The 57,671-nt window shown below is 43.3% G+C and carries 52 protein-coding genes, 4 pseudogenes and 1 riboswitch (2 of these 57 running past the window's edge); of the genes and pseudogenes, 17 read left to right on the top strand and 39 right to left on the bottom strand.

All coding sequences use genetic code 11. From position 1 onward, the window contains the following. Positions 1 to 249: the end of a putative porin gene (locus tag AC4MDD_RS00805; protein ID WP_005401517.1), read on the top strand. 528 nt of this gene lie to the left of the window's left edge; the window shows 249 of its 777 coding nt (coding positions 529-777); its start codon lies beyond the left edge, outside the window; it ends in the stop codon at positions 247 to 249. Positions 250 to 416: 167 nt separating this feature from the next. Next, entirely contained in the window at positions 417 to 1,253 is an 837-nt protein-coding gene (locus AC4MDD_RS00800) for a putative porin (RefSeq protein ID WP_005401516.1), read from the top strand. 44 nt (positions 1,254 to 1,297) lie between these two features. Here the strand turns inward: AC4MDD_RS00800 and recJ are convergent, their stop codons facing one another. The 10 genes from recJ to AC4MDD_RS00750 all read right to left on the bottom strand — a co-directional run bounded on the left by recJ (position 1,298) and on the right by AC4MDD_RS00750 (position 14,834). Beyond that, positions 1,298 to 3,004: a single-stranded-DNA-specific exonuclease RecJ gene (gene recJ, locus AC4MDD_RS00795; protein WP_005401515.1), complete on the bottom strand. Its 1,707-nt coding sequence runs from the start codon at positions 3,002 to 3,004 to the stop codon at positions 1,298 to 1,300. Next, the gene (pdxH, locus tag AC4MDD_RS00790; protein ID WP_005401514.1) at positions 3,005 to 3,661 is read right to left on the bottom strand and encodes a pyridoxamine 5'-phosphate oxidase; all 657 of its coding nucleotides are present in this window, start codon (positions 3,659 to 3,661) and stop codon (positions 3,005 to 3,007) included. Positions 3,662 to 3,674: 13 nt separating this feature from the next. Beyond that, positions 3,675 to 5,006 (bottom strand): phosphoglucosamine mutase, encoded by a 1,332-nt coding sequence (gene glmM / locus AC4MDD_RS00785; protein ID WP_005401513.1) that lies wholly within the window; start codon positions 5,004 to 5,006, stop codon positions 3,675 to 3,677. Positions 5,007 to 5,128: 122 nt separating this feature from the next. Beyond that, positions 5,129 to 6,595, bottom strand: a complete 1,467-nt coding sequence (guaB, locus tag AC4MDD_RS00780; RefSeq protein WP_004691717.1) for an IMP dehydrogenase — start codon at positions 6,593 to 6,595, stop codon at positions 5,129 to 5,131. A 223-nt stretch (positions 6,596 to 6,818) separates the two neighbouring features. Continuing rightward, on the bottom strand, positions 6,819 to 7,184 hold the full coding sequence (locus tag AC4MDD_RS00775; protein WP_005401512.1) for a YkgJ family cysteine cluster protein: 366 nt from the start codon (positions 7,182 to 7,184) through the stop codon (positions 6,819 to 6,821). 94 nt (positions 7,185 to 7,278) lie between these two features. Beyond that, positions 7,279 to 8,076, bottom strand: coding sequence for an oxygen-binding di-iron domain-containing protein (locus tag AC4MDD_RS00770; RefSeq protein WP_491882176.1), 798 nt, complete (start codon positions 8,074 to 8,076; stop codon positions 7,279 to 7,281). Positions 8,077 to 8,258: 182 nt separating this feature from the next. Beyond that, positions 8,259 to 8,834, bottom strand: a complete 576-nt coding sequence (locus tag AC4MDD_RS00765) for a TMEM165/GDT1 family protein (protein ID WP_063454397.1) — start codon at positions 8,832 to 8,834, stop codon at positions 8,259 to 8,261. 74 nt (positions 8,835 to 8,908) lie between these two features. Then, positions 8,909 to 9,058: riboswitch (yybP-ykoY riboswitch) on the bottom strand. A gap of 139 nt (positions 9,059 to 9,197) precedes the next feature. Next, a complete protein-coding gene (locus tag AC4MDD_RS00760) occupies positions 9,198 to 11,168 on the bottom strand; it encodes a 2-oxo acid dehydrogenase subunit E2 (protein ID WP_005401510.1) in 1,971 nt (656 codons plus the stop codon). A gap of 2 nt (positions 11,169 to 11,170) precedes the next feature. Then, the gene (aceE, locus tag AC4MDD_RS00755) at positions 11,171 to 13,873 is read right to left on the bottom strand and encodes a pyruvate dehydrogenase (acetyl-transferring), homodimeric type (RefSeq protein WP_005401509.1); all 2,703 of its coding nucleotides are present in this window, start codon (positions 13,871 to 13,873) and stop codon (positions 11,171 to 11,173) included. Positions 13,874 to 14,150: 277 nt separating this feature from the next. Further along, entirely contained in the window at positions 14,151 to 14,834 is a 684-nt protein-coding gene (locus AC4MDD_RS00750; RefSeq protein WP_005401508.1) for a M23 family metallopeptidase, read from the bottom strand. 108 nt (positions 14,835 to 14,942) lie between these two features. Between AC4MDD_RS00750 and AC4MDD_RS00745 the strand changes: the two genes are divergently transcribed. Beyond that, entirely contained in the window at positions 14,943 to 15,383 is a 441-nt protein-coding gene (locus AC4MDD_RS00745; protein WP_114836385.1) for a DciA family protein, read from the top strand. Positions 15,384 to 15,480: 97 nt separating this feature from the next. Here AC4MDD_RS00745 and lpxC read toward each other — a convergent pair whose 3' ends face one another. The 9 genes from lpxC to AC4MDD_RS00700 all read right to left on the bottom strand — a co-directional run bounded on the left by lpxC (position 15,481) and on the right by AC4MDD_RS00700 (position 25,718). After that, positions 15,481 to 16,383, bottom strand: coding sequence for a UDP-3-O-acyl-N-acetylglucosamine deacetylase (gene lpxC / locus AC4MDD_RS00740; protein ID WP_005401506.1), 903 nt, complete (start codon positions 16,381 to 16,383; stop codon positions 15,481 to 15,483). Positions 16,384 to 16,506: 123 nt separating this feature from the next. Continuing rightward, the gene (gene ftsZ, locus AC4MDD_RS00735; RefSeq protein ID WP_005401505.1) at positions 16,507 to 17,703 is read right to left on the bottom strand and encodes a cell division protein FtsZ; all 1,197 of its coding nucleotides are present in this window, start codon (positions 17,701 to 17,703) and stop codon (positions 16,507 to 16,509) included. Positions 17,704 to 17,866: 163 nt separating this feature from the next. Continuing rightward, positions 17,867 to 19,129, bottom strand: a complete 1,263-nt coding sequence (ftsA, locus tag AC4MDD_RS00730) for a cell division protein FtsA (protein ID WP_004691727.1) — start codon at positions 19,127 to 19,129, stop codon at positions 17,867 to 17,869. 66 nt (positions 19,130 to 19,195) lie between these two features. Further along, on the bottom strand, positions 19,196 to 20,050 hold the full coding sequence (locus AC4MDD_RS00725) for a cell division protein FtsQ/DivIB (RefSeq protein WP_005401504.1): 855 nt from the start codon (positions 20,048 to 20,050) through the stop codon (positions 19,196 to 19,198). Further along, positions 20,051 to 20,980: a D-alanine--D-alanine ligase gene (locus tag AC4MDD_RS00720; protein WP_005401503.1), complete on the bottom strand. Its 930-nt coding sequence runs from the start codon at positions 20,978 to 20,980 to the stop codon at positions 20,051 to 20,053. 56 nt (positions 20,981 to 21,036) lie between these two features. Beyond that, the gene (gene murC, locus AC4MDD_RS00715; protein ID WP_005401502.1) at positions 21,037 to 22,485 is read right to left on the bottom strand and encodes a UDP-N-acetylmuramate--L-alanine ligase; all 1,449 of its coding nucleotides are present in this window, start codon (positions 22,483 to 22,485) and stop codon (positions 21,037 to 21,039) included. A 12-nt stretch (positions 22,486 to 22,497) separates the two neighbouring features. Further along, entirely contained in the window at positions 22,498 to 23,559 is a 1,062-nt protein-coding gene (gene murG / locus AC4MDD_RS00710; protein ID WP_412095944.1) for an undecaprenyldiphospho-muramoylpentapeptide beta-N-acetylglucosaminyltransferase, read from the bottom strand. Positions 23,560 to 24,075: 516 nt separating this feature from the next. Then, on the bottom strand, positions 24,076 to 25,020 hold the full coding sequence (gene gshB, locus AC4MDD_RS00705; RefSeq protein ID WP_004691734.1) for a glutathione synthase: 945 nt from the start codon (positions 25,018 to 25,020) through the stop codon (positions 24,076 to 24,078). A gap of 215 nt (positions 25,021 to 25,235) precedes the next feature. Beyond that, positions 25,236 to 25,718: a glutathione peroxidase gene (locus tag AC4MDD_RS00700; protein ID WP_004691735.1), complete on the bottom strand. Its 483-nt coding sequence runs from the start codon at positions 25,716 to 25,718 to the stop codon at positions 25,236 to 25,238. Positions 25,719 to 25,900: 182 nt separating this feature from the next. Between AC4MDD_RS00700 and AC4MDD_RS00695 the strand changes: the two genes are divergently transcribed. The 5 genes and pseudogenes from AC4MDD_RS00695 to AC4MDD_RS00675 all read left to right on the top strand — a co-directional run bounded on the left by AC4MDD_RS00695 (position 25,901) and on the right by AC4MDD_RS00675 (position 30,247). Beyond that, entirely contained in the window at positions 25,901 to 26,353 is a 453-nt protein-coding gene (locus AC4MDD_RS00695) for a MarR family winged helix-turn-helix transcriptional regulator (protein ID WP_004691736.1), read from the top strand. After that, positions 26,354 to 26,551: a DUF3565 domain-containing protein gene (locus AC4MDD_RS00690; protein WP_005401500.1), complete on the top strand. Its 198-nt coding sequence runs from the start codon at positions 26,354 to 26,356 to the stop codon at positions 26,549 to 26,551. 199 nt (positions 26,552 to 26,750) lie between these two features. After that, positions 26,751 to 27,014, top strand: a pseudogene (locus AC4MDD_RS00685) (TonB-dependent siderophore receptor); the annotation flags it as partial. Positions 27,015 to 27,164: 150 nt separating this feature from the next. Beyond that, positions 27,165 to 29,198: pseudogene (locus AC4MDD_RS00680) on the top strand (TonB-dependent receptor); the annotation flags it as partial. Positions 29,199 to 29,386: 188 nt separating this feature from the next. Beyond that, entirely contained in the window at positions 29,387 to 30,247 is an 861-nt protein-coding gene (locus AC4MDD_RS00675) for a methylated-DNA--[protein]-cysteine S-methyltransferase (RefSeq protein ID WP_005401498.1), read from the top strand. A gap of 37 nt (positions 30,248 to 30,284) precedes the next feature. On the opposite strand, the gene pyrE is transcribed toward AC4MDD_RS00675, so the two are convergent. After that, positions 30,285 to 30,935, bottom strand: coding sequence for an orotate phosphoribosyltransferase (pyrE, locus tag AC4MDD_RS00670; RefSeq protein ID WP_005401497.1), 651 nt, complete (start codon positions 30,933 to 30,935; stop codon positions 30,285 to 30,287). A gap of 39 nt (positions 30,936 to 30,974) precedes the next feature. On the opposite strand from pyrE, the gene AC4MDD_RS00665 reads away from it, so the two are divergent. Both AC4MDD_RS00665 and AC4MDD_RS00660 read left to right on the top strand, forming a co-directional pair. Beyond that, positions 30,975 to 31,793, top strand: coding sequence for an exodeoxyribonuclease III (locus AC4MDD_RS00665; RefSeq protein ID WP_491882588.1), 819 nt, complete (start codon positions 30,975 to 30,977; stop codon positions 31,791 to 31,793). A 453-nt stretch (positions 31,794 to 32,246) separates the two neighbouring features. After that, the gene (locus AC4MDD_RS00660; protein ID WP_005401495.1) at positions 32,247 to 32,597 is read left to right on the top strand and encodes a Spx/MgsR family RNA polymerase-binding regulatory protein; all 351 of its coding nucleotides are present in this window, start codon (positions 32,247 to 32,249) and stop codon (positions 32,595 to 32,597) included. 49 nt (positions 32,598 to 32,646) lie between these two features. Here AC4MDD_RS00660 and AC4MDD_RS00655 read toward each other — a convergent pair whose 3' ends face one another. Further along, complete coding sequence (locus AC4MDD_RS00655) at positions 32,647 to 33,084, bottom strand: DUF2147 domain-containing protein (protein WP_005401494.1); 438 nt, start codon at positions 33,082 to 33,084, stop codon at positions 32,647 to 32,649. Between the two features lie 155 nt (positions 33,085 to 33,239). On the opposite strand from AC4MDD_RS00655, the gene AC4MDD_RS00650 reads away from it, so the two are divergent. Then, on the top strand, positions 33,240 to 34,151 hold the full coding sequence (locus AC4MDD_RS00650) for an alpha/beta hydrolase (protein ID WP_005401493.1): 912 nt from the start codon (positions 33,240 to 33,242) through the stop codon (positions 34,149 to 34,151). Between the two features lie 72 nt (positions 34,152 to 34,223). Here the strand turns inward: AC4MDD_RS00650 and AC4MDD_RS00645 are convergent, their stop codons facing one another. Continuing rightward, entirely contained in the window at positions 34,224 to 34,790 is a 567-nt protein-coding gene (locus AC4MDD_RS00645) for an FMN-dependent NADH-azoreductase (RefSeq protein ID WP_039890677.1), read from the bottom strand. A gap of 226 nt (positions 34,791 to 35,016) precedes the next feature. Here AC4MDD_RS00645 and AC4MDD_RS00640 point away from each other — a divergent pair. After that, positions 35,017 to 36,249: pseudogene (locus tag AC4MDD_RS00640) on the top strand (GGDEF domain-containing protein). Here the strand turns inward: AC4MDD_RS00640 and AC4MDD_RS00635 are convergent. The 5 genes from AC4MDD_RS00635 to AC4MDD_RS00615 form a co-directional block, all read right to left on the bottom strand. Next, positions 36,246 to 36,884, bottom strand: a complete 639-nt coding sequence (locus AC4MDD_RS00635; RefSeq protein WP_005401490.1) for a glutathione S-transferase family protein — start codon at positions 36,882 to 36,884, stop codon at positions 36,246 to 36,248. The pseudogene AC4MDD_RS00640 and the gene AC4MDD_RS00635 sit on opposite strands and share 4 nt — an antisense overlap. An 18-nt stretch (positions 36,885 to 36,902) precedes the next feature. Then, positions 36,903 to 38,729, bottom strand: coding sequence for a protein-disulfide reductase DsbD (gene dsbD / locus AC4MDD_RS00630; RefSeq protein WP_005401489.1), 1,827 nt, complete (start codon positions 38,727 to 38,729; stop codon positions 36,903 to 36,905). Positions 38,730 to 38,749: 20 nt separating this feature from the next. Continuing rightward, positions 38,750 to 39,520 (bottom strand): transporter, encoded by a 771-nt coding sequence (locus AC4MDD_RS00625; RefSeq protein ID WP_491882175.1) that lies wholly within the window; start codon positions 39,518 to 39,520, stop codon positions 38,750 to 38,752. 14 nt (positions 39,521 to 39,534) lie between these two features. Continuing rightward, the gene (locus tag AC4MDD_RS00620) at positions 39,535 to 40,077 is read right to left on the bottom strand and encodes a hypothetical protein (RefSeq protein WP_004978318.1); all 543 of its coding nucleotides are present in this window, start codon (positions 40,075 to 40,077) and stop codon (positions 39,535 to 39,537) included. A 138-nt stretch (positions 40,078 to 40,215) separates the two neighbouring features. Then, on the bottom strand, positions 40,216 to 40,590 hold the full coding sequence (locus AC4MDD_RS00615) for an HPF/RaiA family ribosome-associated protein (protein WP_004691760.1): 375 nt from the start codon (positions 40,588 to 40,590) through the stop codon (positions 40,216 to 40,218). Positions 40,591 to 40,920: 330 nt separating this feature from the next. Between AC4MDD_RS00615 and AC4MDD_RS00610 the strand changes: the two are divergent. The 3 genes and pseudogenes from AC4MDD_RS00610 to AC4MDD_RS00600 all read left to right on the top strand — a co-directional run. Further along, positions 40,921 to 41,127, top strand: a pseudogene (locus AC4MDD_RS00610) (purine permease); the annotation flags it as partial. 153 nt (positions 41,128 to 41,280) lie between these two features. After that, positions 41,281 to 42,015 carry an outer membrane protein OmpK gene (locus AC4MDD_RS00605; RefSeq protein ID WP_491882174.1) on the top strand — a complete coding sequence of 245 codons (735 nt, stop codon included), beginning with the start codon at positions 41,281 to 41,283 and terminating at the stop codon, positions 42,013 to 42,015. Positions 42,016 to 42,112: 97 nt separating this feature from the next. Then, positions 42,113 to 42,619, top strand: coding sequence for a GNAT family N-acetyltransferase (locus tag AC4MDD_RS00600; RefSeq protein ID WP_333654272.1), 507 nt, complete (start codon positions 42,113 to 42,115; stop codon positions 42,617 to 42,619). Here AC4MDD_RS00600 and AC4MDD_RS00595 read toward each other — a convergent pair. Then, on the bottom strand, positions 42,608 to 43,114 hold the full coding sequence (locus tag AC4MDD_RS00595) for a DUF1877 family protein (RefSeq protein WP_125280685.1): 507 nt from the start codon (positions 43,112 to 43,114) through the stop codon (positions 42,608 to 42,610). The two genes, AC4MDD_RS00600 and AC4MDD_RS00595, sit on opposite strands and share 12 nt — an antisense overlap. A 199-nt stretch (positions 43,115 to 43,313) precedes the next feature. On the opposite strand from AC4MDD_RS00595, the gene AC4MDD_RS00590 reads away from it, so the two are divergent. Then, positions 43,314 to 44,036: a hypothetical protein gene (locus AC4MDD_RS00590; protein ID WP_333654275.1), complete on the top strand. Its 723-nt coding sequence runs from the start codon at positions 43,314 to 43,316 to the stop codon at positions 44,034 to 44,036. 75 nt (positions 44,037 to 44,111) lie between these two features. On the opposite strand, the gene urtE is transcribed toward AC4MDD_RS00590, so the two are convergent. From urtE to AC4MDD_RS00545, 9 genes are all read right to left on the bottom strand, one after another. Next, positions 44,112 to 44,810: an urea ABC transporter ATP-binding subunit UrtE gene (gene urtE / locus AC4MDD_RS00585; protein ID WP_078425113.1), complete on the bottom strand. Its 699-nt coding sequence runs from the start codon at positions 44,808 to 44,810 to the stop codon at positions 44,112 to 44,114. Between the two features lie 10 nt (positions 44,811 to 44,820). Next, positions 44,821 to 45,639, bottom strand: coding sequence for an urea ABC transporter ATP-binding protein UrtD (gene urtD, locus AC4MDD_RS00580; protein ID WP_004691767.1), 819 nt, complete (start codon positions 45,637 to 45,639; stop codon positions 44,821 to 44,823). Further along, complete coding sequence (gene urtC, locus AC4MDD_RS00575) at positions 45,636 to 46,709, bottom strand: urea ABC transporter permease subunit UrtC (protein WP_491882173.1); 1,074 nt, start codon at positions 46,707 to 46,709, stop codon at positions 45,636 to 45,638. The genes urtD and urtC overlap by 4 nt, the downstream gene beginning before the upstream one ends. A 4-nt stretch (positions 46,710 to 46,713) precedes the next feature. Continuing rightward, complete coding sequence (urtB, locus tag AC4MDD_RS00570) at positions 46,714 to 48,345, bottom strand: urea ABC transporter permease subunit UrtB (protein ID WP_491882172.1); 1,632 nt, start codon at positions 48,343 to 48,345, stop codon at positions 46,714 to 46,716. A 96-nt stretch (positions 48,346 to 48,441) separates the two neighbouring features. Next, the gene (gene urtA / locus AC4MDD_RS00565; protein ID WP_491882171.1) at positions 48,442 to 49,722 is read right to left on the bottom strand and encodes an urea ABC transporter substrate-binding protein; all 1,281 of its coding nucleotides are present in this window, start codon (positions 49,720 to 49,722) and stop codon (positions 48,442 to 48,444) included. 357 nt (positions 49,723 to 50,079) lie between these two features. Beyond that, a complete protein-coding gene (locus AC4MDD_RS00560) occupies positions 50,080 to 51,414 on the bottom strand; it encodes an IS4 family transposase (protein WP_201953753.1) in 1,335 nt (444 codons plus the stop codon). 139 nt (positions 51,415 to 51,553) lie between these two features. Next, positions 51,554 to 51,955, bottom strand: coding sequence for a hypothetical protein (locus AC4MDD_RS00555; RefSeq protein ID WP_491882170.1), 402 nt, complete (start codon positions 51,953 to 51,955; stop codon positions 51,554 to 51,556). A gap of 76 nt (positions 51,956 to 52,031) precedes the next feature. After that, positions 52,032 to 53,912, bottom strand: a complete 1,881-nt coding sequence (gene parE, locus AC4MDD_RS00550) for a DNA topoisomerase IV subunit B (RefSeq protein WP_130235480.1) — start codon at positions 53,910 to 53,912, stop codon at positions 52,032 to 52,034. Between the two features lie 14 nt (positions 53,913 to 53,926). Continuing rightward, a complete protein-coding gene (locus AC4MDD_RS00545) occupies positions 53,927 to 54,502 on the bottom strand; it encodes a YqiA/YcfP family alpha/beta fold hydrolase (protein ID WP_078388343.1) in 576 nt (191 codons plus the stop codon). Between the two features lie 240 nt (positions 54,503 to 54,742). Between AC4MDD_RS00545 and AC4MDD_RS00540 the strand changes: the two genes are divergently transcribed. Continuing rightward, positions 54,743 to 56,074: a PGAP1-like alpha/beta domain-containing protein gene (locus AC4MDD_RS00540; RefSeq protein WP_491882169.1), complete on the top strand. Its 1,332-nt coding sequence runs from the start codon at positions 54,743 to 54,745 to the stop codon at positions 56,072 to 56,074. Positions 56,075 to 56,128: 54 nt separating this feature from the next. Here the strand turns inward: AC4MDD_RS00540 and AC4MDD_RS00535 are convergent, their stop codons facing one another. Further along, complete coding sequence (locus AC4MDD_RS00535) at positions 56,129 to 56,644, bottom strand: disulfide bond formation protein B (RefSeq protein ID WP_151835587.1); 516 nt, start codon at positions 56,642 to 56,644, stop codon at positions 56,129 to 56,131. Between the two features lie 19 nt (positions 56,645 to 56,663). Next, positions 56,664 to 57,671, bottom strand: the 3' portion of a protein-coding gene (gshA, locus tag AC4MDD_RS00530; protein ID WP_491882168.1) for a glutamate--cysteine ligase. 570 nt of this gene lie beyond the right edge of the window; the window shows 1,008 of its 1,578 coding nt (coding positions 571-1,578); the start codon falls outside the window, past its right edge; the stop codon is at positions 56,664 to 56,666.

Genomic DNA, 57,671 nt, shown 5'->3' with positions numbered 1-57,671 from the left:
AACTTAGAAGCAGGCGCAGCTTTTGGTGATCTTGATGAATACAATCTTAAAGGCGATTACTTCATCGATAAAACTTTAAGCTTAGGTGCTGACTATTACAGCAATGACTTAAGTGATACTAGCGAATTTGGTATCAATGCCCGTAAATTCTTTACCCCACAAGTCAGCCTTGAAGGCCGTGTTGGCTTTGGTGAAGTTGGCAACAACGACTACAACAAATTCGGTGTAGCTGCGAAATACCGTTTCTAAGACCAATTAAAAACCTTGAATACTCAAAGCCCATTTTCGAATGGGCTTTTTGCACTCTCATAAAGCATTGTTATAAATAAAGATTGACTCCCTGCTACTTTTTCGTACACTTCGTTACAACTGTCATAGAACAGTCATATTTTTATAACAAAGAGAGAACCTCTAAAATGCTTAAACAACTTGCACTTACTACCGCACTTATTGCGAGCTTCGGGACTGCACATGCTTACCAAGCAGAAATCAATGCAAACTACGAAAATACAAGCTTTGATGGTGACAGTGAAGATCTTGATACTTTTGGCATCGGTGGCAAGTACTACTTAAATGGAGTCAACACTAAAAATTCGCCACTTGCAGAGGCTGCTTTTTTAAGCAAAGCAAGCAACATTGGTCTTGGTTATGCGAACTCAAGTATTGATGAAGACGGCGCCGATTTAGAAATTGACACAGTCGGTTTAAATGGTGAATTTTTCATCCCAAACTCTCAATTTTATGTTTCTGGTAGCCTCAACCGCTCTGAAGTAACGGTTGAAGGTGAGTTTGGTAAAGCATCAGATGATAATGTCGGTTATGCGTTAGAAGCAGGTTACCTGCCTGTCGATGGGCTACTCATTGCGGCTGGTGTAGCCAAAGAAAATCTTGATCCAATGTATGTTTCAAAAAATGGCTTCATTGATACATTCTCAAATATCTCCGCAGTAGCAGACGATACAGCTGTAACCTTACGCGCTAAATATGTGACTCAAATTGGTAACCATTTTACCAATTTTGAAGGTGCAACATACTTTGGTGATGAAACTGCTTACCGCTTAGGTGCCGATTTATATATCGATCCAACCTTAAGTGTTGGTGTTTCATTTATGGATACAACATTCGATGACTTTGACACTGTTTGGGCTGTTCGCGCGCAAAAATTCTTTACGCCTGCTATTGCTGTTGGCTTGAACTACACAACAACGGAAGATGCTGATTCATACGGTATCAATGGTACATTCCGCTTCTAATTGAAACAAAAATGTATTAAAAAACCGCTCTATAGAGCGGTTTTTTAATGTTGTTCTAAATGCAAAATGCGAAGTTGTACGCTGACATTGCCACGAAATTCATTTTTATCCAGCTCATAGACCAAACGAATTTGATGGTTCATCTCATTGAACTGGTATTTGTCTGCAGCATTAAAAGCAATGGCATCTACAACCTGTCCATTGTCTAAAGCTATACGTAATTTTAAATGCACTTCTTTCAACCAGCGGAAATCTAAAATTTGAAAGTTTCCTTCAAAAATAGGTGCTGGAAACTTTTGCCCCCATGGACTAATCTGCTGTAGAAGATCGACCGTTTCAACCTGAATATTTTCTGCTGCTAACTCACCATCGGTCCATAAAGTCGCCGTAAATAAACCTTCATCCTGAGCTGCCATCAGTACTTCAAAGGCCTGCTTAAACTCTTCAAAATGGACTTTTTGAATGGTTAAACCCGCTGCCGCAGCATGCCCACCAAAGTGGCTGACCAAATGTGGATATTGCTCAGCAACACACTCAATGGCATCGCGGATATGCACTCCTTCAATCGAACGTGCAGAACCTTTGATATGTACCCCATCTTCATCTGCAGCAAAAACAATACTCGGACGATGAAACTGTTCTTTTAAACGCCCCGCAACAATGCCAATCACCCCTTGATGCCAATGCGGCTCGAACATAATTAAAGCCGCAGGTAAAACCGTATCATCCAGTTGAATTTGATCCAAGGCTATTAATGCCTCTTGTTTCATCGTCGCTTCAACCTGACGACGTTCCACATTCAACTGATTCAGTTGTTCTGCCAATGGATAAGCGGAAGCAAAGTCCTGTGCCAACAGACATTCAATACCGATATCCATGGTTTCCATACGACCTGCCGCATTAATACGTGGTCCCAGTACAAACCCCAAATCTTGCGCTTTTAAACTTGCAGCTTCTCGACCTGCAATCTCCAGTAAAGCGCTGATGCCCGGACGACATAAATGTTGTTGAATACGCTTCAGGCCAACATCGACCAAGATACGATTGTTATAGTCAAGACTAGCAACATCGGCATAGGTGCCTAATGCCACCAAATCCAAATACTGACTCATAACTGCCGAAGACTTATTCAGTTTTTTACGATAGGTTGATAAGTTAGCCAAGACATAAAAGGCCACACCTACCCCAGCTAAGGCTTTACTTGGAAAATCACACCCCAACTGGTTCGGATTCACTACCGCTTGGGCACTGGGAGTCGGCTTGGTGGTCAAATGGTGATCGGTAATAATCACCTGCATGCCATGATCTTGCGCTTGTTTCACGCCGTCATGACTGGAAATACCATTATCAACAGTAATCAATAAATCAGGTGTAAAGCTGGTAAATGCTAAATCCGCAATCGCAGGCGTTAAGCCATAACCATATTTAAAGCGATCTGGAACCAGATACTCTACCTGCGCCCCCATTTCTCGCAAAGCCAAGATCATTAAAGCGGTGCTGGTTGCACCATCTGCATCATAATCACCCACAATGACAATTTTGTGTTGCTGATCAATTGCAGCATCCATCAACTGAACCGCTTCATTTAAGCCTTTCAGACTAGGGGCCAGTAAATGCTTGAGCTTTAACTCCAGCTCCTGCGTTGACGCCACCCCACGGCGGGCTAAAATTTCTGCAATAAACGCAGGAATGTCCTGAAATAATTCAGGACAGGTAATAAAGGGTCTTTGCTTAATTTGAATGGCTGACATTTATGGCATCAAACGTTTCAGCATCCAGACATCTTGCTGTTTTTCATAACTTAAACGGTCATGTAAACGGTTCGGACGCCCTTGCCAAAACTCATAGTAGTCGGGCTCGAGACGGTAGCCACCCCAAAAGAGGGGTTTATTGAGTTCTGATTTACCTTCAACTTGGTTCTGCAATTGCTCAAAACGTTGTTGCAAGACTTCACGGCTTTCAATCACGCCACTTTGTGGTGTACTGATATGTGCCGCAATTTGGCTATCTCGTGGGCGCTTATGATAGTAGTCCGTCGATTCTGCTTCAGAAATTTTAACCACTTTACCACCAATGCGAATCTGACGTTCCTGCTCTTGCCAATAAAACAGTAACTCTGCATATGGGTTTTCAGCCAAATCATTGCCTTTTTGACTGTCATAATTGGTATAAAAATCATAACCTGCTTCAGTTGCACCGCGCAGCAATACCGTTCGTACATGCGGACGACCCTGGACACTTGCTGTCGCCAGTGACATAGCATAGGGTTCGTGCAGTTGTGCTTCTAAAGCATGATTAAACCAAAGCAAGAACTGAGCATGTGGATGGGTTTCTACACGATCTTCTCGCAGCTCGCCTTTTTGATAACTTAAACGAAGCTCGCTGAGATCTTTAATTAAATCACTCATTTTTCACTCCTTATTAAGCTGCATTCGCACGTACAGCATCAGCCAATGTATGGGCTAAAGTGTTGACTTCATCGAGGTCATCCCCTTCCACCATGACACGAATCACAGGCTCAGTACCTGATTTACGAATCAACAAACGACCACGACCTTTGAGTTGTTGCTCGGCTTTATCAAATTCAGCCACCAAAGCAGGCACCGCATAAGGGTCAAACATCGCCTCTAAACGTACATTCACCAGCACATTCGGTAGAAGCTTAAAGTCAGCAACCAATTCATGAAGCGCTTTCTTCTGCTCGACCATCACGGTAAGGACTTGTAGGGCGGCAATAATGGCATCACCTGTGGTACTTTTATCCAAGGTTAAAATATGCCCTGATGGCTCACCGCCAATGACCCAACCTTTTTCTTCTAGGCCTTGTAGGACATAACGATCACCTACTTTGGCCCGTAATAACGCTACACCCGCTTTATCCAATGCCAACTCTAAAGCCATGTTTGACATCAAGGTACCCACTATTCCAGCAGGCTTTTTAGCGCTCTGTGTTGCTAAGATATATAGAATATGGTCGCCATCAATCAGCTTGCCATCTTTATCCACCAAAATAACGCGGTCTGCATCCCCATCAAAGGCAATACCCAAATCAGCTTTGTGTTTCACTACGAGTTGCTGCAAATGCTCAGGATGGGTCGAACCACATTGTTCATTGATATTTACACCGTTAGGCTCATTATGAATGGCAATGACTTTGGCACCGAGCTCACGAAAGACCGATGGACCCACGTTATATGCAGCACCATTGGCACAATCCACCACAATCGTTAAATCATTCAAGTCATAATGATAGGGAAATGTGGATTTACAAAATTCAATATAACGACCATTGGCATCTTTTACACGGACACTTTTACCTAAATTGGCAATATCATCAATGATGAGGTCTTTTTCTAATTCTTGGTTAATTTCTTCTTGAATAGCATCTGGTAGTTTCTTGCCTTCACTGGAAAAGAACTTGATCCCATTATCAAAATAAGGATTATGTGATGCTGAAATCACAATGCCCAAACTTGCGTGTAAAGCACGGGTCAAATGTGCAATCGCTGGGGTTGGCAATGGGCCTAGTAAATGTACATACACCCCTGCTGCGTTTAAACCCGCTTGTAATGCTGACTCTAAAATATAACCCGATAAACGTGTGTCTTTACCAAGTACCACCAATGGTTTTGATTTTTTACTGTGGCGTTTTAAAACTTTCCCTGCGGCAAAGCCTAGTTTAAGGGCAAATTCAGGGGTAATAGGGAGGACGCCAAACTTACCGCGAATACCATCGGTACCAAAATAACTCATATTTTACTCACTTCTTAATGGTGATCTAAATCATCACTTTTTTACTGCCACCACTTTACACCAAAACGAAAAAGCCGTCATAAAAATGACGGCTTTTACTTTGAACAATTGGTATAGCTGAATTAGCCAACGCGATAGTTTGGTGCTTCTTTGGTAATCGTCACGTCGTGAACATGTGACTCCGACATACCTGCCGAAGTGATTTTCACAAACTTCGCATTTTGACGAAGATCTTCAATCACAGATGAACCTGTATAACCCATAGAAGAACGTAAACCGCCCATCATTTGGTGCACAATGTTGCCCATTGGTCCCTTGTATGGCACACGACCTTCGATCCCTTCAGGAACAAGTTTCTCAGCACCTGCTTTAGAGTCTTGGAAATAACGATCCGCAGAACCTGTTGCGCCTGCCATCGCGCCCAATGACCCCATACCCCGATACGCTTTATAGTAACGACCTTGGAAGAATTCCACTTCACCTGGCGCTTCTTCAGTCCCAGCAAGGAGTGAACCGACCATAATCGTACTCGCACCCGCGCCAATCGCTTTCGCCATATCGCCAGAGAAACGAATACCACCATCTGCAATCAATGGAATTTGATCTTTCAGTGCATTAGCCACACTGTCAATTGCAGAAATCTGCGGCATACCAATACCCGCCACAATACGAGTGGTACAAATTGAACCTGGGCCGATACCGACTTTGACCGCATCTGCGCCTGCATCGAGGAGTGCCAATGCTGCATCACCAGTTGCAATGTTACCGCCAATCACTTGGACTTGTGGGTAATTCGCTTTCACCCAACGTACGCGCTCGATCACACCTGCAGAGTGACCATGCGCCGTATCCACGACAATCGCATCAACACCCGCTTCAACCAAAGCCTCTACACGGCTTGGTGTTTCTACACCTGTACCGACTGCAGCCCCCACGCGTAAGCGACCAAGATCATCTTTACAGCTGCTTGGATAGCTTTCCGCTTTACGGAAGTCAGTGACTGTAATTAAACCTTTAAGTTCGTTGTGTTCACCAACGACCAAAACTTTTTCAATGCGGTGCTTTTGCAGTAAAGCTTGAATATTTTCTTTCGACTCACCTTCACGAACAGTCACAAGGCGGTCTTGGCCGGTCATGATGTTGCTTACAGGTTGCTCAAGGTTCGTTTCAAAGCGTGTATCGCGACCTGTGACAATACCGACCACTTTGCCATCTTTCACAACAGGCACACCGCTGATGTTGTTGGCTTGAGTAATCGAGATCAATTCGCGCACTGTAGTTTCAGGTGTCACAGTAATTGGATCTTTAACCATTCCTGCTTCAAATTTTTTCACACGACGGACTTCTGCAGCTTGTGCAGCGATATCCATGTTCTTGTGCAAAATACCAATACCACCGTTTTGCGCCATCGCAATCGCCATACGTGATTCAGTCACCGTATCCATTGCTGCTGAAACAAGGGGGATATTTAAATTAATGCCGCGCGTGAATCGTGTCTTTAATGAGACATCTTTTGGGAGAACAGTAGAATAGGCAGGGAGTAATAGGACATCATCAAAAGTTAACGCGTCTTGAACGATGGTCAACATGGCAGTCTCACTGGTAATTTCCGTGCGCTATTATAAACAAATATGAACTTAAATTTCATTTCAATTGAAAATTTATTTTTTTTATCTTAAAAAATAAAGTGATAAAACCCATATTTTATTTGAGACCCTCATTTCCACCTTTATTTTTTATTTCTTGTTTTAAGATGAATTCGATTTATTTTCTAAAACTCAAAAAGCAGAGCCTTGACTCTGCTTTTACCGATTAACACACTTGATCAAAACCTTCATCGTTGGCAGGAATGCTCGCTTCCAATTGCACAAATGGAATCATATTGTGCGCACGTCGCGCTTTGTTGCATTGATCATCCGCGATTTGCACTTCTTTACATGAAGAGCTACGTTGTTCATACATCCCACAACTCACGTGTTCACCAATGGTACCTTGCAGTGCGATACAGCGTGGACTGGCTTGATTGGTTCCAACCATACATGAATACACAGCAGTCACTGGCTCTGTGTAATGTTCAGGCATGGAGATGCCTTCAGCCCAGTAAAATGAGACTCTAAAAAAGGCACAACATGCCCCGCAGCTTAAACAGGCATCTTCCGTTGGAACTTGAGACAACATCCTTTATATTCTCATTTTCAAAAAGTTTTTTTGGAAGAAAATATTAAAAAAATTGTGGTTGCCAAACAAGCAAAATTTACGACTATTTTGTCACTTAAGTTGGACAGGTAAAAACACTCTCATCCATCAAGTCTGTACCGCACTCCAAAGTCTCAATCCAATCTAAAAATTGATGAATCTGCTCTTGCCCAATAAACGGTGTACCATGCTGCTGCACAATCATTTCGACATCCATGGTGCGGACCATATTGACCCATAAACGAATCACTTTGTTATTGCACATATAGCGCTGATGAAACCCTTTCATTTTAGGAATATGCGCAGCAAAGTTTTCCAAAGGTTTTGAGGCATCATCCACCATCGATGCCCCCATATCGCCTGAAAATAGAATCTTGGCAATTGGGTCATAAAACTGAAAATTGCCTACCGAATGTAGAAAATGGGCAGGCACAGCAATAATGGAGGATTGTCCCAACGTAATCACTTGACCGTGATCAGGTAATTCCACCAATCTGTCCAACCAGTTGCCTTTCATCCGCTCACTCATAAAGGCAGAGTTCAAGTGAGGTAAAAAGCGTGCCCAAAGTTTAGAAGCCACCACTTTCGCTTCGGTATAGACCAACCAACGCGGCATTGAGGTAATAATGTCAGGGTCTTGATGTGAGGCCATCACAAAATCAAGATTGGTCAAACGGGTATATTTATTCAACTCCATGGTCAACGGTACATAAGTTAAATCACCACCGGGATCTAAGACCGCTGCACGCTCATGGTCAATAATTAAAAACTGATTTGCCTGTACACCCTCGCCTTTGACCAAGCTGGTAAAGCTAATACACTTATGTGTGCCATCATCATATAAAACCTGTGACGTTGTGCGGTCAAATGCCATACCCATCCCCTCAAAATGCTGTTTTTCTTAAAAGACTTTTTAATACCTACAACATATATGGATTTACACAAACTTACAATGCATTTGCGACCAACATCATTTGATATATCAATAAATTGAAGATCATTTTTAAACAAAAAATCCCGATTTTTTAAGTCGGGATTCTTATTTTCTAAGGTGAATTAGAAAAAATAATGCTGTACAAGTGTCGCAACACCAATGACCAAGAAAATGGCCGCACCAATTTTATGAATTAAGGCAATTGGCAACTTGGTCGCCAACTTATCGCCAATAAAGACCGCTGGCGCATTGGCCAACATCATCCCTAAAGTCGTACCCAACATCACCCAAACTATACTGTCAAAACGTGCCGCTAAAGCCACTGTCGCAATTTGAGTTTTATCGCCAATTTCGGCCAAGAAGAACAACACAAACGTTGCGCCAAATACCCCAAGTTTCTGCCATTTCTTAATGCTGCCTGACTCATCATCCAACTGATCAGGAATCAACATCCAACCTGCCATAGCAATGAAACCAATCGAGAGAATCCAGATCAGCGTATCAGGGCTTAAAACTGTGGTAATCCATTGGCCTAAAACAGCAGAGACGCCATGGTTAATAATGGTCGCCAGCAAAATAGCCAATAGAATTGGGACGGGTTTACGGAAACGTGCAGCAAGTAACAATGCAAGCAATTGGGTCTTATCGCCCATTTCAGCTAAAGCCACGATGGCTGTGGAGAGGAGGAATTCATACATGATGTCTTTCTCTGGCTAGCATAACAAATACCAATGACTCACCGCTCCTGCTAGCCAAAATCTGCAGAGTGGTAAATCAAAGGTCTTGCCAACAAAAGAAAGCTCTTTAGAAGCTCATTTGGTTCTTTGCTATGATGACCATGCTCGTTTTAGAGCAAATATGTTGATCATCACCTGTTCTGAAGAACAGCGGCTACTCCCCAATGAAGTAACACCATGTTAGGCGAAAATATGTTTTTTGGCAATCTATAAATACAAAAGACCCTGCCGAAGCAGAGTCTTTATTGAGGTATTTTTGCAGTGCTTCCAGCCGCTATTTTTCTCTTTTGAGAAGAGAAATCAACAGGGCAAAAACCTAGATCATCAGATCAGTAAAGTACGGATGTCTTTCAGTAACTTCGTCAGCTTATTAGTAAAGCGCGCTGCATCCGCCCCATTGATCACACGGTGATCATAAGACAGAGATAACGGCAACATCAGTTTCGGATCAAAACCTTGACCATTCCATACTGGTTGCATCGTCGCTGGAGAAATTCCCAAAATCGCGACTTGCGGCCAGTTCACCAGTGGTGTAAATGCTGTACCACCAATTGCACCTAAGCTTGAAATCGTGAAGTTTGCACCTTGTAGATCTTTCGGCGAAAGCTTCTTATCACGTGCTTTCTGGCCCAATACACCAAGCTCCACCGCAATGTCTTTAATCGATTTCTGGTCTGGATTACGTAGTACAGGAACAGTTAAACCATCTGGCGTTGCTACAGCAATGCCCATATGGATTTCGTTCCGCAAGAGTACAGACTTGCCATCATCAGCCAAGTGACCAGCAAAATCACGCTCTTCTTTGAGTAAATGCGCAACAGCTTTAATAATGAAAGCCATAATGGTCAAGCTAATACCATCTTTCTTAAAGTTACCTTTAAGATCATTACGCCAAGCTTCAAGTTCAGTAATATCCGCCAAATCAAACTGAGTCACTTGCGGAATATAGTTGTTTAAAGACAACTGCGGAATAGAGACTTGTTGCAGACGTGTCAGCACTTTCTCTTCTACACCACCAAACGCACTAAAGTCAGGCAGTTTCGGTAAGCCAGCGGCAGCAACAACCGACGCAACAGGTGCAGTTTGCGGTGCTGTTAAGCGACCTTTCACATAAGCAAAAATGTCATCTTTCATTAAACGCGCATGCGGCCCAGAAGCTTTGACTTCTGCCAGCACCACGCCCAATTCACGCGCCAGCTTGCGTACCGCAGGACCCGCGTAGACTTTAGCATTGGCTGCATTTTGCTCTTTGGTTAGCTTATCTGCACCTTGAACTGCTGGTGCAGCCTGTACAGTAGATGCTACCACTGGCACAGTTGCAGCTTGAGCAGCTGCAGGTTTCGCTGGTGTCTGAGTAACCGCTTGTGCCACTGGTACAGGGGCTTGGCCCTCAGCTTCAATGGTCACCAAAGCCACACCTTCCGATACATTTTGTCCCAATGCAACATGAATGGCTTTAATCACACCCGCTGTTGTACTAGGCACTTCAACCGTTGCTTTGTCTGACTCAACCACGATGATACTTTGATCTTTTTCAACCGTATCACCTACTGACACCAAAATTTCAGCAACAGCCGCTTTGTCTACACCCAAGTCAGGCACTGCAATTTCAACCGCACCTGCAGGCGCAGCAGCAGCTTGTGGCGCCGCTTCAGCAGGCTGAACTTCAGTGGTTTGAGGTACTGCAACTGGCGTAGGCTCAGCAGTCACTGGTGCAACTGACGCTGCTGTTTTTACAGTCAGGATCACTACGCCTTCTTTAACACTGTCACCAACTTGAACGCTAATTGATTCCACTGTGCCTGAAATCGTACTCGGTACTTCCACAGTCGCTTTGTCTGACTCAACCACGAGGATGCTTTGATCGACGTCAATTTGATCGCCAACCGACACCAAAATTTCACTAACGGTTGCTTTTTCCACACCAATATCTGGCACTTGCACATCAACCACTTGTGATGCTGTAGTCGCAGCGGGTGCAACCGTTTCAGCAACAGCAGTGGGTGCAGTCTTTTCTTCAGCTTGTACAAAGTCAGCCTGTGCTTGTACTGCTGGCGCTTCAGTTTGTCCCTCGGCTTCCAGCTCAATCAGCGCTGCACCTTCAGCAACTGGGTCACCTAAGTTTACTAAAATGCTTTTAACAACGCCTGCTGAAGTGCTAGGCACTTCAACAGATGCTTTGTCTGATTCTAATAGAACGACACTGTCATCAACCGCAATGGTATCGCCAACTTTGACCAAAATTTCAGCAACAACGGCTTTATCTACACCAATATCAGGAGTTGTAATTTGCATACTTATTTCTCCTCTTTGTAGTCAGCTACAGCGTGTACAGATGGCGTTGCTTGAGGAGCCCAAGCTACTGGACGGTCCGTATCTAATTCAAATGTAGAGATGGCATCTTTCACTAAGCGTGCATCCACTTCACCTTCATCAGCCAATTTCTTCAGTGTGGCAACAACAATGTGCGCTGCATCTACACCAAAGTAGCTACGTAATTTAGCGCGTGAATCTGAACGACCATAACCATCTGTACCCAATGCTACGAATGGACGGTTGTCTGGAAGATATGCACGAATTTGTTCGCTATAAGCACGCATATGATCTGTTGCAGAAACCACGATACCTTCTGTACCGCGCAGTTGCTCAGTCACCCAAGCCTCTTTCACATTCTCGCTCATTGGATGCAAGCGGTTATATTCTTCACATGCCATACCATCACGTGCAAGTTCATTGAAACTTGTTACGCTAAATACATTTGAATGGATTTGGTATTCATCACGTAAGATTTGAGCCGCTTTAATGACTTCACGCAGAATCACACCTGAACCCATCAACTGAACAGTGGCTTTTTCATCTTTTTGAAGTAAGTACATACCACGTTTAATGCCTTCTTCAGCACCTTGTGGCATTTCAGGATGCTCGTAGTTTTCGTTCATTACCGTTAAGTAATAGAAAATACGCTCTTGGTTCACATACATGCGTTGTAAACCATCATGCACAATAACTGCTAATTCATAACCAAAACATGGGTCATACGACACACAGTTCGGAATCGTGTTCGCAAGAATATGTGAGTGACCATCTTGGTGTTGTAAGCCTTCGCCATTGAGCGTTGTACGGCCTGCTGTTGCACCCAATAAGAAACCTTGTGCTTGTGCATCACCTGCAGCCCATGCAATGTCGCCAATACGTTGGAAACCAAACATAGAGTAGTACATGTACATTGGAATCATGGGTAAGTTATTGGTTGAATAACTGGTTGCCAATGCTGCCCAAGCGCTCATTGCACCTGCTTCGTTAATGCCTTCTTGAAGCATATGACCATCTTTTGCTTCACGGTAATGCATCAACTGTTCTTGGTCTTCAGGCGTGTAATGCTGACCATTGGCTGCATAAATACCCAATTGACGGAACATACCTTCTAAACCAAAAGTACGTGCTTCATCTGGAACAATAGGAACAACACGGTCTTTAATGGCTTTTTCTTTTAACAATGCAGCGATTAAACGAACCATCACCATGGTGGTTGATTGTTCTTTGCCTTGTGAGCCTTTTAAGACTGCATCAAACACAGAAAGTTCTGGAATAGCCAACTGTTCACTTTCTTTACGACGTGCAGGTAAGTAACCACCTAATGCTTCACGACGTGCCTTCATATATTTCAATTCAGGCGAGTTTTCGCTTGGACGATAGAAAGGCACTTCTTCTAATTGCTCATCGTTAAATGGCAAATTGAAGCGATCACGTACATATTTTAAAGATTCGATTTGCATCTTTTTGATTTGATGCGTTTTGTTTACTGCTTCAATTTCATCAGACAAACCATAACCTTTAACAGTTTTCGCTAAGATTACAGTTGGTTGACCTTTGGCTGTACATGCTTCTGCATAGGCTGCAAAAACTTTGTACGGGTCATGACCACCACGATTTAGATTATCAATATCTTCATCGCTTAAGTCTTTAATCAACTCAGCCGCTTCTGGGTATTTACCAAAGAATTTTTCGCGTGCATATGCACCGCCCTTCACTTGTAAGCGCTGGTATTCGCCATCCAGTGTTTCTTCCATAACCGACTTTAAAGCACCAGTTTTGTCTTTTGCAAGTAGTGGGTCCCAATGACGACCCCAAACCACTTTAATGACACGCCAGCCCGCACCACGGAATAAAGATTCTAATTCTTGAATAATTTTACCGTTACCACGTACTGGGCCATCTAGACGCTGTAAGTTACAGTTTACAACCCAAATGAGATTGTCTAATTTTTCACGACCCGCAAGTGAAATTGCACCTGTGCTTTCTGGCTCATCCATCTCGCCATCGCCAAGGTATGCCCAAACTTTGCGATTTTCTTCTTTAATCAAACCACGATTCATCAAATATTTTTGAATATGTGCTTGGTAAATCGACATGATTGGGCCAAGACCCATCGATACCGTTGGGAACTGCCAATAATCAGGCATTAAGTATGGATGTGGATAAGAAGGTAAGCCAACACCGTCCACTTCGCGACGGAAATTGTTTAGATGCTCTTCAGTCAAACGACCTTCAAGGAATGAACGCGCATAAATACCTGGCGCACAGTGACCTTGATAATAAATCATGTCCCCGCCAAAGTTGTCATTATTGGCACGGAAAAAGTGGTTAAAACCCACATCATATAATGTTGCTGAAGATGCAAAACTTGCCAAGTGACCACCTAAGTCATCACCCGTTTTATTGGCACGGAGTACCATCGCTAAGGCGTTCCAACGAATCAACGCACGGATACGACGCTCCATGTCTTGATCGCCTGGCATTGCAGGTTCTTCAGCCACTGAAATTGTATTTAAATAAGGCGTGTTTAAACGCTGAATAGGGACATGTTTAGCGATTGCTTGTTGATACAGTTTTTCTAGTAGAAAAGCTGCACGCTCAGTCCCCATGTGTTGTAAAACGGAGTCAAACGCATCTTGCCATTCTTGCGTTTCTTGCGCGTCAGTATCACCATAAAACGCCATAATTCACCTATTTCGATATCCTAATCTTATACGCTAATATGTATCATACTTTCGTCCTATAAGAGTATCGCCACAGCTGAATATGGCTGAGCCATACTATTTAGCAACTAAATAGTCATTAACCATTTGTTACCCAAGATAACAAAAAACCGCCAATTTAGGCGGTTTTTTATACATTTAATGCTACTTTTTGATGCTAACTTAGATTTCGTCAGAGCTGTATTCCTTTTTCAAGCATCAGACCAACGGTAAGTTCGGATCATCGATCAAATCGGATTTAAGGCAACATTGCTAGATAAGTCGATGGGTTTTTGCGTTGACCATCTTTAACTACTTCATAGTGTAAATGTGGGCCTGTACAACGACCTGTACAACCGACATTGGCAATATGTTCACCCGCATCTACACGGTCGCCAACACGAGCGATTAAACGTGAAGCATGAGCATAGCGCGTGATGTAACCATTGCCATGGTTAATTTCAACATATTGACCATAACCTGTACCCCAACCTGACTTGGTCACAATCCCTGGACCTGTCGCATAAATCGGTGTACCGCTTGGCGCAGCAAGATCTAGACCTGAGTGACGCTCAGCACGACCATTCATAGTACGGCCGCCGTAACTTGAGCTCACACGTGCGCTTGGAAGTGGGTGTGTCACTAACCACGAATATGCATTATTTGAAAAACTTTTTGCAGAGAATTCTGAACCGTATTTTTTCGACAGTGAAGCGTTGTTAAGTTCAACCGTTTTTTCACGGAGCTGAACGGTCATTTTCGTTTCGGCAGGAACATCAATATCATTAGATTCAGTATAAGCGCCTTCCGATAAAGTGCGTGTCAATTGCTCAATTCGATCCGAAGAAGCATTATTTGTATTGAGTTCTACCAAATCAGCGAAGGCTACTGAAGCAGCCGATGCCGCAAAAGAAAAAGCCAACAAAATACGTCGCATATGCATAAAAAACCTCTTAAAACTGTTCTTACGAATGTTTCTTGCGTGATCTCGTCCTTGATATCTACCGAAAGAAGCGCATAAGATTAAGACATTAACATGAAGGAAATATGTATGTCCGAACCAGTGAATCTCTTTCAACAAACCAGAAAACACATAAAAACAGGAAACTTAACGTTTCTCTCAAAGCAAGTGACTGCATGGCAGAAACTTACAAAAGTGATTCAACCTATCCTACCGCAACCAGAGCAGTGGCAGGTTGTTTGTTATCAATATGGTATTTTGACGATTACCGGCGAAAATCAAGCGATGATTAGTCAACTTGGTTACCTTCAAAAACAATATATTGCACAACTGTCGGAACTTGATGAGTTTAAAGACCTACAAAAACTCCAAGTTCGTTTGAGAATCCCCTCTCAAACACCCGCAAAGATACAATCTATTTCAAGATCGCTAAGCACAGAAACTCAAGACTTAATTCGAGGTGCTGCTGACTTTGTGAGCGACCCTAAGCTTAGCCAAGCAATGCGCCGTTTGGCAAGCAAAAAAAAGTAACCTCGTCTCGACCCGCGTCAGAATTGCGTTTTTAAAATGATAAATTCATCACATTTATGCTTGTTACAATATAACATCACACAATAAAGACAATGACTTAAGTCACACTCACATAAGGAATTGGACACTGATCTTCGTCATTAAATGTTACAATTTCATAGCTGCTTGGATCACTTTGGACATTGCGCAATAATTGATTATTCAAAGCATGCCCAGACTTATATCCATCAAATTTGGCAATAATTTGGTGGCCGAGCAAGTAAAGATCCCCCACCGCATCTAATATTTTGTGACGAACAAATTCATCTGAGAAGCGTAAACCTTCTTCATTCACCACACCGGTTTCATCGACTCCAATGGCATTGTCTAAACTTGCCCCCAAAGCGAGATTATTGGCTTTGAGATAATCCAAATCTTTCATGAAACCAAAAGTACGGGCTTCACTGACTTCATAAACAAAGGTTTCGGTTGAAAAATCAATAGTGGCAGACTGATATTCTTTCTTAAAAGCGGGATGGTCGAAGTCAATGGTAAAGTTGAGTTGAAAACCCTCATGTGGGCGGAAAACAGCGCGTTTGTCTTCGATGAGTGCTTCAACAGGTTTGAGTATTTTTATAAATTTTTTAGGGGCATCCAGTTCTTTAAGGCCGCCTTGCATCAATAAATAAATAAACGGACCTGCACTGCCATCCATAATTGGTACTTCAGAGGCAGACACTTCAATGATCAAGTTATCAATACCCAGACCTGCAATTGCACTCATAACATGTTCAATGGTACCGACTTTGGCATCTTCTTGAACTAGGTTTGAACACATGAAGGCTTCTTGGATCAACATCGCATTTGCACGAATGTCGACGGGTGGATTGAGATCGATACGACGAAACACAATTCCTCCGTCCGCATGATGTGGCACAAAGTTAATTAAGACTTTTTGACCACTATGCAAACCAATGCCGCTTGCTTTAACGACACGTTGTAGAGTTCTTTGTTTCAACATGTTTCATATCATCTCACCACTAAACCGCTATACGTTAGCATATTTAGCCATTGATAAAAAACAAAAAGGTAGTCAGAGACTACCTTTTCTTCACCATATGTGATTTAACCACATAGACAAATACTACTTACGTTGTTGATTTTTCAAGTAATCTTGAATACTCATTGGTGTTGGACGTGCAGCACTCACTGTCGATGCAGAACTCGCTGCTGCAGCCACGTCTTGGTTCTGACGCTGGATTGCAGGCACATCATCATCTTCAACAACTGCTTGCGTTGCATGCCCATGTTGTGCTACCTGCACATGTGCATTTGGACGCTTCACTGGTTCAGCAGAATCTGCTGAATTTCGAGTCAAACCAGTTGCAATCACAGTGACACTGATTTCATCACGCGCATCTGGATCAAATACGGTTCCATAGAAGACTTGGCCTTCGTCTAGATCGACAATTTGGTTCACAACATCAGTAATTTCTTCGATTTCGCCAAACGTAACGTCATCACCACCCGTCACATTAATCAGAATCCCTTTGGCATTCATAATGGTGACGTTATCCAGCAATGGACTACGGATCGCTTGCTCAGCCGCTTGGCGTGCACGGTTTTCACCACGACCTAAACCCGCACCCATCATGGCATAACCACGTGTGCTCATCGCAGTTTTTAAGTCGGCAAAGTCAAGGTTAATATGACCTGGACGTACCACCAAATCAAAGATACTACGGACCGCATTTAATAAGACATCATCCGCTTTTTTGTAGGCATCTTTCATTGAGATGTCACGGAAAACTTTTAACAAACGTTGGTTTGGAATGATGATTAAAGAATCAACATGCGCTTCTAATGCTTCAATGCCTTGCTCCGCAGACTGAAGACGACGTTTACCTTCAAAGTTAAACGGTGTCGTCACCACGCCTACGGTTAAAATGCCCATTTCTTTGGCAATTTCAGCAACCACTGGCGCAGCACCTGTACCTGTACCACCGCCCATACCAGCAGTGACAAACACCATATCAGTGCCTTCAAGGTGTTGACGAATCAAGTCACGACTTTCTTCAGCCGCGGCTTGACCTACATTTGGATTGGCGCCCGCACCCAAGCCACGGGTATTTTGCTCGCCCAACTGGATTTTGAATTGTGCATTCATACGGTCTAGCGCTTGCTTGTCCGTATTGGCACATACAAATTTTACACCTTGAATATCTGACTCAAGCATGTGTTGTACGGCGTTACCACCTGCACCACCAACACCAAACACAGTAAAACGGGCTTGACCGTTGCTATCGGTTTGATCATCTTCTAAAAATTCAAATGAGGCCATGACCTATAGATTTCCTAATTCGTTATTGGCAGTCACTTAAGCCCGTATACTGCCTTGATCTTAATAAACAAAATTGCTTTTAAGCATGCTGTGCAAGCCATAACTTGTCAAGTTTAAGCGATGCGTTGTACAACTTCTTAACAATATTCCAAAAAAATTCAACTTAAAAAACAGATTTCAGCTTTTCATTGAGTCCCGACCAAGCGCGTCCAACGCGTTTAATCAAAGACAGTTTTTCTGTATCTTCTGGTTCCACTATAGTTTCTTGTGTTTCGCTCTGACTAAACATCAACAAACCTGCGGCAGTGGCATACTGAGAGCGACGCAGTGCGGCAATATTTTGCTCATCTGCTGTCACTTGCACAGGTGGATTCCCCAAATGCGCAGACACCCCCAACATACGACGAGTCAACGTCACCATACCTTCGATTTGACTGGCATCACCAGTTAACACCACACCATGATACAAACCATGAATCGCACCATTACGCTCTAGCTCTTGGCGAACTTGGCCTAAGATTTCTTCATAACGCGCAATCACGATTTCAGTCAGCTCAATACGACTAATCGTTTGCGGACCATCAATCCCTTGGATCTGAATCATATGGTCCGGTTTAACCGACTTAATGTCGACACACCCATAGAGTAATTTAATTCGCTCCGCTTCTTCAGTGGTGGTTTGTAACACAGCGGCAATATCACGGGTGACATGTTCGCCACCACGCTGCAAAGTATGTGTCAACGCCAAACGACCATCCAAATACACCGCAATGTTGGTGGTACCTGCACCAATATCGACTAAACAGACGCCATACTCTTTTTCATCTTTGAGTAGGCTCGCTTCTGCCGTTGCCAAACAAGACACCACCAGTTTCTCCACCCCGATATTGGCACCTTTTAAGGCCCGATCAAGGTTTTGCATGGTACTAATTGGTAACATCATCAACTGATAATGACCAATCATGCTATGTGCAGACATCCGTATTGGGTTTTGTACCCACTCAGTGGAGTCATCCAGCTCAAAGCCCAGTGGAACAGCACTGACCAAATAATGATCCGAGGTCATGTGGCTGGCTTTGGCCAACTCTAATGCACGAACCACTTCACTTGTTGTAATTGTATGGTCAGTATTTTCAACTGGCGTTCGTCCAGATGCATAAAAGCTTTTTAACTCGGCACTTGGGATCGACACCCACGCGGAATGGACACGGCATTCAGCCATATCTTCTGCTTCTTGCACGGCATTTTTTATCGCTGTAATGACTTTATCAAGACTTACAATTTTTCCTTTATTCATGCCTCGGTTACGAGCAGTTGCCATTCCTATCACTTGGATATTGTCTGGCGCATGTACCTTACCAATCAAAACTGAAACTTTGTGCGTCCCAATGTCAATCGCAACAACTGAGGGAACCGCTTCATTCATTATTTACTACTACCATCACATGTTTGTTTAATTTATGGCTTTATGCCTCTGTTTTAAAGCCAAGTATTATGGCTTTGCTGCTGCTCCACCTGCAATGCTTGTGTCATCAATCGTTACAACAAAATGACCATTTGCTATCTTTGGTGCGGCAGCATTCTTCCATTGGATGGCCAAGCCATTCCGATAACGCAAATCAATGGCAGATACTTTGGCCCAAACTGGCTTCAAATCACTTTGAGCCAAATAACTCAAACGTTGCAGCTTACTCATGGTTTGATCCTGATCTACGATAACACGTAAACCTGAATCGAACTGCATAAACCAAGTCATACGCTCCGTTAAATATAGTTCTTTTAAACGAAGGTTGACTGGTTGGAATAATTGATTAATTTCATTATAACGGCGCATCATCATTTTAGACTGACTGATTGGGCCGTGTAATAAAGACAAATTCTGATTATTTTTCGGTGTCACTTCGCTAAATACGTCACCACTGTCACTTAAGAGGCGCCCTGTCCCCCAACGTGCAATTGCATGCCGAGGCATGACGCGAACGCGAATCGCATTCGGCCATGCCCGCGAAACCACCACACGATCGACCCAAGCCAGCTCTAAAGTTCGATCACGAATTTCTTCTAAATCTGAGGTGAAATAATTATGGGTAATGGCCGCTGAAACATGTCCCATCACCTGATTCTTTTCCGCCTCAGAACGTACGCCTACTACATCAAGTTCGGCCACGCGTGCATCTGTCATGACTTGATATAAGCCATAAATACCAACCAACAGCACCGCCACGGCAACGACCAACATCACCCAACCACCAAAGTTGGCAAGCTTTTCCTTACGCGTCGGTGGTTTATCGTGTATTGAAGTAATCGCTGCGCGTTTACGGCGCATAGAAGCAGGTAATTGCGCCATTTAGTGAGCCGCACCTGTCAATGTTTGCTCTAAAATTTGGACACAAAGCGCATCAAAGCTATAACCCACTGCATTTGCTGCTTTCGGCACCAAAGAGTGACTGGTCATCCCAGGTACTGTATTCACTTCTAGTAACCAGAAATTGCCTTGCTCATCTTGCATCGCATCAATACGACCCCAACCACTTGCACCCACCGCTTGGAATGCACGGAGGCAAAGCGCTTGCAACTTTTGCTCTTCTTCAGTGCTTAAGCCACACGGAATTCCGTATTCCACATCATTACGCTGATATTTCGCTTCATAATCATAAAAAGCCACATCCGCAGGCGGTTGTAGACGAATCACAGGTAGCGGTTGACCATCTAAAAATGAAATCGTGAATTCACGTCCCGTAATCCATTTTTCAGCCATCACCACAGCATCGTGTTGGGTCGCTTTGGCAATTGCCGCTGCCAAATCTTCTGCTTTTTCAACTTTACTCATGCCGACACTTGAACCTTCGTGTACCGGCTTGATAATCAGTGGAAGACCCAAATTCGCCACTACTTCAGCCAAATCTGACTCTTGGCTAATGATGCGATAGGGCGCTGTCGGTAAGTCTGAACCCTGCCAAACTTGCTTGGTTTTAACTTTATCCATACCAATAGCAGAACCCTGTACGCCTGTTCCAGTATACGGGATGTTGAGCCACTCCAAGACACCTTGGATTTGACCATCTTCCCCACCGCGACCATGCAACACAATAAACGCACGGTCATACCCGACCAATTCCGTCACACTACGCTCTTGCGGGTCAAAAGCTTCTGCATTTACACCCGAACGAACCAATGCTTCAAGTACAGCTGCACCACTATCTAGAGAAACCTCACGCTCAGCAGACTTACCACCAAGCAACACCGCTACTTTGCCGAATTTTGAAGCATTTGACACGTTGATATCCTTAAACTTTATGACTGTTTTATTCATTGAGTAATCACAAAACGTGATTATTTTAAATATAAATGATTGCTTGCAAGCTCAACCGAGATAGCCCCCACATTACCTGCGCCTTGCGTCAATAACAAGTCATCCGCTTGTAACACTTTTTTCAACGCATGCTGCAAATTACCTTCGACTGGATCGATCAAAATCGGCTCTACATCGCCACGTAAACGAATACTACGCGCCAATGAACGACTGTCTGCACCCACAATCGGTTTTTCACCCGCAGGATAGACTTCAAGCAGCAACAGCTGATCGACATGTGACAGTACATCCACAAAGTCATCGAAACAGTCACGGGTACGGCTAAAACGGTGTGGCTGAAACATCATCACTAAACGGCGGTCTGGATGGCTCGCTCGTGCCGCTTTAATGGTCGCTTCGACTTCTTTTGGATGGTGACCATAGTCATCCACCAATTTCACGTTGCCGCCGTCGATGTCAAATTCGCCCTGTACTTGGAAACGACGACCTACACCGCTGAAACTTTCCAACGCACGTGCAATCGCAGCATCAGACACACCTTCATCGGTTGCAATACCAATCGCCGCAAGTGCATTTAAAATATTATGCAAACCCGGCAAGTTGATGGTTAAACGCAAAGGCTCTCGATCTTTCCGCAATACGGTAAAGTGCGACTGCATGCCTTCTTGTTCAATATCCACTGCACGAATGTCATTGTCTTCGTTAAAACCATACGTGATCAATGGACGACCAATGCGCGGCATGATTTCACGAATGTTGGCATCATCGCCACACACCACAGCCAAGCCGTAAAACGGTAGTTTTTGTAAGAACTGTACAAAGGTATCTTTTAAGACATCGAAGCTACCACCATAGGTGTCCATATGGTCTGCATCAATATTGGTCACGATGGTGGCCATCGGTTGCAAATGCAGGAATGACGCATCTGATTCATCTGCTTCTGCAACGATAAAACGACTCGCGCCCAGTGCAGCATTCACACCAGTACGGTTCAGCAAACCACCAATCACATAAGTTGGATCGAGATTTTCTTCTGCCAACATACACGTGACAAGGCTAGTGGTCGTGGTTTTACCATGCGTTCCCGCAACAGCAATCCCATGACGGTAGCGCATCAGCTCACCCAGCATTTCTGCACGGCGCACCACAGGTGTACGCGTTTCAATGGCCGCTTTAATTTCTGGGTTTTCTGCATCAATTGCAGTCGACACCACAATCACGTTTGCACCCTGAATATTTTCAGCGGTATGCCCGATATAGACTTTGATGCCATTTTCTTCAAGCTGAGCCGTGGTTTTTGACGCCTTGATATCTGAACCTGAGACTTTGTAGCCTTGGTTCTTTAACACTTCAGCAATACCACACATACCCGCACCACCAATTCCAATAAAATGGATGTGCTTAATACGGCGCATTTCTGGCACTTTAATTAACTTTTTTGCTTGATCAGCAGGCGTAGATGGCGACATAAAATACTCGGTTTACAATGCTTGAATTAAACGAACCACATGTTGGGTTGCATCGGGTTGTGCTTGCTGACGTGCTTTCACTGCCATTTCAGACAATAACTGACGGTTCATCAAGGGTAATAATAATTCTTTTAAACTCTCGGGCGTCATGCTTGCTTGTGGGCAAATTTTGGCTGCACCGATATTGGCTAAAAACTTTGCATTGGCCGTTTGGTGATCATCCACTGCACTTGGCAGCGGAACAAAAACCGCAGCCACACCCGCAGTCGCAATCTCGGTCACGGTTAACGCCCCAGCACGGCAAATAATTAAATCGGCATCGCTATAGGCTTTGGCCATATCTTCAATAAAAGGGTGAACTTCAACCTGAAGCTGTTCAGGGGCATCGGCATAACGCGCTTGGGTCGCATCTGCATGGTTTTGACCACACTGATGATAAATGCTTAACGGCACATTCAATTGCTTCAATGCTTCAGGAACACGCTCATTTAACGCTTGTGCACCCAACGAGCCACCCACAATTAAAACTCGAAGCGTGGCTCCAGCTTTTTCACGTTCTTGATAACGCCAAGACGGATTTAAAATTTCCGTAATCTCTTTGCGGACGGGATTACCCGTGGTCACAATTTTATCTTGTGCAGCAAAGGTATTTGGAAAAGCTTGGCACACTGTTTTGGCAATACGTGATAACTGCGTATTGGTAAAACCCGCAATCGCATTCTGCTCATGAATAATCACAGGAATACCCAGTGCGCGCGCAGCCAATCCACCTGGCCCAGCGACATAACCCCCAAAGCCCGCGACGGCATCGACTTTGAGCTGCTTCATGTAACGCATTGCACTTAAAGTGGCTTTTAAAATTTTAAAGGGTGCCAATACTTTGCGGACTAAGCCATTGCCGCGCACACCTTGAATATCAATTTGATAAATTGGGATATCATGATTTTTAAGCAGGCGATTTTCCATACCTGTAGGCGTAGCAAGCCACGAGACTTGACAGCCTTGTTGCTGTAATTCCTTAGCCACAGCAAGTGCTGGAAAAACATGTCCGCCCGTTCCGGCAGCCATCATCATTACATGTTTCGGCTTTGTTTGTGTTGCTTCGGTCACAGTCTAATTCTTCAATTCTAAAAATATGGAAACAAAATTCAATTTTAAGCGATCAATTGTAATCACAAACGCATAGCCGCGAAAGATTATTTACTTTTTTTCAACAGGCATTTGATTGTTTTTTTCTACTGATTTTCAAGTTTAAACTAGATTTGTTATCAGATGTGCATTTTTACTCAAACTACAGCACACAATCAGGCTCAACAGTGCAATTGGAGATATTTAAAAATAAAACAATGAAGCTGATTTGAATCAAATATTTAACATCATTCTAAAGTGTAATTCACTTCATTTTAGCGGCTAGAAATACAATCTGAGTGCATACATTTGAACAGAATGAAAATTAGTGGTGTCTAGCAACATAATCCGCTTTATTTTCAACCAAATTGATACACTTTGCAGCAAAGTACAGCTCTATTTCAAAACCGACCACAACCATGAAAGAAAAAAGGAACCATTTCAGGTTCCTTTTCTGTCGTTTTAGCTGGCTTTGCCTGCTTCTAAGATATCAAATAAAGTATCGGCAATCGAGGTACCAAATTGCGCATCAATCTCACGAATACAGGTTGGACTGGTGACATTAATCTCGGTCACATAATTGCCAATCACATCAAGTCCGACAAAAACCAAACCTTTTTCACGTAAGAAAGGTCCCACTTTTGCGGCAATCGCCTTGTCGTTTTCAGTCAACGGACGTGCTTGACCCAAACCACCTGCGGCCAAATTCCCACGCACTTCGCCGTTTTGTGGAATACGCGCCAAACAGTACGGAATAGGTTCACCATTGACCAGCAAGATACGTTTATCCCCTTCCACAATTTCAGGAATATAACGCTGCGCCATAATCGGACGTGTGCCCATTTCCGTCAACATTTCCAAAGTTGAGCCAATGTTCACACCATCTTGATATAAACGGAAAATTCCCATGCCACCCATACCATCAAGGGGCTTCACAATCACATCACCATGTTCTTTAATAAATTCACGGATCAGGCTTTGTTGTGAAGTCACCAATGTAGGGACTTGGAGTTCTGGGAACTGCGTGGCAAACAGTTTTTCATTACAGTCACGTAAGGACTGTGGTTTATTGATAATCCACGCGCCTTCACGTTCTGCTTGTTCCAAAATATAGGTGGTGTAGACAAAGTTCATGTCAAACGGTGGATCTTTACGCATCAAGATCACATCGTAATCGGCCAAGGACTCTTTTTGCTGTTCGCCCAACTCAAAATAATGATCGTAGTCTTCAAACACTTTTAAGGGAGAAATCAGACCAAAGGCTTTGCCTTGATCGATATATAAATCGTGTTGTAATGCATAACCCAGCTCATGTCCACGACGGCTTGCTGCCCATAACATGGCCATGGTGGAATCTTTTTTCAGATTCACCGTTTCAATCGGATCCATCACTACCAGTACACGCATAATTCTCACGCTCATATTTTTTAAACTTGGCAAAAAGTATAGCGAAGTTTTCAGGTTTGGGTGCAACAAGTTGTGTAATAATTAAAGATTAAAAAATCTATTTTATTCAAATAACTACAACACATTGCAGTAACAAATCAGATACTAACTGCTCAATTCAACAAAGGAAGTATGCGCCTATTACCACGCGACAGCTCCTTTCCAAACCGTCTCCATTAAGCCAAAAGGCGTTGAATATCCTTGGCAATTTTTTCAGGTTTAACAATTGGCGCATAGCGTTTCACCACCTGCCCTTTTTGGTTAATGAGAAACTTGGTGAAATTCCACTTGATGCTTTGACTACCTAAAATGCCTTTCGCCTCAGACGTTAAATACTGATACAGCGGATGCGCTGTAGGACCATTCACGTCAACTTTGGCAAACATTGGGAAAGAGACCCCATAATTACGCTGACAAAAGCTGCCGATCTCTTCATTACTCGCAGGGTCTTGCTGCGCAAATTGGTTGCAGGGAAAACCTAAAATCAGCAGACCTTGCTGTTGATAGTCCTGATATAACTTTTCCAAGCCTTCAAATTGCGGGGTTAAACCACATTGGCTGGCGGTATTCACCACCAATAAAACCTTGCCCTGATAATCGGCCAGATTCTTTTGCTCACCTTCCAACAGTTCGGCCTGAAAATCATAAATTGTGGTCATTACATCTCTTCCATTCATCAAAATGTCATTACTTAAAGTCGCTTCAAGGACTGAAACGACCTTAGCCTTAGATAAATATCGCACACAATTAACTTGTGCACAAGATTATAATGCGCAATACACTTCCATCCCTATTTCATTTATACTGCTTTACAGACATTAACACCCCAAGGACATTCAACATGGCGGACACCCCTCTTTTAGAAAACCGCGTGTGTTTTGCCATGTATTCCGCAACCAATGCCATGGTTCGTCAATACCGTCCACGCTTACAGGTTTACGATCTGACCTATCCACAATTTATTGTTTTGTTGGCTTTATACGAGCAGGACAATGTGACGCTGACCGAGATTGGACAAAAAACCTTTTTTGACTCAGGCACCTTAACCCCAATTATTAAAAAACTAGAAGAAAAACAGTTTTTGAAGCGTGTTGCCGTCAAAGAAGATGAACGTATGAAAAAAGTCGTTCTGCTGGAAAAAGCACTGTTAGCCAAAGATAAAATTATGGCCATTCCTTTTGAGCTGGCATGTTCTTTAGGCCTAGATCCCGATGATTTGGTAGCCATCCATCAACTGTGTCAGCGTTTTTTAAACGGCTTAGAACAGCCTCAACACGCCAGTGGAGATACTTAAGTGCAACAAGCGATTGTTGGTTTTCATCTCGATGAAGAACATCATTGGGTGGCGGAACTAGCCTGTGGCCACACACAACATGTCCGCCATACTCCACCGTGGCAAAACCGCCCTTGGGTACAAACTGAGCAAGGACGCCAAGAAAAAATAGGCGTTCTTTTAAGCTGTAAAAAATGCATGGAAAATCCACAAAAATAATTCTTTTGCATTTTTTTTAAATTTTAATGCTTATTTATCAATTTTTTAGAAAAATTAAAAAGCCTGTACAGCTGTACTTTTCAACCCAGTAAAACTATGTAGAAAAAATGAATATTACCATAAGTCTTGTTCATTTTTAGTAAATGATTATACTTCTCATTTTTATTGGCAATTCACTCTCTCCGAGCCTTAAATCATGATGAAATTTTCACCACAGCCGCTTTGTGGTTCTAACCTATTCAAATATAGCCTTCTCAGCTTTATGATTTTAAATGCGCATGCAGCCTATGCGGATGAAGCGACGCTACAAAATAATGAGAATCCCTCCTCTCAAGCGACGACAAACAAATCGGGCACAGCAGCAGTTTTGCCTACCTTGAAAATTGAGGCGATGAGTGAACTTGATCCAATCAAAAGCTATGTTGATTACGATCAGGCCAATGTCACACGGAATGGTTTAAAGAAAAAAGGGTGGTGTTTCAAAAAGTATGCTAGTTAATTCTGTCAATAGAGAAATTGAAAATAAGTAAATTAAATTCACTATATTTTTAATGCTTTATGAGATTTCAATTGTGGTTAAAATATAATCAGCATACTTTTTGAAACACCACCGAAAAAAGATATTCCTCAAACCATCGACACCATTGATGTACAGAAATATAAAATCTATGGCTCTAACGACCTCAGTGTGATGCTACAAGGCACACCAGGGGTATCCACCAGCTACGATATGCGCGGTGATGGCATTACCCTCCGTGGTTTCTCTGCCGACTCGGGTGATATTTACCGTGATGGTATCCGTGAAAGTGGCCAAGTGCGTCGTAGTACAGCCAATATTGAACGGATCGAAATTTTAAAAGGCCCTGCCTCGGTGTTATACGGGCGAAGTGCAGGCGGTGGTGTGGTCAATATGGTGAGTAAATACGCCAACTTTGACTCGAAAAGCTCAGTCGGTACTTACGTAGGCTCATATGATAACTACGGTGCAACCGCAGATATTAACCAAGTCTTAAATGACAACTGGGCTGTCCGTTTAACAGGTGAATACGGTGAAGCGGATAGTTTCCGCTCAGGCATCAACAGTAAAATTGAGATGATCTCGCCAAGTTTCACTTATAAAAATGATGATGAAACCCTTACGTGGACCACACAATATACCTATGACAAATTAGGTCGAGTACCTGACCGTGGTCCAAGTTATAGTGTTTTACCTGCTGGCACATCGATTAAAACGAGTTTTGCACAAAAAGGTGATTACGTTGATGATGTACTACAAGTCATTCGTTCAGATTTAAATTACGAGTTTGCACCGAATTGGAAATTCCATTGGGCAACCAGTTACCGCCAAGCAGATCAAGACTTTGATCATTTTTATGGTGGTACCTACTGTGCTTCGAATGAAACCACCAGTAATGGTGAAAGTAGTAAAGCGGGTGCCGGTTTTACCCCTGTAGATCAACGTCGCTGCTATAACAATGTCGGAAAAATTTCGCAAAACTATTACTGGCAGCAAACATCTAATCGAACCACCACCAATACGTGGGATATTACAGGTGAGTTTGATACGGGCGCTATTAAACATAATCTTTTAGTGGGTACCGATTGGACCTATGAACAAAGAGAGCCGAAACTTTCTAATAAAAACGCCAATGGCAGTCGAATTGATGGTTTTTATGACCCAATTACAGGTCAATTAACACAGAATAATCGTGATAACGGTGCTAAAACCATTACTCAGCATAATTATAATGAAGGCACAAGCTACGGCTTTTTCATTCAAGACTTAATTAGTTTTAATGAATATTTCAAAGTAATGCTTGGTGCACGTTATGATTATTACGATACATCAACCACCAATAAATTATTAGCTTCTTCCGACATCAATTACCATCGTAGTATCAATGACGAAAGCTTTAGCCCCAACATTGGTTTCATTTGGCAACCCACAGATCAACACAGCTTCTATGCTTCATACAATAAAAGCTTTGCACCGTTTGGTGGGCGTGTAGGTGTCAGTGTTGTATCCGCAAATACCAATCTGAATACCTTTGATTCAGAACCTCAATATAATGAGCAATATGAAATTGGGGTCAAAAGTGACTGGTTTGACGACCGTTTAAATACCCAACTTTCAGTTTTTGACATTCGCAAAAATAATATTCGTTATGTACCTGATGATACTAAACCTGAAGAATGGGCAACTGCGGGTGAACATCAATCTAAAGGTCTAGAGTTTAGTTTTATTGGTCGCGTATTGGATAATGTATTTGTCCGTGGTGGATATGGTTATCTACAAGCCGAAGTTAAAAAAGACAAGCAAAATCCAGGTAATGTGAATAAAGTGCTAAATAATGCGCCTGAACATACGGGTAACTTATTTGTTCGTTACTTACCTACAGAAAAACTCTATGGTGAAGTTGGTGTGACTTATGTGGGTGATTACAAAGCCTACCCTAATAGCAATTTAAGCAACCAGCCCTTGGATATGAAAGCTTTCTCACGCGTCGATGCGGCCATTGGTTATAGTGCTGACCCATGGAACGTGACTTTAGCTGTCAGCAACTTGACCAACAAAGAATACTGGCGTTCGGACTCTATGCCAGGTACACCACGTAGCTTCCTCATGCGTTTGAACTACCAGTTCTAAACCCATTTAGTTAAAACGCCATCTCAAGCGGAACAGGTCACTGTTCCGTTTTTTTATGCTTAGCAAGGGACGACTAAGCCAATCAATGCATGCTTCTAACCTTTTCTGATAAAGCGCAAGAAACGGATTTTCAGGCCTCGCTGGATTTGTTAGTGTTTTCTTAAGTTAAATGATTTCCGCGAGTAATCATGACAGAACATAGCAATTACGCACGTGTGGCAAAGGCAATTGAATACATTGAACAAAACTTCAAACAGCAACCCAGTTTGGCTGAGATTACAGAACACGTTCATTTAAGTCCTACACATTTTCAGCGTATCTTTAGCGAATGGGCAGGCATTAGCCCGAAGAAATTTCTGCAATATATTAGTGTGGAATATGCAAAGTCGGTTTTGAACAATCACACAGAAAATAATATTTTTGCAGCAACCTTTGACACTGGCCTTTCTAGTACCAGCCGATTGCATGATTTATTTGTCCAAATCGAAGGGATGACGCCCGCAGAATATAAACAGGGCGGTGAAGCACTCGACATTCACTATAGTTTTGCCGAAACCATTTTTGGCTCCGTCATTATTGCCTCGACCCCTAAAGGGATTTGTCATATGGCCTTTACCGAAGTAGATCGGGATGCATTGGCCTATCTGAAAAAACAGTTCCCACGTGCGACATTTATTGGAGATCAGGATGAATTACAACGCAAAGCGCTTGCAATTTTTCAGCACGATCAAAACAGCCTATCAGAGATTAAACTGCATCTGAAAGGCACCGACTTTCAGCTCAAGGTGTGGCAAAGTCTGCTTAAAATTCCCATGGGAAAGCTCAGCAGTTATGCATATATTGCTCAAGAGATTGGGCAAGAGCGTGCCTCACGAGCGGTCGGAACAGCAATTGGTAACAATCCCGTTGCCTTTTTAATTCCATGCCATCGGGTCATTCAGTCTTCAGGACAACGTGGTAATTATATGTGGGGAACAACACGTAAAACCGCGATGATTGGGTGGGAAGGTGCGCACAGCCAAACACCAACTGAAAAAGAAAGCGAATAAAAAAGGAAGCCGAAGCTTCCCTTTTTTGTTTCAATGCTTAGACGCCATACTTCACGCGATAGGCTTCCATTTTTGCTAAAGCCTCTGTCTCACCTTTAGCCTCTAAATAATTCATCAAATCTTTCATGGTCACCAATGCATGCACAGGAATTTCCAATTCTTTTTGGACTTCTTGAATCGCAGACAGTTCACCTTGACCTTTTTCTTGACGGTCTAATGCCACCAACACACCTGCAATCTGCGCACCCGCATTTTTCAAAATGGTGACTACTTCACGGATCGCTGTGCCCGCAGTAATCACGTCATCAATAATCCAGACTTTTTTGCCTGCAACGGATGCACCAACCAAGACCCCGCCTTCACCATGATCTTTGGCTTCTTTACGGTTAAACCCCCAAGGTACGCTCACCCCATGATTTTGTGACAAAGCAACCGCTGTTGCAGCAACAAAAGGAATCCCTTTGTACGCAGGACCAAAGACCACCTCAACATTGTTGCATTCTGTCAGTTTAGTTGCATAGCCAGACGCCAGTAATGACAAGGCTTCACCGTCATTAAGTAGACCTGCATTAAAAAAATAAGGACTCACACGACCCGATTTTAAAGTAAACTCACCAAATTTAAGCACGCCACGTGATAATGCGAGTTCGATAAAAGCTTGAGGGTTAAATGTCGCTTGCATTGTCATGCGGTGCTCCGTATTTTCAAATTGAGGTAAGACTTGCGCATGATACCAAAGAGTAGCTATCCAAGTGATCAAAAAATTTTACGTGTGGTTTCAATTAACGTAAATGGTCTACGTTCAGCCGAAAAAAAAGGGATTTTTGATTGGATTGTCACATCAGATGCTGATGTGATTTGCATGCAAGAATCTCGCATCACCCACGAACAATGGACCAATAAATTTAAACCTGAAGGTTGGCATACTCACCTGTTCCCTGCTGAACGTCCAGGGTACGCTGGCACTGCTATTTATAGCCGTTTACCGTTTGTTTCAGTCACGGATGGACTTGGTTTTGAATTGGCCGATTCTCAAGGCCGCTTTATTTCAGCTGAGTTTGACTTAGGCTTAGACCAAAACGTGCATATTTGTTCACTCTATTTACCATCGGGTTCTTCGGGTGAAGAAGCACAAGTCCGTAAAGACCACTTCTTAGAAGAATACAAACAAATTTTGAAACAATGGCGCGATGAAAATAAATCCGTGATTGTCTGCGGTGACTACAACATCGTGCATAAACGCATCGACATTAAAAACTGGTCTGGCAATCAAAAAGCATCGGGCTGCTTACCGCACGAACGCGCTTGGCTCGATCATATTTATGATGAACTTGGCTATGTCGATACTTTCCGTGAAGTGCGTCCAGAGGCTGAGCTTTATTCTTGGTGGTCAAACCGAGGACAAGCTCGTGCGAAGAACGTGGGCTGGCGCATTGACTATCAAGCGTGCTCACCTGACTGGAAAGCCCGTACAGTCAATGCTTGGGTCTATAAAGAAACATGGTTTAGCGACCATGCACCTGTCATTATTGACTACAAAATCTAGAAAAATGTAAGTATTTATCTCATATTCAGTGGACATTTGTTTACTGAATATGAGTTTTTAACCTACATTATCTGCCGTTTTTTGAGTCTTTTTCTGATCAATCAATCAGTGCATTATGTTTCCACGGCAAAGGGACGATGTCAGGATGACAGCACAAGGACAGGACGCCGTAGGATGAAATTAAAACGAACTATGGAAATAGTTGGTTTTCAAGGATGTGACAATGGACGTTGTAATGAGACCCGCATGATCAGGATGATTAAATGCGGGTTTTCTCTTTTTTAGTCTCTGCCTTTTTTAATGCTTCTTCTTTTTACATTCTATTTTTCTTTGATTTGATTCTATATCGCTTTTATGACAAGACGATGACGCTGTTGGCTTAAATCGCGACACTAGAGCTGCTGTGCTTTTTCCGTTACTCTAAACCCAGCTTAAAATTCAAAAGGGTGTTCCATGTTAAACGTGTATGGCATTAAAAATTGTAATTCAATGAAAAAAGCATTCGACCTACTGAATGAGTTAGGTTTAGCGTACGAGTTTCATGATTATAAAAAACAAGGCATTGATGCTACGACTGTCAAAACATGGCTCGATCAGATTGGGGCAGATGTGGTCCTGAATAAGAAAGGTACCACTTGGCGTAAGCTGACTGAAGCAGAACAAGACACTGCTTTAGCTTCAGAGCAAGGACTGATTGATGCCCTCACCACACATAACAGCCTCATCAAGCGCCCCGTGATTGCAACCCCGAAGGGTTTTATTGTGGGTTTCAATGAAGATGCAATTCGTGCCCTAAAGGCATAACAAAACAAAAAAAGCCGAGCAATTGCTCGGCTTTTTTTGTTGGATGGGATTAGTTCGCGCGAATCCAAGTTTGGTTACGGCCAAGTGCAGCCACGCCAATATAACCACGAAGCTCTAGTTTTTTACCACCAGCAGCAATGTTGCCTTTTAATTTATAGGTTTTACCCGTTTGCGGATCTAAAATTGATCCACCGTCATAGCTTGTACCACCCACATTTTTCAGACCATGTACAATCGTTAAACCTTTCAAAGATTTATTTTTATACGGGCCTTCACACTTGGTACATGCATTTTCTTCACCTGGCGTCAAAATACCTTGAATACTCGCAGTTAAAGTTCCATTTTTTTGCTCAGTGAATTTAACCAAAGCTTTCGCTTGTTTAGTTTTGTCATCAATCGTTTTCCAAACAGTGCCATTCAGCGGATCTGCTGCATGAGCTAGAGCGGTTAATCCTAGTACGCTTAGTGCAAGTGCAATTTTTTTCATTTTTGTCATTTCCCTAGTCTAGTATAGACGACTATCATTATTAAAAAGTCACAACAATTTTTCAATTTTTCAATGTGACCAATTAGTGTAACCTTGTAAATTATGTTGGTAAATACACAAACTCAAGGTAAAACAAATAACAAAATGGAATAACTATGAAGATTGCCGATCCATGGAAACAAATCATTACAGAGCAGTTTTTAAAAACCACGATTCGAACCCCAAGTCGCTTTAGTCTCCCACCCAGTAGTCAGCGTTTTCTTCTTGAACAAATGTGTCGTGCATTTCCGCTCAATAAATCGATTCGCATTCGCCCTCTACGTCTTGCAGGCCTGCGTGCGGAAGAGTTAAAACCTGAAACTGAAGCCACTCAGCTCATTTTGCACATTCATGGTGGAGCTTTCTTTTTAGGTTCAATGAATACCCACCGTGCGTTTGTCTCAGACCTTGCAGCCAGTACACAAATGCAAGTCATTCACCTTGACTATCCGTTGTCACCCGAACACCCCTATCCTGAAGCCATTGATGCGCTGTTTGATGTTTATCTGCTGTTATTGGAGCAAGGTATACAGGCCAAAGATATTATTTTATCGGGGGATTCATGTGGTGCAAATTTAGCGCTAGCCTTGGCGCTGCGAATTCGTGATGAGCAATGTCCTCAAGTCAGTGGACTAATTCTACTTTCGCCGTTTTTGGATTTAAGCTTAACCAGTGAGTCTATTCGCTATAACAGCAAGCTCGATGCACTGTTATCCATCGAAGCCCTTGAAACAGGCATCGACTATTATGTCCCAGAGCAAATTGACCCAGCGGACCCGCTCGTTTCACCTTTATTTGATGATTTAGCAGACCTCCCGCCAACCCTTGTACAAGTCGGTTCGAAAGAAATTCTCTTGGACGATGCCCAGCGGTTTAGAGATAAAGCGACCAAGGCAGGTGTAGATGTGACATTTAAACTATACACAGGCATGTGGCATAACTTTCAAATGTTTAATGCATGGTTTCCAGAAGCTAAAATGGCGTTGCATGACATCGCAACCTTTGCTCAAGCGCTCGACCAAGACTAGACAAATTCCGCATAAAAAAAGGTCAGCTTAAAGCTGACCAAATGAGGAATCATGGAACTACAGTTATTGTTATTAGATTGCTTGCACCTGCGCTAAAGCTGCTGCAATGGCTTTGTCTTTCAGCTCTGGGCCCATATTCACGCCTTCAGCACGAATGATTTCAACATCGGTCACACCGGTAAAATTAAAGACGGTTTTTAAGAAGCCTTCTTGGAAGTCAACAGGACTATTTTCACCATAGACACCACCGCGACTACTGGCAATATAGGCTTTCTTGTCACCAGCCAAACCGACAGGACCATTTTCCGTATATTTAAAGGTACGACCTGCAACACTAATGCGGTCAATCCATGCTTTTAAAGTCGAAGTAATCCCGAAGTTATACATCGCCGCACCAATCACCACAACGTCCGCATCTAAGTATTGTTGAATAATACGTTCGCCCAAAGCCGATTGTTCTGCATTTTGACCCATTAAAATTTCTGCGTCTAAATGTGGAATCGGTTGCGTTGCCAAGTCCAAATATTCAACCTCAACTTGCGCATGCTTTTCGCTGAGTTGCGAAACAATGGCTTGGCTCAACTGACGAGATACAGAGGCATCCGCCATAATACTTGAATCGATGTGTAAAACTTTCATGGGAGGTTCCCGCATAATCTTTATTGAATAGTTGCATCTTAAAAGAATCCTTCTCTTAGAATAATTGGTTTATTTAAAACACTATGTTGCAAAAATAGAACACTTTTCCCTTTTTATAGGGATATTTTTTCTATGATTTTAGATGCTATCTTTGAATTCAATTTTAAGAATTAATTACACTATTTAAATTAAAAAGAATATGAAAGTATGAGGATAAAAAGATTGAATGAATTCACTAGCCTCCAGCTCTAAAAAATTAAATAAAAATAAACTTTCTCACTATTTACTGGAAGAGGAAGTCATCATGAATTGGAGTACCTTGAAGAAGTGCATTCTGATGTTGGTATTGGCTTGCATTATTCATATTGCTTGGCTTGGCTGGGATAGCTTTATCCTACTGAACCCGCAATATTGGCAGGTGGTCAATCTCGATATTGTGCGTATCCAATTCGTACTGAACTCTATTTTTTTACTGATCTTGTCAGGACTGATTTATCCCTGCTATGTCCTACATGATCGCGTCTGGGTGCAGCGTTTTTTACCCTATGTCGCGATCGGTATTTTTGTCATTTCTCTTTGCCAAGACAGTTATTTCGTTGACGTATTAAGCCCCATGACTATGATTGCCTACATTTGTTTACTGACCGTGGGCTTAGTCCTGTTTAAACGCAAAATCATTTATATCATGCTGATTCCCGCAACCAGCTTTTTGGTCTTTTCAGGCTATCTCAGTTTTATAGATGTCATGCCCTACTCTCCACTTTTCACCATTAACGGCAAGCTGTTTTATAATGGGTTTTGGTTATTTTCAATGCTGTATTTCATTGCCCCTATTCTTGTCACTTGTCTGATTTTATTTGAAATCTTACTCAGCCAATGGCGGCATCGTGAGCGACTGATTCAACATTTAAGTTAGACCGACCAACTCACCAACGCCTTGAACCGCCGCAGTATTAACCAAAGCTTAAATGAGTTGCATCATGATAAAGATTGCCCCTATGCCATCGTGCTTTTAGACCTCGACCACTTTAAAAATATCAATGATCAATTTGGACATCATATGGGAGATACGGTTCTGATTGCCGTAAGTCAAAAATTAGGCCTTCATTTGCGTGAAAGTGATATAGTGGGCCGTTTTGGGGGTGAAGAATTTATACTCATTTTAAAGCAGTCCTCTGCCCTTAAAGCTCGTCAAATCGCGGAACGTTGCCGTGCAGCCATTGAGGATTTAGCGATTCAAAATGAAGATGGACGTGCAATTCGCATTACTGCCAGTTTCGGCATTGCCCTAGCGACGGATAAATTGAAACCGCAACAGCTTTTGGATCAAGCAGACAAAGCACTGTATGCCGCTAAAGCCAGTGGACGCAATCAAATCAAATGCTATTTAGAAATCAATCCCTGTGAGATCAAATATAGCGCTGCATGTGGTGACACACAGCATATTTCACCCAACTAAACTGCTTCTGCTCGTGCCGCGTCAACCCATTGTGTGACCGCAGGATGCTGCATAATTTGTTGCATATACTGCTGACTGCGTTTAGATACAGGTAGTGCATAACTCTTGAAACGCATCACTACAGGGGCATAGAAGGCATCGGCTATAGAAAAATCACCAAATAAAAAGGTCTGCTCATCCGAACGCTGTGCCCAAATTTGTTCAATTCGTTCGACATCTGCTCTTAATTCAGCATGCTGCGCCCACAAATCTTGCCCCTCAGCTATGCTGTACTGCGCTTGAATATTCATCGGACACAATTGGCGTAACGCCATAAAACTACTGTGCATCTCACCACTGATACTACGTGCTTGTGCTCTCAAATGGGTCAGTTTGGGCCACAGGGCTAAATCGGAATTTTGCTCGGCCAAATATTCACAGATAGCTAAAGAGTCCCAAATTTTAAATTCACCCACATCCAATACGGGCACTTTAGCATTGGCATGAATCTGAGACAGTTGCTGCTTAAAGGTCGGGTCTTCTACATCAAAGCGAATGAGGATTTCTTCAAAATCCAGATCAAATGCAGTCAAGACCAACCATGCTCGCATCGACCAACTGGAGTAATTTTTATTGGCAATATATAAACGTTGCATTACCCTTCTCCCTCTGGTTTAAAAACGTTGTAATTGAGCTAAAAGTTCAGCCTCAGTAAATGCACCCGTTAAACGTAAACCACGAATTTCTTGTTGTGAGGCATCTAAGAATAGATAGGTCGGTGGTCCTAAAATATCCCACTGGTTTAAGAGCAGTTGATGGGTTGCATCGTAATGACTCAAATCTAATTTGATCAAATAATACGGCGCAAGCGCTTGCTGTACCGTTGCAGACTTTAATATACGGTGTTCAATCGGCTGACAAGCAACACACCAATCAGCATAGACATCGATAATGATCTTTTGACCTTTTGGTGCTTGTGCCAAGAGCTGCTTAAACTCCGTTGCCGTCGCTGCCACATGCCAACGTGCAGATGTAGCCACTGGCGCTTCAAAGAAACGCTGACTCTGCTGATATTGGCTATAGGCAATGTACGTCCCGCCAATGATTAAAGCCACAATGTACAGCATACGCAACTGAGTTTTATGCCACATCAAACGATACAACACATAAATAATAAAGCTCAAGCCTAGCAGCAGACTCAGTGCTTGCATCCATGTTTCAGAAAGCAAAGGACGCACAAAATACAGCGCTAAAGCCAACATGATGAAAGCAAAGAATACCCGAACCTGATTCATCCACAGACCAGCACGAGGCAATACCTTAGCACCCAGCACGCTTGCCAATAACAATGGTGTCCCCATACCAAAGCCTAAGGTGAACAGCAAAATGGCCCCTTGCCACTGGCTTTGTGTCTGTGAAATAAATAGTAAAGCGCCTGCCAAAGGTGCCGTCATACACGGTCCAACCAACAGCGCAGAGATCATGCCCATAATCGCGGCACTGATCAGGCTGCCACCCTTTTGCATAGACTGGATATGATCGAGTTTATTCACCACGGCTTGCGGCAGTTTAAGTTCAAACAAACCAAATAGATTGAGCGCGAATAAAACAAAAAGAATGCTAAAAGCAATCAGGGTAGATGGCTGTTGTAACCAACGCTGGAAGTTCAAACCCGCAGATGAGGCCACCAAGCCCAAAATGGCATAGACCATGGCCATACTGCACACAAAGACCAAGGCAATCATCCATGCTTTGAGGCCTTTGCTATCGCGAATAATTAATGAGGTTAAAATCGGCAACATCGGCAAAGAACACGGCGTAAACGCGAGTAATATCCCGAGGCCAAAGAACAGTAATAAACCATAAGCCAATGAGCTTTTGGCTAGCTCTTCAGACCAAATTTGGTCTTGCGCAGCCATTGCATCGGAAGCTGTTGCGGCGGGTTCAGCAGTGACTGTGGGGTTGATCGGCTCAAATTGCGGATTCGACTGCGCGGCTAAATCTAACAGTCGTTTTGATCCACCCGCTTGATCTTGTAGGCTGACCAAGCCATTAACATCAGTTTTAAACTCAATGCTTTGCGGTGGATAGCAAATGCGATCTTTGGCACAGCCTTGCCAAGTCACCTTATAAGTTTGTGAAGCCTGTGTGTCTAAGTCAAATTGCACTTGTTGATAATAAACTTGGGTGTGTCCATAGTTTTCATCATACAGATCATGCGCAGGCGGTAGCTCAAGCTTAAGGGGCTGACCCGCCTGTTGCACTTCAAATTTGTGCTGATACAGATAATACTGTTCAGGAATATTCCAGTGCAGTTGAGCCGTATGCTCAGTCGTAGATTCCACTGTAAATGGAAAAGCATCTTCAGCTGAAAGGAGTGGAGTTTCCGCATGAACGTTTAGGATACTGTTCCAGATACACAGATTGATGATCAATACCGACAGTGCCAGATACCACGTTTTGCCGCTCATCCCCTGTTTCAGATGAAGATGCTTTTTCATAATATGTTCTTTTTTTCTAATTAAAATAAGTATGAAACGCCAAGGCCTGAATAATAACTTTTATCTGAACCATTTAAATCGACACCAACACTTGCATCCAACTGCATCCGATTATTCACCGCATACATGACACCTGTACCGAGCGCATATTCATTGTCTTGACTTTCTGCTTTACGATAAACCAATTCAGAAAAACCACTGAGTTTATCGGTAAATTGGTACTCTAAAGTCGGAATTGCAGAAATGGCCCAATCACTATTTTGCACTTCATAACGCATGGTGATGGATGTCGACACGAGGTCGCTATAATCGTATGCCACCACAGATGACAGGCTATAAATATCATCTTCATTGGTGAAACCATCATTACCTGTGGCAATAATTGCTTCAGCCAGTACCGTCATACTCAAGCGTTCATCATCCAAGGGAATCGCCGCTTTTACACCGACACTGACATCACCCAAACCGTCTGTTTCAGACTTATGGCCAGCCACTTTCACTTGTTGCCAAGAGGGTCCAGCCCAACCCAATTGCAATTCGATATTTTCAGCTAAACCTGTGCGCAATAACATATCTGCATTTAAGCTGGTGGTTTTGAATTTTTCACCATCAGCCGTGGTCGATTCAGCATAGTGCGCATTGGCCAAGCCCTGCTCCCAAGCCAACTGCCCCACAGGCGTAATCCCTGTGCCTATACCCGAACCTGGGCGGTCAAAGGAAAAATCTGTAGCCATCGCATTCATACTGAACCCAGTGGCTACACATAAACCTAAATGTTTTAATTGCATCATGATGATCTCGCTGTTTAAGCTAATTCTTTTGTCATTTTTGCACCATGCTGGCGAAGCAACTCTAAGGTTTGCTTTTCTTCAGCCAATGCTTCGGCCCAATTAATTTCGTCAAATTCACAATCAAAGAATAAATCGCTAATGGAGGATAAAATGGTTAAACCATCTTCATCTTTGGTGTTTGGATCGACTTTTTCGTCCAACAAACGTTTGACCGCTGGCGCACATGCAGCACTTGCCGCATCCCAAAGTGGGCCATAAATTTCTTCTGTATCCCACAAATGCAAGTTTGCTTTGCCATGAATCAGTTGTTCTAAAATGTCTAAATGTACCGCTAGAGTCTGTTGTTTTTCTTGTTCTGACAGCGGTGCGCCTGCTTCATACGCTTCGCAAATCGCTTCCCACCATTTGAATAAGCCGTCTGACCAAACAGAAATCACAGGTCCTTTTTCAGGATCGATAAAATTGAGACTTAACCCATCGGTCAATAGACGTTGAACTTGTTGAAGATCTAATTCTTCAAGTGCTTGCACGAAAGCTTGTTGTTGCGCGGTTAACATGGAGATGACGCTCTTCAATTCAGTTTATTCTATTATGCCGAATAAACGGGACATTTGTTATCCGTAATGTTGGATAAAAGTGAGTGTCCAGCATTAAAAAAGCCCCTGATTGAGGGGCTTCTTTAAATTCGGTGAGGTTTAATCTTCCTCATCATCAACTAGGCCATCATCCTGATCTGCATATACAGGTTGGCCAGCACGTGGTTTATCATTTTTTTCAAAGGTATGTTCTAAACTACGTTTAAGGCGATCGATCGCGCCATGAATCGCAGTATCGACATTATGACCTTTATGATTTACAACCACGGGTTTTAAACCTGCTGGACGCGCTTCAATCATACATTGAATGTCGTCATCTCCGCCTTTATGGCTATTGGCATCACTTAGATGCACTGAAAAGTGGGTAATGCGCTCACTGTGACGTTGAAATTCTTGATTCAGCTCTTCGCGTATATAACTAATTAAACGGTCACTATTTTGAATGTTTTTATCTGTACGGATTTCTATGTTCATAAAATAACATCCTCTCTCTTTCTTTATTCGACTCTTTTTTTGTACCAAGATTTTTATCTCTTGGCACACTTGTAACTTACTGTTTTAACAGTATTCGACCATCTTCAATTGCTTTGGAATGTAACCTCCATCGATTGAATGATGAACACTTTTGAGTCTGCAGATCTGTGTCCTTCTCCTTTGAATATCGGGCCTAACTGAAAATTATGCAAGTGATATTTTTAAAAAAATATGAAAAGGATACTTATTGTGACAAGCCCTTACTTACATGGCTAAAAACAGATGGATTTGATTCCATCTTCTAACTATTCACGTGACTTCATTGGCTAGAATGAACAAAAAAATCTAATGATTATGACAACTTCAATTACGGCAGGAATGACTCCACGCATCGATCATTCATTCTTTGCAAACATCCCCCAATAAGTGCAAACCCTGTTCCATTCTAGGATTCTCTCGAGCAGTATCATGTCGATATTGCTAAATTTATTATTCAATCACCTAACATTTTTTCCAAGAAGGTCCATATCAAATTAAGTGTCATGCCTGAAAGGCAACATTAAACCATTTGGTAAAAAAAGTATAAAAAATGGCTCATTTTGATATCTATTTTCCATGACGTTCGTCAAATTTGGCTTTATTTTTGCTTAATAATCGGTATCCTGTATTCGATTTTTTGGGGAAATATTCATGAAACTGACTCAAATTGCTGCTTTCGTAGCATTATCTTCTGCTGCGGCAATTTCTCAAGCTGCGCCGATTTGGCAAGACTTTAGCATCACTGGTTTATATGGTGAAAACTACAAATCACCGTTCGAAACTGAAGACGAAAAGCTTGAGCAAACAACCATTACTGCAGAATACGCAGCGGGCTTCAAATATGGCGATTTCTTCGCTTTCGCTGACCGTACCAACAACGATGCTGATGGCAATGAAACTTACTTTGAAGTTGCACCACGTTTCAGCTTAAGTGCAATGACAGGAACTAAACTTGAGCTTGGCCCAGTTAAAGATGTGCTAGTTGCAACGACATGGGAAGGCGGTGAAGGTTTCAATAACTACCTCTATGGTATTGGTTTTACCTTAAACGTGCCATATACACAGTATGCAAACATCAACTTCTACAAAGCAGATAACGACCTGACTGATGATGATTATCAAATGACCATCAACTATGCAGTACCGTTCAAACTTGGTTCTGAAGACTTTTTAGTTGATGCCTTCCTTGACTGGTCAACAGGTGAAAATGCAAATCATGCAAGCGAGTTAAACTGGACTAGTCAGTATAAATGGAATGTAGGTAAACACATTTCTCCAGATACACGCCTTTACGTAGGTATCGAGCACTCAGTTTGGAATAACAAATACGGCTATAAAGGCGTTGACCAAAATGACGTAAGTGCGTTAATTAAATACCACTTCTAATTCACTTTTGTGAATATCCAAAAGCAAGACTTCTGTCTTGCTTTTTTTTATGTAAAAGCAGCATGATAACCCTCCCAACGCATACAACCTTGCCTTCATGTCTTTTCTCATTCGTCTGGCTACTGAACACGATCTGCCCGAGATCCAAAATATTTATAATGCAGAAGTCTTACATGGCATGGCCACTTGGAATGAACATGCCTATGATTTAGCACATTTCCAAAAACAACTACTACACTTTCAACAAAACCAATTTCCATTTTGCGTGGTGGAAGACCAAGAAATGCAGGCCATTGCAGGCTTTGCAGACTATGCCACCTTCCGTAATTTTTCAGGCTATCGTTATACCGTTGAACACTCGATTTATATTTCACCCAACTATGCCCGTCAGGGCTTAGGTCAACAGCTTTTAGCGTATTTGATTGAACAAGCAAAAATGCAGCACATGCATGTCATGGTTGCAGGAATTGACCACGCCAATCTGGCTTCAATTGCTTTACATGAAAAGTTTGGCTTTGTACAAACTGGCTATATGCCCCAAGTCGGACAGAAGTTTGGGCAATGGCGTGATCTGGTGTTGATGCAACTGCTGCTAAATCAGTGAGGTCGGGACTAAATTGTCACTGGTTACGCTAATTACGGCATAGGTATGCTTGGCCGCATGTTCATAAAAGTTTCTGAGCTGAGCAAAGACTAAACTCAACTCGGCAAATTGCAATTCAATCGATTCAGTCTGAATGCCATGTTCCTGTTCTAAGCGTTTCAAACACGTGGTTTGCATATGTTTTTTAAAGTCATCGATATCCAATTTTTCTAAAGCTTCTTGGACTTCAACGACACGAACCGCGGTGTTATAACGTACCTCTGTAAGTTGTTTTTGGCGCTCTGCCAAGTGATGCTCGGCTTGTACACTCAAAGCCAGTAATGAAGTGCCAGACTTAAAACTGCCTTGCAATAAGGTCTGTAAGATTTTCCAGTTTTTACCTAAAAGCAGATGTGACTCGATGTGCTCCGAATTCAGCACATCGTCGACAGAAATAGATTCTAAAATCAACGTTTCCAAAGCATTGGGCGGAATACTTAATAATAATGTGTCCATATAGCTGCTCTTATTGTTGTTGCTTTGCATTAGCTTAACGCGTCTAAAAGCACACTGCTCAAACAATTTGTATGAGTAATTTTTCAGTTTCCATCATCTCTCTATCTTGAATAATAATTCCGAGCCCCTAAAGATTGTCCCTTTACTTCGAATAGCTCCCTATGTTTTATTCAAAGCATAACGAAAATGGAATCAAATTATGCTTAAGTATCCATTCTTGATTGGACTTTTGACTGTAAGCACACTCGCTTCAGCAGACGATACCTTTGAACAAGAACTTCGCCAAGGTTGTGCTAAAGTCAAAAGCTCTGCCAACTCTGGTAAGAAATTTTATGATCAAAAACAATATCAAAAAGCGTTAGAGCAATTTCAGTATCAGGCGACGTGGTCTTCTTTTTGTTTAATGAATCAACCTGAAAGTGGTGTATCCCTCACTGAACGTGATGTCGAAATTGCCAACAACAATGTCGGTTTAAGTTATAGCAAGTTGGGAAAACCGCTTTGGGCTAGAGCATGGTTTTTGCGTGATGCTGAGTCTAAATCCAGTCAATTTAATTTAAAGCAACTGCCACCCCCTAAACAATCAGCAACACTGGCAGGCAAATATGTACAGTATGCAGGTTTTGGGCAGTGGAATCAGATTGAGGTAAAACCGCTTAAAAATGTGTATAAAATTGAATTTCATGGTCTTTATATGGGACTACGCAGTCTCATCTACGGACCCAATATTGGCGAATTTGAAACCACCATGCCGCTCAATCGAACTCAAGCGCAATATCAGGTCGACGACTGTAAAATTAATTTAAAGTTCGCCTTCGATCCCAAAATGGGACACACCATCCGTGTCAGCGAAACCAATAACATGAGCTGTGGTTTTGGGCACAATATTTCAGCAGACGGTTTATTTCTAAAAGTAGACTAAGATCGCGATACAATATTCAAGATTTTCATTATTCTCCCCCCTCTCCCTTGGGAAGAGGGGGGAGAATAAAAAAGCTTAAATCGCTACCAATTCTCGAATACCTTTTGCAGGCATTTCACAGCCTGCGCCTTGCGCAATCACTTGCCCACGGGCCATGACGGTATATGCATCGGCCAGCTCCTCGGCAAAATCATAAAACTGCTCGACCAAAACCACCGCCATGTCGCCGCCATCCGCCAGTTTACGAATCACTCGGCCAATGTCTTTGATAATAGAAGGTTGAATGCCTTCTGTAGGCTCATCCAAAATTAACACCCGAGGCTCTGATGCTAAAGCACGCGCAATCGCCAGTTGCTGCTGCTGCCCCCCTGATAAATCTCCGCCTCGGCGGTGCTTCATTTCATCTAAAATTGGGAAAATTTCATACAAATGCTCAGGCACTTTTCGAGTTTTCACCCCCTTAAACTTGGCCATGCCAATCAGGATATTTTCTTCGACAGTTAAGGTTGAAAAAATATCACGCCCTTGCGGCACATAAGCCAAACCTACACGCACGCGTTGCTCGGGACTCATTTTCGAAATGTCCTGACCATCAAGTAAAATCTGTCCGGACTTAATCGGTAAAATCCCCATTAAACATTTCAGTAAAGTGGTTTTCCCTACGCCATTACGCCCCAGCACCACGGAGCACTCTCCCACAGGGGCCTGAAAGGAGACATCTCTTAAAATATGGCTGCCACCGTAAAACTGATTGACGTCTTTGACTTCTAACATGGTCGGCTCCTTAACGTCCTAAATATTTCTCAATCACATCTTCATTGGCCTGTACCTCAGCCAATGTACCTTCGGCTAAGATCGCCCCTTGAGCCAGTACCGTCACCTTCTCACTGATGGTGTCGATAAAGCTCATATCATGTTCAACCACCACCAAGGTGTGATTTTTCTTCAGCTCTAAACATAGCTCAGCGGTTCGTTCCGTTTCGGCATCGGTCATACCCGCCACAGGTTCATCGAGTAGAATCAGCTTAGGACGTTGCATAAGCAACATACCGATTTCCAACCATTGCTTTTGTCCATGTGACAACAGCCCCGCAGGTTTGTGTACCCATTCTTCTAGGCGAATTTGAGCCAAAGACTCGTCCAAAGCCAGCTGTGCATCTGGGTCAAGTTTGCTAAAAAAGCTTTTCTTCACCCGCTTATCTTTGGGTGCAGCAAGCAGTAAGTTTTCCATCACGCTAAAGTTTTCAAACACCGTTGGTTTTTGAAATTTACGTCCAATGCCTGCTTCCGCAATTTGCTCGGTACTCATCTTGGCCAAATCATAGTTTTGCCCAAAAAAAGCGGAGCCTTCGGTCGGTCGGGTTTTACCCGTAATCACATCCATTAGTGTGGTTTTACCTGCCCCATTGGGCCCAATGATGCAGCGTAGCTCGCCTTCTTGGATGTATAGCGATAAATCATTTAAGGCACGAAAAGCATCAAACCAAACACTAACTTTTTCCAAGTACAGTGCAATCCCATGACTGAAGTCGGCGCCTTGCTCTTTGGGACGTCCATAGCCGTCTGAAGCATGGCCACCATGAGGTTGTATTAGCTCACTCATTTGCTACGCTCCTTTTTAAAACGGTCAAACAGACCAATGACACCTTTGGGTAAGAAAATGGTGACCACAATAAATAAAGCACCCAAGATCAATAACCATGCTTCTGGATAAGCCACGGTGAAATAAGTTTTCACGCCATTAATTAACCCTGCACCCAAAATTGGGCCAATCAAGGTGCCACGCCCACCCGCAGCCACCCATACCGCCATTTCAATCGAATTGACAGGGTTCATTTCACTCGGGTTAATAATGCCAGCCTGAGGCACATACAAAGCTCCTGCAATACCTGCAATCACTGCGGACAGTACCCATGCAGAAAGCTTGTACCACAGCGTACGATAGCCCAAGTACTGCAAGCGGTTTTCACTGTCCCGAATCGCCCCCAGCACACGACCGTAGGGTTTATTCATGAGATGACGCAACCCCACAAAGCACAGCATCAACACCAAAGCCGTTAGAGAACATAAGGTGGTACGCATGGGCGCAGACGTGATGTCCATGCCTAAAATAGTCTTAAAGCCAGTAAACCCATTGTTTCCGCCAAAGCCTGTTTCATTGCGGAAAAATAACAGTGCCGCAGCAAATGTCATGGCTTGGGTAATAATCGAGAAATACACGCCTTTAATTTTGGAGCGAAAGGCAAAGAAACCAAAGATGAAGGCCACCATACCGGGCACCAATACCACCAAGGCCAAAGCCCATAAGAAATGATTGCTGCCCACCCAATACCACGGTAGTTCAGTCCAGCTTAAAAAACGCATAAAGTCAGGCAGGCTGTCACCTGCCGTCTGGCGCATCAGATACATACCAAACGCGTAGCCACCAAGGGCAAAGTACAAGCCATGGCCTAGGCTTAAAATGCCTGCATAACCCCAAACCAAGTCCAACGCCAAAGCCACCAAAGCCAAACACATGATTTTACCAATCAAGGTGACCCAATACGCAGAGAGATGAAAGGCTGCATCGACTGGTAGCAAATGTAACCAAGGCAGGATCAACATCACCGCAAAGCAGACCGCAATAGCGAGCGCACTATAAGGTTTATCGGAAAATAAAGAAGTGATTTTCATGCGCTTACTCCACAAAACGGCCTTTGATGGCAAACAAACCTTGTGGACGTTTTTGAATAAACAAAATCACAAGAACCAGTAGAATAATTTTAGCAAGAACAGCCCCCATCCCAATTTCAAGGACTGTACCGCTGATCCCTAAACCAAGTGCCGCCAGCACAGCTCCCCAAACTTGTCCTACACCACCCACCACAACGACCAAGAAAGCATCGATAATATAGTTCTGACCCAAATCAGGCCCAACATTGCCCACTTGCGCTAAGGCACAGCCCGCTAGACCAGCCAGCCCAGAACCCAGCCCAAAGGCCAACATATCGATACGGCTAGAGCGAATACCAACAGCACGTGCCATTTGACGGTTTTGTGTCACGGCACGAACAAACAGACCAAAGCGAGTTTTATTAAGCAGGTAAACCAACAGCAGTAGCACCGCAACCGTAAACACAATAATGGCAATCCGGTTATACGGCAGCATTAAACTTGGACTCAGCGCTATCCCGCCCGATAACCAAGAAATATTCGAGACTTCAACATTTTGTGCGCCAAAAATCATCCGCACCAATTGCATCAAAATCAGACTGACCCCAAAAGTCGCCAACAGTGTTTCCAGCTGACGACCATAGAGTGGTCGAATTACCGTCCGTTCAATCAACATGCCAATCAACGCGCTCACCAAAAAGGCTGCGGGAATGGCAGCAATCAAATACCAATCGACATAGCTACCCAAGTAGGTCTTAAACAGGCTTTGCACCACATAGGTGGTATAGGCCCCAATCATAATCAACTCACCATGCGCCATATTAATCACACCCAGCAAGCCATAAGTGATGGCTAAACCGAGCGCTGCTAGCAGTAAAATGCTGGCTGTACTGAAACCTGAAAACACATGTCCAGCCCATTCACTGGCTTGAATGCGGGTTTTAATCTGACTTTTGGCATCCAGCAAAACAGCTTTGAGTTCGGGGTTCAAATTTGATTGAGTTAAAGCCTGCTCAACCAGTGCCAGCACCTCGGGACGGTTGGAATTGGTAAGGACTTTAGCAGCCTGAATTTGGACTAAAACATCTGGACTTTCAAAGTCGAGGCGCGCTTTGAGCTGTGCCAAGCGCTGTTTAACTTTATTATTTTGTTCATGCAGATAGAGCTGATTAATCTGCGCAACATTCAGTTCAGACAGATTATTTTCTAAAATATCAATGGCTGCTAAACGTTGGGCAGATTCTTCAGATTTTAATTTGGCCTGTGCCTGTCCAAAGTTTAAGGCTTTACGTAAGGTGTTGACCAAAGTTACCTGAGACAAATCCCCCGGCCAAGTTTCAATCACTTGCTCATCGGGATAACGCAATAATTTTTCATTATTTTTTAAAATATACGTCGTGCCTGCACTGTCCCGATACAGCTCATCACTGTCGATCAGTGCCACCAGTCGATCAAATTCTTCAATCGTCCCCGGCCATTGGTTAAGCATGGCACGGCGCTCAGCAAACTCAGCTTTGACAAAACGTTGAATCGTATCATTCGATGCTGATACGCTTTGGGCCTGAGCAGAAAGTTGCGCCTCTTCAGCCCAAATACTGCTACTCACGAGCTGTGCCATTGCGCACAGCAGTGCGGCACAAAAAAATTTAAGATTCATAATATGACTTCCTTAAGCTTGTTTAAAACACCCCACATCGGGATGTGCTTACTGAAAAGCCCACAGCAATCGCAGTAGGCTCAACGCTTAAGAAAATTATTTAGGAATGTACGGACTCCAAGGTTCCGCCTTAATCACAGTTGGTGTTTTATAGACCACATCAAACTGACCATCACCACGGATTTCACCAATCATCACTGGTTTTTGTAGATGATGATTTTCAGCATCCATTTTTAAGGTATAGCCTGAAGGTGCTTTGAACTCTTGACCAGCCATCGCAACACGAACTTTATCAACATCGGTACTGCCTGCTTTTTCAACCGCTTGCTTCCACATATTGATGCCCACATAAGTGGCTTCCATCGGGTCATTGGTTACGATTTTGTCAGCATTCGGCAGCTTATACTGCACCGCATACTGCTTCATTTTATTCACAAATTCAGTATTGGTCGGGTTTTTCACCGACATGAAATAATTCCAAGCAGCCAAATGTCCAACCAATGGTTTGGTATCAATACCACGGAGTTCTTCTTCCCCCACAGAGAAAGCCATGACTGGAATATCCGAAGCTTTAATGCCTTGGTTACCCAGCTCACGATAGAACGGTACGTTAGAATCGCCATTGATGGTTGAAATTACTGCGGTTTTCTTACCCGCAGCAAATTTCTTCACATTACCGACAATGGTTTGATAGTTACTATGACCGAAGGGGGTGTACTCTTCCATGATGTCCGCATCGGCCACACCTTTGGACTTCAAGAACGCACGTAAAATTTTATTGGTGGTGCGTGGGTAGACATAGTCCGTACCGAGTAGCACAAAGCGCTCTGCTTTACCGCCCTCTTCGCTCATCAAATATTCCACCGCAGGAATCGCCTGTTGGTTCGGTGCGGCGCCTGTATAGAAAATATTTTTCGACTGCTCCTGCCCTTCATACTGCACGGGATAGAACAATAAACCATTCAACTCTTCTACCACAGGTAACACTGACTTACGCGATACCGATGTCCATGAACCAAAAATCACCGCGACTTTATCTTGGGTAATGAGTTGACGTGCTTTTTCAGCAAATAAAGGCCAATCAGATGCTGGGTCGACCACTACAGGTTCTAATTTTTTACCCAGTACCCCACCATTGGCGTTAATTTCATTGATGGTCATCAAGGCCGTATCTTTGAGTGAGGTTTCAGAAATTGCCATGGTGCCTGACAGAGAGTGCAAAATTCCGACTTTGATGGTGTCACCACTGCTCACTGCTGCTGGCTCAGACGTTGCTGTTTCCACTTTCTCCGCAGGTTTTGAACAACCTGTCAAAGCAATAGTCCCCATCATTGCAGTTGCAAGGAATGTTTTCGTGAGTAATTTTTGTTGGAACATCTTGATTTTCTCCAAACTTGAAACTTAGGGTGCATTTTGCAATGCATGATTGTTATTCGCGCTATGAGTGCCAATTCAATTTCTATGCCAAGCGGGATTTCAGGATATACAAATCATTATCAAATTTTTAATTATTTTAATATTTATCAATAATTTATTAATTTTTAAATACACTGTATTTTAGATTGATTTGCGCCCAAATGGCTACTTTTCTGCATACAAACTTGTATACATCATGTGTTCCAAATCAATTCATTTCGCCTAATTCAATCGATTGACTGAAAAATTGTGCACAGATTAAGCGCAATCTTATTGCCCATCTGCGCAACAAAAAGCCCGCAATGTACGCAATGCTGTTCACTTAAGAGGAGCAGCATTTCGATCTACTGGATAACGGGTTTTTGACATCTTAACCGTTCGGGGTGTTGTTGCCCTCGAACGCCTTTCCAGAAACAGGCTACCTATCCCTGATCTCAGCTCCGATAGCCGCCTGCCAGTTCTTGATAATGGGTTGGCATTCGCCATCACGATCAGCTGAACGGCTATGTACTGGCATACAGGCTTGAAACGGATATCCGAAGGTGAACGCCCAAAGGCTACCGCTGCAAATGCCGCTTCTCGCCGGATAATATTGTAGGTCAGCAATAGACCCCACAGCTCTTGATAAACCAGCTCTACTGTCTTGCTGCGAAGCGTGATGGCATTATGCTGCATCGAGCTTTTGATATCCCGAAAACCTAATTCGATTTCCCAGCGTTCTTGATAGAGTCTAGCGATATCCTTTGCAGGATACTGATCGGCCGGCAGCGAGGTCAGAACCGTCTTTATTCGTCCCTTATCCACAGCATAACTGACTTGCCTGACTTCCCAGTATTCGGGGAGCATCGGGTTGTTCTTTCTTGCTTGGGGTGATACTTTCATCCGTACCCGCACGTCATCTTCTGCATACGTCTCGATCACCTCACTTTTCAGATTTTTGCGTTCCGGAATCAACCAGTGACGACCTTGACCCTGCATCGAGAGTGAAAGCAATAAGTCCGCACTCCAAAAACCCTTGTCAAACAAGGTGATCGAATGATCGGGAATCTGGCTGAGAAACTTCGACGCCAGAGGAATCTCCCCCCGGCGATAGGGACTGATCTGCGCATCGACTAATATATGCGAGCGCACATTCATCAGTGCGACGAGCCGTAGCATCGGAAATGGCGTCTGGCGCTGCGTGGAAGTATTCCCTGAGCCAAAATGCTCACGAAGATCATTTGTATCTTGGGTTCGCAAGAGTGCACCGTCGACAGCAAAGACCTGAAGCCCCTGCCATTGATCATCTGGGTAACGCTCATGTCCCCAGTGCTGACCTGTCTGGCGAAACAGCCACTCCACAGGATCTGCACCCAAACGCTTACGTGCTTCAGTTACCCCGCTGCGTGCCAACAGGTCAAGAGAGGCCAGTCCTTGAGCGCAAATATTTAGTCTTCTTGCCACTTCATGGACAGGCTCATCACGAAAAATCGCCATTCCGAGAACCAGCCAAAGAACCTGATCTGCGGGCAAGCGTCGCCTGCGGATAGTAGCCGAACTGCTCAATTTAAGTGCAGATTCAACCCACTCAATGGGGATATTATGAGTAAATGTATTCAGATCCGAGAAGTTAAACAGACTGTTGAGGTCGAGAAGATCCTGCTGAAACACCATAAAAAATCCAATGCCAAACCCGACATCGGATTCTCTAACAAACTCCGCCACGCTTCAATTGCTTAAGTGAACAGCATTGCGCAATGTACGGGCTTTTTATTTTTAGATTAAAAGTGTTCAAATAACACAATTTATGCATTTAATGCAGAATCATATGCCTAGGTTGATTTAGTGATGTGTAATCTTCAAACCAATAATGTGGATCATTACCTTTCGTATATTTAACATTTTGTTCTTTATAATTTCCTTTAAACTTTTCAGCAAGGGTAACGTGTATTGAGCCTTGTTCAGGATAATCACAATGTGCATCACTGATTCGATTACCTAGTGCTAACTCATTGTCTAAAATTTTTTTCATCTCAGAATTTAATAAATTGGCATAATACAAAATTCTTTTTTTCCATTCGACACGCCCTGCTAAGCTTAAGGCATGTAGTGTTTCATCATCCACATCAGCTTGACGCATTTCCTGTAATTCTTCTTCATTCATGCCCATATCATTTCGTATATTTTCCGCTAAATGTTTTTCTTGATATTCCATTATTATTCTCTTAAAGCCAATTTAGTTTTTAATCATCATAATAGATAAGCCCACTTTACGCAGGCTTATCAATATCTTAAACCACCAATTCGGCCAAGTTACCTTTCTGCTCTAACCATTCTTTACGGTCACTCGAACGTTTTTTGGCCAGCAACTTGTCCAACAAACCAGCAGTAAAATGACTGTCATCCAAATCTAATTGCACCAAACGGCGTGTGTTTGGATCCAGCGTAGTTTCACGCAGTTGGCTTGCGTTCATTTCACCCAAACCTTTAAATCGAGTAATTTGCGGGTTCTTGGTTTTGCATTTTTTCAACATGCTTTCAAGCTCGTCATCGTCCAAGGCATAGTGCACATCTTTTGCATCATCAATTCGATACAGCGGTGGCATCGCCACATACAGATGTCCTTCTTCAACCAAGATTGGAAAATGTTTCACAAACAAAGCACACAACAGCGTCGCAATGTGTAGACCATCCGAGTCAGCATCGGCCAAAATACAAATCTTGCCATAACGTAATTCGGATAAATCATCCGACCCCGGATCGACCCCGATCGCAATGGCAATGTTATGCACTTCTTGCGAAGCCAAGACTTCATCAGAAGAGACTTCCCACGTATTTAAGATTTTTCCACGAATAGGCATGATCGCTTGAAAGTTTTTATCACGCGCCTGCTTGGCTGAACCACCCGCAGAATCCCCTTCCACAATGAACAGTTCAGACTCTTCTAAGGTATGTCCAACACAGTCTGACAGTTTGCCGGGTAACGTCGGCCCTGCCACAATTTTCTTACGTTCAACTTTTTTCGCAGCTTTCAGACGACGACCCGCTTTTGAGATCGCCATTTCAGCCAACTGCATGGCAATATCGGAGTTTTGGTTCAACCACAGTGCAAAAGCATCTTTGGCAATGTTTTGAACAATGCCTGACGCTTCACGGCTGGATAAACGCTCTTTGGTTTGGCCTGAAAACTGTGGCTCTTGGAACTTCAACGACAAAATATAGTTCACACCATCCCAAACATCTTCAGCCGACAGCTTCATATTACGTGGCAGCAAATTACGCAGTTCACAAAACTCGCGCATCGCATCGGTCACACCTGAGCGTAGACCATTTACATGGGTTCCGCCCTGTGCCGTTGGAATCAAGTTCACATAACTTTCTTGAACCAATTCGCCGCCATCGACATTCCAACAAATGGCAAATTCAGCACTGGCACGCTCAGCATCTCCTGTTGCCACAAAGGCTGGATGAGGCAGAATCTCACGATCTTCAATTTCATCCATCAAATAATCGACGAGGCCATTTTCAAACTGCCAAACGATTTTTTCGTCATTGATTTGGTCAACGTAATTGATTTGCAAACCTGCCGCCAAAACGGCTTTGGCTTTTAAGTTGTGCTTCAGCGCTTTCAGAGCAAATTTCGGTGAATCAAAATATTTGGCTTCAGGCCAAAAGTGAACGGTGGTTCCTGTGGCACGCTTCGGAGCTTTGCCTTCTAACACCGTCAAGGGCGCAGTCGGTTCACCCTGCTCAAACGCCATTTGGTAGAGGTTGCCTTGACGCTGAACTTCTACTTCGACTCGGCTAGATAAGGCATTTACCACGGAAATGCCTACGCCATGCAAACCACCTGAGAACTGGTAGTTGTCGGTACTGAATTTACCACCAGCATGCAGTTTGGTTAAGATGATCTCGATCCCGCTTTGACCGTATTCAGGGTGAATATCGACAGGCATGCCACGACCATTGTCTTCGACTGAGAGCGAACCATCTTTATAAACGGTGACAGTAATTTTGTTGGCATGACCGGCCAGTGCCTCATCGACTGCATTATCAATAACCTCTTGCGCCAAATGGTTTGGGCGTGTGGTATCGGTATACATGCCGGGACGACGACGTACCGGATCTAAACCAGATAATACTTCAAGCGATTGAGCCGTATATTGAGACACGTTGTACTGTTTCCTTATTTTAAGCAGTCCGATAAAAACTGTAATGCCATCGGTATTTTGTCTGCGAAATCTTCCATCGCATGATTGCCTTGCGTTTCCGAGATCACGAGCGCTGCGCCATTATAATAGCGCTGTGCTTCACGATAATCCAAAACTTCATCGCCTTGTTGCAATAACACTAAAATTTTGTCTGCATCTTGCACAAATGGCAGCTCAATCTGCTCTAAATAGTCCAATTGCGCATCATCGAGCGTCCAATGTTCATTGACTCTATAGGGCAGTTGAGTCGCACCAAATAGATCTCTGAACAAATGCCATGGTTGCATAGCTGGATTGATCAGCACAGCCGGCACTGCCAACTTCGCGACCAGTTGTGTCGCATAAAACCCACCTAAACTACTGCCCACCAGCACCACCTGATCCAACTCCTGAATCAAGGCGGCCAATTTTTCTAAGGCCAAATGTGGCGGCATGTTCAAGTCTGGCAAATGCACATGCCACTGTGGACGAGATTCGCAATAGCGTTTCAGCAATTGACCTTTAATCGATAAAGAACTGCTTTGAAAGCCATGTAAATAAATAATATTCATGCTGTACATTTACTCTTCTACATCATTTTTATTGAACTCAAAAGAGATGGCATCAGCCGACTGTATTATTTTGTATGGATATAAAAATTGTCAGACAAAAAAATAAGGTCATCTGTGTATTCATCGCTATTGTAAAAGTTGTTCGAGATGAATTAGATAAGCTAGAGTGCTAAGAATTTATACCGTGATCGTTGAAAAAAATAAAGTCCCTTTGGACACAGAAACACAAGGGTAGAAAAAATGCCAAGTTTAACGCCTCTGCACGAGACCTATTGTAAATGGGATCGTACTCCTCCCAGCCAAGCCGACCTGCTTGAAGGGATTGCTCAGTTGGTGACAACCCGCTTAGGCGATGTCGTCCACGATTTAATTCAGGCCATTCAACGAGAAATTTTAATCAGTATATTTGGGATGAATGAAACCAGTTCCAAGAAGTTTCTGTCGACACGGTCAATTGAAAAAATTTACCAGTTTTCCTTCAATACCTTGCAAAACTACGGTAGCTATTTATTGGCGCCAAGTTTGCGTCATATCATTGAAAAATTTCCAAATTTGCATCGCAAACCCTTAACCCCAACCATGCATTATTTAGTTGGTGCAATCAACGGCGTTTTGGGCGACTATTTACTGAAATATCACAACCCTGTGGCGCTACCGATGGTGTTTTATGATCATTACGGTGCTATCCAGCAAGGCGAGTTGTCTGGTCGCGTGGTGATTATGGTCCACGGTCTATGCATGAACCATTTGTACTGGAGCACGGCGCGTTATGGCGGTATAGGGGAAAAACTGCTGGCGCAACGTGCACAAAATACCATGCTATATCTCAACTACAACACGGGTCGTCGTATTTCAGCCAATGGGCGTAGCTTTGCCAACTCACTACAAGATTTACTCAACCGCAACCCACGGATTAGCTCGATTGATCTGATTGGGCACAGTATGGGCGGACTGGTTTCGCGCAGTGCGCTGTTCTACGGCAAACAAAATATGCAAAGCTGGATTCATGTGGTGGAAAACATGGTCTGTATTGGTTCTCCCCATCATGGTGCGGCTTTAGAACGTTTTGGCTTTCATTTGCAGGACAAATTGGGACGTTTCCCTTTTGTCAAAATTATTGGGCATATCGTCAACATTCGCAGCAACGGTATTTTAGACTTACGTCATGGCAGTGTGCGGGACGATGACTGGGAACATAATGAAGCGCGTATTGGTCATGTTGATGACAACCGTAAACCTGCTCCATTGCCCTCCCATATCAATACCTTCTTGGTGGCAGGTACCATTGAGTTTGAACATCGCAAATATCGTGCGCTCAATGTGATTGGGGATTATTTGGTCTGTGTGAAAAGTGCCTTAGGCGAGCATATGAATCCACGCTTTCAACTGAAAGTCCCCGATTCACATAAAGCCATTTTCTATGGCTTAAACCATTTTGAGCTACACACCCATGCCAGTGTTGCCGAACAAATCGTCAATTGGTTCTATCCAAATCCAACTGAAACGGAATATGGTCAAGTGCATGAATACATGATCGGGCTAGATGACTTAGAAGGCATTGCACTCACCTAAACCACTGATACATCCAATAAAACAGCCAATATGACGTTGGCTTTTTTATCTTTATTATTTTTTCTTCGCATGGCTTGGATATTTACGCAACAGTTGCCACAGGCTAATCAACGCCAGTGCCACAAAAAACACCAAAGACCACACAGGTAAAGACTGACCTAAGAACGCCCAATCTACCAGTGCACATTCACCTGAACCTGTTAAGACTTGCTCAAACACAGCACGCAGTGGCAACGTGTCTAACCAATAATCCAAGCCTGGGCCACAGCTCGGCACTTGATCAGGCGGTAAGCTCTGTAACCAAACATGACGTGCTGCCACACCTGCCGACCATAAGATCGAGAGGCTGCCTAAAAATGCATAAAAGCGTTTAAAACCATTCGATGCTGGGTTATGCAAAAAGGCAATCAGCGAAATAATCCCCAGTCCAATCAGTCCCACACGTTGGAACACACAGAGTGGACATGGGTTTAACTGTAGGGGGCCATGCTCTAAATATAAGGCAAAGGCCATCCCAATGATACTGGCTAAAACCAAAACACCACTCACGAAGCGATAACTCCATTGCATGGTCAATCCTCTTAATTTTTTATCTAAATTGCGCAAGATACTGTTCAAAACTCAGTTGACTGTCTTGCTCTAATTGCTGTTGTTGTTGCAGTGATTGCGTAGCTAAATCGTCAAAATAAGCCCATGTCTCTGCACTCAACTGATGACGCTCATAACTCGATGCATGTTGTGCAGCCATTTGGCTACCAAAGCCCCATGTCCCACCCGCTTCCAGAGTATCTTCGATCATCTGCGCCGACAAAGTATCATCAACTTCAGCGACTCTCTGTTGCATGACTGTCATCGCTTTACTATACAGTGTGGTGTCATAGCACTGATCTAACAACACAACCAGTTCTTGCATAGCCTCTAAATGAAACTGACTCCATGCTTCAATTGGGAACGATTGCTCACCCACAGCAATTGCAGCATTCGGTGCGCGACCACGATTGACCACTTCCGCTTGGTTTTTCTCGATTTGATCTTGCTCTGCGGCCAATAAGTCTGGGCTATCTAGCAATAAGCAGTACAGCGCCAGCACTTCTAAGAAACCTGCGGTATCTTCATTGATCCCAATTGGGCTATACGGGTTCACATCCACCGCACGCAGTTCCACATAACCGACACCACGATTGCTCAGCGCTTGTGATGGAGTTTCACCTGCTTGTGGTACTTGCTTTGGCCGCACCAAACTGTAGTACTCATTTTCAATTTGCAGGACATGATCATTAATTTGAATCGGCTCTCCCTGCGCATCGTTGAGGCCTAAGCGACTAAACGGCGCATAAGCCGTTTTGACTGCTTTTTGTAGGCCTTCGAGATAACCGTCGATATTGTTGTAATGAATCCCGAGCTGCTTTTGTGCTGAGTTTTGATAACCAAAACGTCCCATTCGCAAAGCAGTTGCATAAGGTAAATACAAGGTCCCGCGCAGCAATGGCAACAGATGATGTTCACGCCCTGTCATAAAACACTGGCAGACCGATGGACTTGCCCCGACCAAAAACATCACCAACGGCGTAAGGCGAATAAAGTTGCGGATCAATCC

This window comes from Acinetobacter sp. CAU_H_29a_1 (genome assembly GCF_058599505.1).
Note: the sequence above shows the minus strand (reverse complement) of the source record. Positions and strands in the feature narration are given on the sequence as shown.

Bases quoted from the DNA above. Each gene is read 5' to 3' on its own strand.
- AC4MDD_RS00800 (WP_005401516.1), top strand. From the start codon at position 417: ATGCTTAAACAACTTGCACTTACTACCGCACTTATTGCGAGCTTCGGG.
- recJ (WP_005401515.1), bottom strand. From the start codon at position 3,004: ATGTCAGCCATTCAAATTAAGCAAAGACCCTTTATTACCTGTCCTGAA.
- pdxH (WP_005401514.1), bottom strand. From the start codon at position 3,661: ATGAGTGATTTAATTAAAGATCTCAGCGAGCTTCGTTTAAGTTATCAA.
- glmM (WP_005401513.1), bottom strand. From the start codon at position 5,006: ATGAGTTATTTTGGTACCGATGGTATTCGCGGTAAGTTTGGCGTCCTC.
- guaB (WP_004691717.1), bottom strand. From the start codon at position 6,595: ATGTTGACCATCGTTCAAGACGCGTTAACTTTTGATGATGTCCTATTA.
- AC4MDD_RS00775 (WP_005401512.1), bottom strand. From the start codon at position 7,184: ATGTTGTCTCAAGTTCCAACGGAAGATGCCTGTTTAAGCTGCGGGGCA.
- AC4MDD_RS00770 (WP_491882176.1), bottom strand. From the start codon at position 8,076: ATGGCATTTGACCGCACAACGTCACAGGTTTTATATGATGATGGCACA.
- AC4MDD_RS00765 (WP_063454397.1), bottom strand. From the start codon at position 8,834: ATGTATGAATTCCTCCTCTCCACAGCCATCGTGGCTTTAGCTGAAATG.
- AC4MDD_RS00760 (WP_005401510.1), bottom strand. From the start codon at position 11,168: ATGCAAATTACAACTCCTGATATTGGTGTAGATAAAGCCGTTGTTGCT.
- aceE (WP_005401509.1), bottom strand. From the start codon at position 13,873: ATGGCGTTTTATGGTGATACTGACGCGCAAGAAACGCAAGAATGGCAA.
- AC4MDD_RS00750 (WP_005401508.1), bottom strand. From the start codon at position 14,834: ATGCATATGCGACGTATTTTGTTGGCTTTTTCTTTTGCGGCATCGGCT.
- AC4MDD_RS00745 (WP_114836385.1), top strand. From the start codon at position 14,943: ATGTCCGAACCAGTGAATCTCTTTCAACAAACCAGAAAACACATAAAA.
- lpxC (WP_005401506.1), bottom strand. From the start codon at position 16,383: ATGTTGAAACAAAGAACTCTACAACGTGTCGTTAAAGCAAGCGGCATT.
- ftsZ (WP_005401505.1), bottom strand. From the start codon at position 17,703: ATGGCCTCATTTGAATTTTTAGAAGATGATCAAACCGATAGCAACGGT.
- ftsA (WP_004691727.1), bottom strand. From the start codon at position 19,129: ATGAATGAAGCGGTTCCCTCAGTTGTTGCGATTGACATTGGGACGCAC.
- AC4MDD_RS00725 (WP_005401504.1), bottom strand. From the start codon at position 20,050: ATGGCGCAATTACCTGCTTCTATGCGCCGTAAACGCGCAGCGATTACT.
- murC (WP_005401502.1), bottom strand. From the start codon at position 22,485: ATGTCGCCATCTACGCCTGCTGATCAAGCAAAAAAGTTAATTAAAGTG.
- murG (WP_412095944.1), bottom strand. From the start codon at position 23,559: ATGATGATGGCTGCCGGAACGGGCGGACATGTTTTTCCAGCACTTGCT.
- gshB (WP_004691734.1), bottom strand. From the start codon at position 25,020: ATGCGTGTACTGGTAGTGATGGATCCGATTGAAACGGTGAATCTGAAA.
- AC4MDD_RS00700 (WP_004691735.1), bottom strand. From the start codon at position 25,718: ATGACCACAATTTATGATTTTCAGGCCGAACTGTTGGAAGGTGAGCAA.
- AC4MDD_RS00695 (WP_004691736.1), top strand. From the start codon at position 25,901: ATGGCGGACACCCCTCTTTTAGAAAACCGCGTGTGTTTTGCCATGTAT.
- AC4MDD_RS00675 (WP_005401498.1), top strand. From the start codon at position 29,387: ATGACAGAACATAGCAATTACGCACGTGTGGCAAAGGCAATTGAATAC.
- pyrE (WP_005401497.1), bottom strand. From the start codon at position 30,935: ATGACAATGCAAGCGACATTTAACCCTCAAGCTTTTATCGAACTCGCA.
- AC4MDD_RS00665 (WP_491882588.1), top strand. From the start codon at position 30,975: ATGATACCAAAGAGTAGCTATCCAAGTGATCAAAAAATTTTACGTGTG.
- AC4MDD_RS00660 (WP_005401495.1), top strand. From the start codon at position 32,247: ATGTTAAACGTGTATGGCATTAAAAATTGTAATTCAATGAAAAAAGCA.
- AC4MDD_RS00655 (WP_005401494.1), bottom strand. From the start codon at position 33,084: ATGAAAAAAATTGCACTTGCACTAAGCGTACTAGGATTAACCGCTCTA.
- AC4MDD_RS00650 (WP_005401493.1), top strand. From the start codon at position 33,240: ATGAAGATTGCCGATCCATGGAAACAAATCATTACAGAGCAGTTTTTA.
- AC4MDD_RS00645 (WP_039890677.1), bottom strand. From the start codon at position 34,790: ATGAAAGTTTTACACATCGATTCAAGTATTATGGCGGATGCCTCTGTA.
- AC4MDD_RS00635 (WP_005401490.1), bottom strand. From the start codon at position 36,884: ATGCAACGTTTATATATTGCCAATAAAAATTACTCCAGTTGGTCGATG.
- dsbD (WP_005401489.1), bottom strand. From the start codon at position 38,729: ATGAAAAAGCATCTTCATCTGAAACAGGGGATGAGCGGCAAAACGTGG.
- AC4MDD_RS00625 (WP_491882175.1), bottom strand. From the start codon at position 39,520: ATGATGCAATTAAAACATTTAGGTTTATGTGTAGCCACTGGGTTCAGT.
- AC4MDD_RS00620 (WP_004978318.1), bottom strand. From the start codon at position 40,077: ATGTTAACCGCGCAACAACAAGCTTTCGTGCAAGCACTTGAAGAATTA.
- AC4MDD_RS00615 (WP_004691760.1), bottom strand. From the start codon at position 40,590: ATGAACATAGAAATCCGTACAGATAAAAACATTCAAAATAGTGACCGT.
- AC4MDD_RS00605 (WP_491882174.1), top strand. From the start codon at position 41,281: ATGAAACTGACTCAAATTGCTGCTTTCGTAGCATTATCTTCTGCTGCG.
- AC4MDD_RS00600 (WP_333654272.1), top strand. From the start codon at position 42,113: ATGTCTTTTCTCATTCGTCTGGCTACTGAACACGATCTGCCCGAGATC.
- AC4MDD_RS00595 (WP_125280685.1), bottom strand. From the start codon at position 43,114: ATGGACACATTATTATTAAGTATTCCGCCCAATGCTTTGGAAACGTTG.
- AC4MDD_RS00590 (WP_333654275.1), top strand. From the start codon at position 43,314: ATGCTTAAGTATCCATTCTTGATTGGACTTTTGACTGTAAGCACACTC.
- urtE (WP_078425113.1), bottom strand. From the start codon at position 44,810: ATGTTAGAAGTCAAAGACGTCAATCAGTTTTACGGTGGCAGCCATATT.
- urtD (WP_004691767.1), bottom strand. From the start codon at position 45,639: ATGAGTGAGCTAATACAACCTCATGGTGGCCATGCTTCAGACGGCTAT.
- urtC (WP_491882173.1), bottom strand. From the start codon at position 46,709: ATGAAAATCACTTCTTTATTTTCCGATAAACCTTATAGTGCGCTCGCT.
- urtB (WP_491882172.1), bottom strand. From the start codon at position 48,345: ATGAATCTTAAATTTTTTTGTGCCGCACTGCTGTGCGCAATGGCACAG.
- urtA (WP_491882171.1), bottom strand. From the start codon at position 49,722: ATGTTCCAACAAAAATTACTCACGAAAACATTCCTTGCAACTGCAATG.
- AC4MDD_RS00560 (WP_201953753.1), bottom strand. From the start codon at position 51,414: ATGGTGTTTCAGCAGGATCTTCTCGACCTCAACAGTCTGTTTAACTTC.
- AC4MDD_RS00555 (WP_491882170.1), bottom strand. From the start codon at position 51,955: ATGGAATATCAAGAAAAACATTTAGCGGAAAATATACGAAATGATATG.
- AC4MDD_RS00545 (WP_078388343.1), bottom strand. From the start codon at position 54,502: ATGAATATTATTTATTTACATGGCTTTCAAAGCAGTTCTTTATCGATT.
- AC4MDD_RS00540 (WP_491882169.1), top strand. From the start codon at position 54,743: ATGCCAAGTTTAACGCCTCTGCACGAGACCTATTGTAAATGGGATCGT.
- AC4MDD_RS00535 (WP_151835587.1), bottom strand. From the start codon at position 56,644: ATGCAATGGAGTTATCGCTTCGTGAGTGGTGTTTTGGTTTTAGCCAGT.